Origin of the sequence: Bradyrhizobium sp. AUGA SZCCT0158 (genome assembly GCF_018130065.1) — a bacterium.
GTDB lineage: Bacteria > Pseudomonadota > Alphaproteobacteria > Rhizobiales > Xanthobacteraceae > Bradyrhizobium.
The window spans coordinates 1-54,510 of sequence record NZ_JAFCME010000036.1 but is presented as its reverse complement, the minus strand read 5'-3'; the positions used below and the strand labels follow the sequence as shown (position 1 = coordinate 54,510).

Sequence of the window (54,510 nt, the reverse complement as noted above, 5' to 3'; positions counted from 1 at the left end):
TCTTAGCACAATCGCACACGAGACCGCGGGTGCAGCGCGCATCCGGCATTCCCTGCGCCCTCTGAATTTCGGGGGCGAAAGTAACCTGCAAACCTCGGGCGCAAGGCGCCGCGAGAATGCGAAACTATATCCGCGTGTCGTCCCGAAGGCCGGGACCCATAACCACAGGGAGAAGTTTTGCGAACGGTCTTTATTACCGAGGCTTCACCGAGAGATCACGCGGTATGGGTCCCGGCCTTCGCCAGGACGACAGAATCGTACGGGAGACGCACCATTCCCGTCATTGCCTGCGGAGACCGACCCGGACCTGATCGCGCCGCAATTATGCGGTCAAGATCGGTGATCAAAACGGCCGGAAATCCGCGCATCTTGCGGCTTTTTAAGGTGTTCCGGCCTTGTATTTTCGTAGCCGATCCGGTTTCACTGCCATTCTTCCTTTCGTCCCCCTGATTCCCTGAGTTGACCCATGCGATTGTCGCGGTTTTTTCTGCCCATCCTGAAAGAGAATCCGAAAGAGGCGGAGATCGTCTCGCACCGCCTGATGCTGCGTGCCGGCATGATGCGGCAGGAAGCGGCGGGCATTTACGCCTGGCTGCCGCTGGGTTTTCGGGTGTTGAAGAAGATCGAGCAGATCGTCCGCGAGGAGCAGGACCGCGCCGGCGCCCTGGAACTGCTGATGCCGACGCTGCAGCTTGCCGACCTCTGGCGCGAGAGCGGCCGCTACGACGCCTATGGTCCGGAAATGCTGCGCATCAGCGACCGCCACAAGCGCGAATTGCTGTACGGGCCGACCAACGAGGAAATGATCACCGAGATTTTCCGCGCCTACGTCAAATCCTACAAGAGCCTGCCGCTCAATCTCTACCACATCCAGTGGAAGTTCCGCGACGAGCAGCGTCCGCGTTTCGGCGTAATGCGCGGCCGCGAATTCCTGATGAAGGATGCCTATTCGTTCGACATCGACGAGGCCGCGGCGCGGCGCTCCTATAACCGGATGTTCGTCGCGTACCTGCGCACCTTCGCGCGGATGGGGTTGAAGGCGATCCCGATGCGCGCGGAGACCGGCCCGATCGGCGGCGATCTCAGCCACGAATTCATCGTGCTGGCCGAGACCGGCGAGTCCGGCGTCTATTGCGACAGCGACGTGCTCAATCTGCCGATCCCGGGCGACGACGTCGATTATGACGGCGATCTGACCCCGATCATCAAGCAATGGACCTCGGTCTATGCCGCGACCGAGGACGTGCACGATGCCGCGCGCTTCGACAGCGAAGTGCCTGCCGACAAGAAAGTGCACACCAGGGGCATCGAGGTCGGCCAGATCTTCTACTTCGGCACCAAATATTCCGACGCCATGAAGGCGATGGTCGCGGGCGCCGACGGCGTCGACGTGTCGATCCATGGCGGCTCCTACGGCGTCGGCGTGTCGCGCCTGGTCGGCGCCATCATCGAGGCCTGCCATGACGATGCCGGCATCAAATGGCCCGAGGCGGTGGCTCCGTTCACCGCCGTGATCCTGAACCTGAAGCAGGGCTCCAGCGATACCGATGCCGCCTGCGAGGCGCTGTATCGCGAGCTCGAGGCCAAGGGCGTCGATGTCCTCTATGACGACACCGATCAGCGCGCAGGGGCGAAGTTTGCCGCCGCCGACCTGATCGGCATCCCCTGGCAGATTCTGGTCGGCCCCAAGGGCCTCGCCGAGGGCAAGCTCGAGATCAAGCGGCGCAGCGACGGCTCGCGCGAGAATCTCAGCCCGGCCGAAGCGGTCGCCAGGATAGTTGGACGATAAGCGGTCGATCGCGGGATAAAGATTATCCACGGGGGGCGGGTATTCTTGGCCATTCCCGGCCACATTTGGCCCCGAATCATGGGATTATCGAAAGATGGATGAGACCATGAACGAGACAGTCCGAACCCCGCCGTTTTCGCAGTTCGAATGGCTGTTGTCGGGACGTTACCTGCGGGCGCGTCGCAAGGAAGGTTTTATTTCCGTCATCGCCGGTTTTTCGTTCCTCGGCATCATGCTCGGCGTTGCGACGCTGATCATCGTGATGGCCGTGATGAACGGCTTTCGCAAGGAACTGCTGGACAAGATCCTCGGCCTCAACGGACATCTCTTGATTCAGCCGCTGGAATCGCCGCTGACCGACTGGAAGGATGTCGCCGAGCGTATCAACCAGGTTCAGGGTATCCGGCTGGCCGCGCCTGTCGTGGACGGCCAGGCCCTGGCGTCTTCCTACTTCAACGCCTCGGGCGTGCTGGTGCGGGGCATACGTTCCGCGGACCTGACCAACCTCACCTCGGTCGCCAAGAACATCAAGCAGGGCACGCTGGAAGGTTTTGACGAGGGGCAGGGCGTTGCCATTGGGCGTCGGCTCGCCGATACGCTGTCATTGCATGCCGGCGACAGCATCACCTTGGTTGCCCCGAAGGGCGCCGTGACCCCGATGGGAACCACACCGCGCATCAAGGCCTACAAGGTCGCCGCGGTGTTCGAGATCGGCATGTCGGAATATGATTCGAGCTTCGTGTTCATGCCGCTGCCGGAGTCGCAGGCCTATTTCAACCGCAAGGACGACGTCACCGCGATCGAGGTTTTCACCTCCAATCCGGACAGGATCGACGCTTTCCGCAAACTGGTGACGGAAGCGGCCGGGCGGCCGGTGTTCCTGGTCGACTGGCGGCAGCGCAACTCGACCTTCTTCAACGCGCTGCAGGTCGAACGTAACGTGATGTTCCTGATCCTGACCATGATCGTGCTGGTCGCAGCGCTCAACATCGTGTCCGGCCTGATCATGCTGGTCAAGGACAAGGGCCAGGACATTGCGATCCTGCGCACCATGGGCGCTTCGCAGGGCTCGATCATGCGGATATTCCTGATCACGGGCGCTGCGATCGGCGTGGTCGGCACGCTGACCGGCTTTTTCGTCGGCATGCTGGTCTGCCTGAACATCGAATCGATCCGGCAATTCCTGTCGTGGATGACCAATACCGAGCTGTTCTCGCCGGAGCTCTACTTCCTGTCCAAGCTGCCCGCCGAGATCGATTTCGGCGAGACCACCGCGGTGGTGATCATGGCGCTGACGCTGTCGTTCCTGGCCACGCTTTATCCGTCCTGGCGCGCCGCGCGCCTCGATCCCGTCGACGCACTCCGGTACGAGTGATGGGTGAGACCATGAAGGAGACAGTTCGTACCCCGCCGTTTTCGCAGTTCGAATGGCTGTTGTCCGGGCGTTACCTGCGGGCGCGGCGCAAGGAAGGCTTCATTTCCGTCATCGCCGGTTTTTCGTTCCTCGGCATCATGCTCGGCGTTGCGACGCTGATCGTCGTGATGGCCGTGTTGAACGGCTTTCGCAAGGAACTGCTGGACAAGATCCTCGGCCTCAACGGGCATCTCTTGGTTCAACCTCTGGAATCGCCACTGACCGACTGGAAGGATGTCGCCGAGCGGATCAGCCTGATTCAGGGTGTCCGGCTGGCCGCGCCGGTGGTTGACGGTCAGGCGCTGGCGTCGTCGGCCTTCAACGCCTCGGGCGTGGTGGTGCGCGGCATGCGCGCCGCTGACCTGAACAACCTCACCTCGATCTCGGCGAACATCAAGCAGGGCACGTTGCAAGGCTTCGACGAGGGGCAGGGCGTCGCGATCGGTCGCCGGCTCGCCGATACGTTGTCGTTGCGTGCCGGCGACAGCATCACCTTGGTTGCCCCGAGGGGGGCTGTGACCGCGACGGGCACCACGCCGCGCATCAAGCCCTACAAGGTCGCTGCCGTGTTCGAGATCGGCATGTCGGAATATGACTCAGGCTTCGTGTTCATGCCGCTGCTGGAATCGCAGGCCTATTTCAACCGCAAGGACGACGTCTCCGCGATCGAGGTGTTCACCTCCAATCCGGACAGGATCGACGCTTTCCGCAGGCTGGTGACGGAAGCGGCCGGGCGGCCGGTGTTCCTGGTCGACTGGCGGCAGCGCAACTCGACCTTCTTCAATGCGCTGCTGGTCCAACGCAACGTGACGTTCCTGATCTTGACCATGATCGTACTGGTCGCGGCGCTCAATATCGTCTCTGGCCTGATCATGCTGGTCAAGGACAAGGGGCAGGACATTGCGATCCTGCGCACCATGGGCGCCTCGCGTGGCTCGATCATGCGGATATTCCTGATCACGGGGGCTGCGATCGGCGTGGTCGGCACGCTGACCGGCTTTTTCGTCGGAATGCTGATTTGTCTCAACATCGAATCGATCCAGATATTCCTGTCGTGGCTCACCAACACCGACATATTTCCGCGAGAGATCTATTTCCTCTCGAAGCTTCCGGCCGAGATCGCCTTCCGCGAGACCTCTGCCGTCGTGATCATGGCGCTGACGTTGTCGTTCCTGGCCACGCTCTATCCGTCCTGGCGCGCGGCGCGCCTCGATCCTGTGGACGCGCTCCGGTATGAGTGAGGACAAAATGGCCGAGGGCGCGGAAGATGTACCGGTGGTCTATCTCCACGAGATAAAACGCCAGTACACGCAGGGTGAGGCGACGCTGACCATTCTCAACGGCGCCAAGCTCGCGCTGTGGGCCGGGCAGTCGGTGGCGCTGGTGGCGCCGTCGGGCTCGGGCAAGTCGACGCTGCTGCATATCGCGGGCCTGCTCGAAAGCCCCGATGACGGCGAGGTCTATGTCGCGGGAGCGCCGACCTCGCAATTGTCAGACATCGAGCGCACCCACATCAGGCGTTCCGACATCGGCTTCGTCTACCAGCAGCACCGGCTGCTGCCGGAATTTACCGCGCTCGAAAACGTCATGCTGCCGCAGATGATCCGTGGTCTCAAGCGCAACGAGACGATCAAGCGTGCAACGGAGATCTTGGCCTATCTCGGTCTTGGCGAACGCATCACCCATCGCCCGGCCGAACTGTCCGGCGGCGAGCAGCAGCGCGTCGCGATCGCACGCGCGGTCGCCAATGCGCCGCGGGTGCTGCTGGCGGACGAGCCGACCGGCAACCTCGATCCGCACACCGCCGATCACGTGTTCAACGCCCTGATGCAGCTCGTGAAGGCGACCCGGGTCGCGATGCTGATCGCAACTCACAATATGGAATTGGCCGGGCGCATGGACCGGCGGGTGTCGCTGGTGGACGGTCAGGTCGTCGAGCTGGAATGACGACCGCTCCACAATGGAATTGGAATCGCTCCATGCATCCGAATCTTGTTTAGCTCGGGGCGCGCTCGCCGGTTCGATCACGGATCGTTGAACATCTTTAGCCGCGCACGCGTGCCATCTCTTCAACACAATCTCACACGCCGATACCGCCGCAAGGTTCCATTGTGATTTTTCTGCGGCGAACGTGCACACAATGTTTCGAAAAGTGCCTGTTACACAATATTAACTTACATTTCCACGGAAGACGTTTCGCGTCCGCTGTTGCAGCCAAGTTACAGTAATTCAAACGAACAATGGTATGACGCTGCCACGGCCTTGGGGGCTGTACCAACTGGAACGGGAATTAAAAAAGATGAAGAAGGTTTTGCTTGTAACGGCCAGCCTGATCGCGCTCGGCGCGGCTGCGCCGGCAGTGGCTGCTGATCTCGCTGCGCGTCCTTACACCAAGGCGCCGCCGATGATCGCCGCTGTGTATGACTGGAGTGGTTTCTACATCGGCGTCAACGGTGGCGGCGGTTGGAGCCGCACTGATTGGGACGCGGTCGCCCCGAATGTTCTGGTTGGCCCCGAGGGTTCCCATGACGCATCCGGAGCCACGGTCGGTGGTCAGGTCGGCTATCGCTGGCAGGCCGGCACCTGGGTGTTCGGTTTGGAAGCGCAGGGCAACTGGGCTGACTTCAAGGGCTCGAACACCAGCCTGCTGTTCCCCGGCTTCGTCAACCACTCGAAGATCGACGCGTTCGGCCTGTTCACCGGTCAGGTTGGCTATGCCGTCAACAACGTCCTGCTCTACGTCAAGGGCGGTGCTGCTGTGACCTCGAACCGTAACCACATCAACACCGTTGCTGGCGCGCTTGCTGCGTCCACCGGCGACGACACCCGCTGGGGTGGCACGGTCGGTGCCGGCCTCGAATACGGCTTCGCCCCGAACTGGTCGATTGGCGTCGAGTACAACCACATCTTCCTGCAGGATCGGACCTACACCTTCACCACGCCGGCTGGCGCGTTCTTCGGCACCGATCGCATCAGCCAGGACGTCGACCTGGTCACCGCTCGCCTGAACTACAAGTTCGGCGGCCCGGTCATCGCGAAGTACTGAGCTAACTAAGTACTGATTTCGCTACTCGCTAGCGGGACCATTGAAGCCCCGGGCGTCGCCCGGGGCTTTTTTGTTGAGCCCACTGGTTCGACATTGCGGAAGTGTTTGTTAACGCGAGAACGCCGGTCCACTTATCGCGTCCTTAACTACAGGAACTTCGCGGACTTGAATCGCCTCGCCGCCGGCGCATAGTTGCGCAATGGCAAGCAGCATCTGGACGACAGAAGAATTTACCTGCCCCGGTTGCGGGATGGATTACTCCGCGACGAGGGAGCAGCATCAGCACAAGCATTCGGGTAAATTCGAATGCATGGTCTGCCAGACCGAAATCCACGCCTGGTCCGGTACCCATGATTATTTCGGCTGGAAGCCGATCAAGAAGACATCACCGGTCTTTGGACGAAAGACCGCCTAGCCGCGCGGGCTGGAATTGGTCAGCTCCCGAAGGCATATTCGGGACATGAAAATAAGATTCCCGATCATCGTTTCAGCCGTCCTGCTCGCCGCCGCAGCCCTGCTGATTTTCAACGGCCGCCTTCACGCGCGCGGTCCCCATCACCCCACCACGGAATGTGGCTTCTGGGGGCCGATGGAAGCGGGGATGTCGTGCCAGTGACAAGCAACGGTCCCTGAGGGCTGGCAAACGCGCCGGGCCGGGCGCATATTTGGGACATGGAAAACGTACACAAATGTACCTCCGCGCTGTCTCCGCTGATTGCGGAGGCTAAGACGAGCGCCATTCCTCTGGCAGAAAATGCCATCAACGAGTTGGTCGCCGTGACGCCCGCACCCCAGCAAAGGGACGCCTTGGAAAGCGTTCGGTCGGTGGTGAAAGCTCACGGAGACGCGGCCGGGCCCGGCTCTCAGTGCGACTTTGCAGATGCCGTGAATGACTACATCGAAAAGCTGATGCGGCGTCTCATCTGACTCCGCGACCTCAACCAGTCGCCAAGTCGACAGTTTGATTGTGGCAGGGTTGCTGGCTGGAAAACGGGCGGTTCCGGGCGCATATTCGGGGCATGGCGACGATTGTTCAATGCAATTGCGGCGCCGAGTACAGACGTACCGAAGAGAAGTTCTTGGTACCGCAAACAGGTGACGCGGTCTGCACGGTCTGCGGGGCCGCGCTGGAGTCGTGGTGGAATAGCGGCCACGTGCCCACATACGAGCTTATTGAACGGCCTCGGACAGAAGGCGGGAACGGCAAGCCACCCGAAACGCCCTAGGGACCCCAACCAACCAGCTCGCAAGATCATAGGCATTTCGACGGGCAGTCGGGTCCGAGAATTAACCACGGGGGTCATTCTTCAAACTGACCCGCCAGGCGCGCGCTTGACTCTTAGAACAAAAAAGGAACAATGTTCCTCATATGTTCTTGGATCGGGAGTGCCTGCGATGTTGAGGATGTTTGTGGAAGAAGCCGCTGCTCTGGCGTCGATTACGCTGTTTGTCGGGATGATCGCGGTGTGGGCGCAGCTGATTCCCCAGCTCTGAGGTGGGGGCGGGATCGGGGCCGGCGACACCCCAAAGCAGGCTTCGACAGCCCCTTGGGGAAAAGCCGGATGGCGGGCGCAAGCTGAGCGTTCCGCGTGGACTCCGCTAGCCCAACGCATCACCATTGGAGCTGGCGAGTCGGCGCCCGGGGAAGTTTTCCGGAGAGCCTGACGATCGCTCCCATCCACGATGCAAGAGCCCTCAAAGCGACATGTCCAACGCCGGATTCGTTCATCTCCACGTTCATTCGGCCTATTCGCTGCTGAAGGGTTCGATCAAGATCGCCAAGCTCGGCGAGCTTGCCAAGGCCGACCGCCAGCCGGCGCTGGCGCTGACCGATACCGACAACATGTTCGGGGCGCTGGAATTCTCCGACAAGATGGCGGGCTATGGCATCCAGCCGATCGTCGGGTTGGAACTCGCGATCGATTTCGGTGACCAGGATCCCAACGCGCGAAATGCGCTGGCCGCCGCGCCTGCGCGAATCGTGCTGCTGGCGGCGCGCGAGCGCGGCTACCGCAGCCTGATGCACCTGAACTCGCGGGCGTTCCAGGAGACGCCGGTTCATCAGTCTCCGCACATCAAGCTCGAATGGCTTGAAGGCTACTCGGATGACCTGATCGCGCTGACCGGCGGCCCCGAGGGGCCGATCTCGCTGGCGCTGCTCGGCGATCATTCAGCGCTGGCGGCGACGCGCTGCGATCGGCTGACCAGCCTGTTCGGCGACCGCCTCTATGTCGAATTGCAGCGCCACGGCATCGACAAGGAGCGCCGTGTCGAATCGGGCCTGATTGATCTCGCCTATGCCAAGGGCCTGCCGCTGGTCGCGACCAACGAGCCGTATTTCGCCAGCACTGACGACTACGAAGCCCACGACGCGCTGCTCTGCATCGCCGGCGGCCGCCTGATCGCCGAGACCGACCGCCAACAGCTGACGCCGGATCACCGCTTCAAGACCCGCGCCGAGATGGCGGTCCTGTTCGCCGATATTCCGGAGGCGCTGGCTTCCACCGTCGAGATCGCCGAACGCTGTTCGTTCCGGCCAATGACGCGCAAGCCGATTTTGCCGCGCTTCACAGTGGGCGCGGGATCCGGGTCCGATGCGGCAACCGAAGAGGCTGCGGAGCTCAGGCGTCAGGCCGAAGAGGGGCTTGCAAGGCGCCTTTCGGTGCATGGCCTGTCGCAGGGCACCTCGGAGGAGGACTACAAGAAGCGGCTGGCGTTCGAGATCGACGTCATCAACCGCATGAACTATGCGGGCTACTTCCTGATCGTTTCCGACTTCATCAAATGGGCCAAGGACAACGACATTCCGGTCGGGCCGGGCCGCGGCTCGGGCGCGGGATCGCTGGTGGCCTATGCGCTGACCATCACCGACCTCGATCCGCTTCGGTTTGGCCTGCTGTTCGAGCGCTTCCTCAATCCGGAACGCGTCTCGATGCCGGACTTCGACATCGACTTCTGCCAGGATCGCCGCGGCGAGGTCATCGACTACGTGCAGCAGCGCTACGGCCGCGATCAGGTGGCGCAGATCATCACCTTCGGAACGCTGCAGGCGAGGGGCGTGCTGCGCGACGTCGGCCGCGTGCTGCAGATGCCTTACGGGCAGGTCGACAAGCTGACCAAACTGGTGCCGCAGAATCCCGCAGCCCCGGTAACGCTGGCCGCGGCGATCGAGAGTGAACCAAAACTGCAGGCGTTCCGCGACGAAGACCCCGTTGTGGCGCGCGCCTTCGATATCGCGCAGCGCCTGGAAGGACTGACCCGGCACGCTTCGACCCACGCCGCCGGCATCGTGATCGGCGATCGCCCCTTGAGCGAACTGGTTCCGCTTTATCGCGATCCCAAATCCGACATGCCGGTGACCCAGTTCAACATGAAATGGGTCGAGCCCGCCGGCCTCGTGAAGTTCGACTTTCTCGGCCTGAAGACGCTGACCGTGCTCGACGTCGCGGTCAAATTGCTCAGGCAACGCGATATCCAAGTCGATCTGGCAACGCTGCCGATCGAAGACGCCCCGAGCTACCAGATGCTGGCCAGGGGCGATGTGGTCGGCGTGTTCCAGGTGGAAAGCCAGGGCATGCGGCGCGCGCTGGTCGACATGCGGCCCGACCGCTTCGAGGACATCATCGCGCTGGTGGCGCTCTATCGCCCCGGCCCGATGGCTAACATCCCGACCTACTGCGCGCGCAAGCACGGTGACGAGGAGCCGGAATATCTGCATCCGATCCTGGAGCCGATCCTGAAGGAAACCTTCGGCGTCATCATCTACCAGGAACAGGTGATGCAGATCGCCCAGGTGATGGCCGGCTATTCGCTCGGCGACGCCGACCTGCTGCGCCGGGCGATGGGCAAGAAGATCCGCGCCGAGATGGAGAAGCAGCGCGCGATCTTCGTCGCCGGTGCGGTCAAGAACGGCGTGCCGAAGGGGCAGGCCGATACGATTTTCGAACTGCTCGCAAAGTTCGCCGACTACGGCTTCAACAAGAGCCACGCCGCGGCCTACGCGCTGGTGTCGTATCACACCGCCTATATGAAGGCGCACTATCCGGTCGAGTTCCTGGCCGCGTCGATGACGCTCGAACTCAACAACACCGACAAGCTCAGCGAGTTTCGCGCTGAGGCGCAGCGGCTCGGCATCAAGGTCGAGGCGCCCAATATCAACCGCTCGGGTGCGACCTTCGAGGTTGGCGAAAACACCATCTATTATGCGCTGGCCGCGCTGAAGGGCGTCGGCCCGCAGGCGGTCGAACTGATCGTGGAGGAACGGCGCAAAGGGCTGTTCACCTCGCTCGCCGATTTCGCCGCGCGCGTTAATCCGCGCGCCATCAACAAGCGCGTGATCGAAAGCCTGGCGGCCGCCGGCGCTTTCGACACGCTCGATTCGAACCGCGCGCGGGTATTCGGCGGCGCCGAGGCTATTCTGGCCGCCTGCCAGCGCAGCCATGAGGCGTCGACGATCGGGCAGAATGACATGTTCGGCGGCGCCGCGGATGCTCCGACCATCATGCTGCCGCAGATGGAACCGTGGTTGCCGGCCGAGCGGCTGCGGCGCGAATACGACGCCATCGGCTTCTTCCTGTCCGGCCATCCGCTCGACGACTATGCCACGGTGTTGAAGCGGCTGCGCGTGCAGTCCTGGGCGGAATTCTCACGCGCGGTCAAAACTGGCGCGACCGCCGGCAAGGTCGCGGCCACGGTCGTCTCGCGCATGGAGCGGCGGACCAAGACCGGCAACAAGATGGGCATCATGGGCCTGTCCGATCCGACCGGCCATTTCGAAGCGGTGCTGTTCTCCGAAGGCCTCGCGCAATATCGCGACGTGCTGGAGCCGGGGGCGGCCGTGCTGCTGCAGCTCGGCGCCGAACTGCAGGGCGAGGACGTGCGGGCGAGGGTGCTGCACGCCGAGCCGCTGGATGACGCCGCGGCCAAAACCCAGAAGGGTCTTCGCATCTTCGTTCGCGACACCAAGCCGCTGGATTCGATCGCGCGACGGCTGAACATGCCGGAGCCGGTCGTGCCCGGCGCGCCAAAGGGCCTGCCGGCCAAACCGGCGCCCGCGCCGGCGGGGGGCGCCGATGGCGACGTCTCGCTGGTGATCATGCTCGACCTCGAAACCGAGGTCGAGATGAAGCTTCCCGGCCGCTTCAAGGTCTCGCCGCAGATCGCCGGCGCGATCAAGGCGGTGTCCGGCGTGGTCGACGTGCAGACGCTGTAGCGCGTTATCTCGTTACAGCGACCGCGCGATCAACAGCTTCATGATCTCGTTGGTCCCGCCGTAGATCTTCTGGATACGTGCATCCACGAACATCCGCGCGATCGGGTATTCCTCCATGTAGCCGTAGCCGCCGTGGAGCTGCAGGCATTCGTCCGCGGTTTCCACCTGCTTCTGCGAAGTCCACCATTTCGCCATGGAAGCGGTCACGGTATCGAGTTCGCCGGCGACGAGGCGCTCGACGCACCAGTCGACAAACACGCGCGCGATCATGGCTTCGGTCTTGCGCTCGGCCAGCTTGAACGCGGTGTTCTGGAATTCGATGATCGGCTTGCCGAAGGCCTTGCGCTCCCTGGTGTAGTCGGCGGTCAGCTTGATCGCGCGCTCCATCGACGCCACGGCGCCGACGGCCAGCGAGAGGCGCTCCTGCGGCAACTGCTGCATCAGCTGCACGAAGCCGTTGCCTTCCTCGCTTCCCAGCAGGTTCTCCGGCGGCGCTACCGCATTGTCGAAGAACAATTCGGATGTGTCGGATGCGTGCAGGCCGATCTTGTCGAGGTTGCGCCCGCGGCGGAAACCGTCATTGCCTTCGGCCTCAAGCACGATCAGTGAGATGCCCTTGGCGCCGGCTTCACCGGTGCGCGCGACCACGATGATCAGGTCGGCGGCCTGGCCATTGGTAATGGAGGTCTTCTGGCCGTTGATGACGTAATTGTTGCCTTGCTTCCGGGCCGTCGTCCGCACGCCCTGCAGATCAGAGCCGGTGCCGGGTTCGGTCATGGCGATGGCGCCGACGAACTCGCCGCTGGCCATTTTCGGCAACCAGCGCCGCTTCTGTTCCTCGGAGCCGTAATTCAAAATGTAATGCGCGACGATGGCGCTATGCACCGAGTACCCGGTCGTCACTTCCGGCACCACGGTTTCGAGATCCTCGATCACGGCAGCTTCATAGGCGAAGCTGGCGCCCAGCCCGCCATAGGCTTCCGGGACGCTCGGCAGCAGGGCGCCCATCTCGCCCAGCGCCCGCCAGGCCGAGCGATCGACCATTTTTTGATCGCGCCAGGCTTCGGCGTGTGGCGCCAGGTCCTTGGCGAGGAATTTGCGAAACTGGTCGCGAAAGACGTCCAGCTCCTCCGTCATCCAGGAAGAACGATATTGCATGGGATCCCCTGCTAGATGATGAGGCCGCCACCGCAGACGACGACTTGCCCACTGATGTAGTTCGATTCCGGGCTGCAGAACAGATAGACCGCATCGGCGGCTTCTTCCGGCGTGCCGCCACGCCCGAGCGGAATCATCCTCGCCATCGCAAGGCAACGCAATTGACGTTGACCTTGTAGCGTCCCCATTCCTTGCAAAGCGTGCGCGTCAGCCCGACCAGCGACGCCTTGGCCGACGAATAGCTGGCCTGTCCGGCGTTGCCGTAGAGCCCCGCAATCGAGGAGATGTTGACCACCTTGCGAAACACCTCGCGGCCGGCTTCGGCCTCTTTCTTTGCCATGATCCGGATCGGCTCGGAGACGGCGCGCAGCAGGCGGAACGGTGCGACCAGGTGGACGTCGAGCATGGCCTGGAACTGCTCGTCGGTCATCTTCTGGATCGTCGAGTCCCAAGTATAGCCGGCGTTGTTGACGATGATGTCGAGGCCGCCGAATGTTTCCATGGCTGCGCCGACGAAACGGTCGGAGAAGCCGGTCTCGGAAACACTGCCGTTGATCGCGATGGCTTCGCCGCCGCCGCTGCGGATTTCCGCGGCGACGGCGTCGCCCGGCGCCGCATCGAGATCGTTGACCACGACCCTCGCGCCCTCGCTGGCAAGTTTCAGCGCAATCGCGCGGCCGATGCCTCGCCCCGATCCCGTGATCAGCCCGACTTTTCCCTTGAGTTTTGTCATTTGTTTTTCCCGATCAGAGCGCGATGATTGCTTCGCCTGATAGTTTGAGATCGCCGCTCTCGTCCTTGGTCGTCAGCGCCAGCTTCGCGCATCGCTCGCCATCATGTTCGACGAACTCGGAAACATGCCCCTCGCAGGTCAGGCGTGCACCGAGCTGTGTGATCGCGACGAAGCGCGTCGAGAACATGCGAAGCCGCGGGGGAGGGACCGCATCGGTGAGCGCCTGGCCGAGATAGCCCATGACCAGCATGCCGTGGGTGAAGACATCCGGATATCCGGCGGCCTTGGCGAAATCCAGGTCGACATGGATCGGATTGTGGTCGCCCGAGGCGCCGCAATAGAGCGCCAGCGTGTGGCGGCTGATCGGCGGAAACACCTTGTGGACGATGCGGTCGCCTATCGCGGGTTGAGTTTTCACGGCGGTACTCATGCGGTTGCCGGATTGAGCACGACAACGGTGCGGGCGCAGTCCGCGACGTGGGTGCCGTTCTGGTTGGTGACTTTGGTTTCGATGCCGACCAGCGTCATCGCGCCACCCTTTTTGTCGGCGACGCTGACGATGCGCGGCTGGAACTTGAGCGTGTCGCCGACCACCACGGGCGCCTTGTAAGTAAAGCGCTGTTCGCCATGCAGCAGGCGCCCGATGTCGACGCCGATGACGGTGATGAACTCGAAGGCCTGTTCCGCGTCCATCATCTCAAGGCAGAACAGATAGGTCGGCGGCACCGGCGTCGCGGCATAGCCGGCAGCCTGCGCGGCCCTGGCATCGCCATAGACCGGATTGGTCTCGCCCAGCGTTTCGCGGAAATAACGCAGGCGTCCGGGCTCGACATGCGCGGTGACAGGCGAAAGGCTGCGGCCGATGAGGGAAGGGTCAATCATATCAGGGCCTCAGGCGCGTTCGTAGAGCGTGACGACGCAGGCGCCGCCGAGGCCGAGATTGTGCTGCAGGGCGCGCCTTGCGCCGTCCACTTGTCGTGCTTCCGCCGAACCGCGCAGCTGATGCGTCAGTTCATAGCATTGCGCGAGGCCGGTGGCGCCGAGCGGATGGCCCTTGGACAGCAGGCCGCCGGACGGATTGGTCACGGTGTTGCCGCCATAGGTGTTGTTGCCGTCGTCGATGAAGCGCTCCGCGCCTCCGTCGGGGCACAGGCCGAGCGCCTCATAGGTGATCAGCTCATTATGCGCGAAGCAGTCGTGCAGTTCGACGACGTCGAGATCGTCAGGGCCGATGCCGGCGGCCTCATAGACCTTGTTGGCGGCGGCGCGCGTCATGTCGAAGCCCACCACCTGCATCATGTCGCCGGCCTTGAAGGTGGAGGGCGTATCGGTGGTCATCGCCTGCGCCGCGATCCGGACGTCCTTGCGCAGGCTGTGCTTGCTGGCGAATTTCTCCGAGACCAATACTGCCGCCGCACCGCCGCAGGTTGGCGGGCAGGCCATCAGCCGCGTCATCACGCCGGGCCAGATCACCTGGTCGTTCATGACGTCGTCAGCGCTAACTTCCTTGCGGAACAGCGCCAGCGGATTGTTCTTGGCATGCCGGCTCGCCTTGGCCCGCACCTTGGCGAACGAGGTCAGCGGCGTGCCGTATTTCTTCATGTGGCTGAGACCGGCGCCGCCGAAATAGCGCAGCGCCAGCGGGACGCCTTGCGCGTCGACCAATTTGTCGGCTGCGGCGTCGAATTCGTCGAACGCGCTCGGCCGGTCGGTGAAGACGGCGCCGAGCGCACCGGGCTTCATCTGCTCGAAACCGAGCGCCAGCACGCAATCGAGCGCGCCTGATTCAATCGCTTGCCGCGCCATGAACAGCGCGGTCGAACCGGTCGAGCAATTGTTGTTGACGTTGATGATGGGGATCCCGGTCATGCCGACCTGGTACAGCGCGCGCTGTCCGCAGGTTGAATCGCCGTAGACATAGCCGGCATAGGCCTGCTGGATCATCTCGTAGCCGACGCCGGCGTCAGCCAGCGCAAGCCTGGTCGCTTCCGCGCCCATCACCGGGTAGGGCGCGTTCGCGCCCGGTTTGACGAACGGGATCATGCCGACGCCGGCAACATAGACGCTGGATGCCATGGTGCGCTCCCTTTATTACCCATTGGACTTTTTATTACCCATGGGTAATATACGGGCCGACGGAGCCCGTCAATGCAGAGCAGGCAAGAATCAGGATGGATGCGCAGTCACCAGAAACCAATCCATCGCCATGGATGCCGTTCGAGAGCCGCCGCCGCGCGCGCGACGAGAAACGCGAAGCCGTGCTGCGCACCGCAGTGCGGCTGTTTCTCGAGCAGGGCTATCACCGCGTCACGCTCAACGATGTCGCCGAGCGGCTGAACATCACCAAGCCGGCGCTGTACAATTATTTCCGCAGCAAGGACGAAATCCTGTTCGAATGTTGGGCGTTGGGTCAGGAAATCGTCGACGAGTTCATTGCTGAAATCGACAATGGCGGCGGCAATGCGCTCACCAAGCTGCGCAAGCTGATCCAGGCTTACGCCGAGCAGATGACGACTGATTCCGGCGCCAGTCTGGTGCGGTTCGATGCGCGCGACCTGACCGCGGAAAACCAGAAGATCGTCCGCGCCGCCAAAAAGCGCATCGACCGGACCTTTCGCAAATACCTCGCCGACGGCGTCGCCGACGGTTCGATCAAGCCGTGCGACCCGAAACTCACGGCTTTTGCCATCGCAGGTTCACTGAACTGGATCGGTCATTGGTATCAGCGCGACGGCGCGTGGTCGGCGGAAGCCGTCGCCAGCCGGTTTGCGGCTCAACTCACCGAAGGGCTGGCAAAAGCCCCGGCAAGTAAACACGGCCCGGCAACGTCAAAGAAAAGCCGGCCGGCAAAGGGAGGACGGAAATGAACATCACGCACGGCCTGCGGCGCGCGCTGCAGATCAATCCGAACGGCCTTGCCATCGTCTGTGGCGAGCGGAAGAAAAGCTGGCGCGAGGTCGGCGACCGCGTGGCGCGCCTTGCCGCAGGCATCCGGGACCTCGGCGCGCAGGCCGGCGACCGTGTCGCGATCCTGTCGCTCAATTCCGACCGCTATCTCGAGCTTTATCTTGCGGCCGGCTGGTCCGGCACCGTGATCGTGCCGCTCAACATCCGCTGGAGCCCGCTGGAGAACGAAGACGCCATGCGCGACTGCCGCGCCGGCATCCTGTTCGTCGACAAGGCTTTTGCTGCGGTCGGCGCGACCCTTGCTCAGGCGATCCCGGGCCTCAAGCTGATCTATGCCGATGATGGCGACGCCCCCGCCGGCATGGAGGGGTATGAGGCGTTGATCGCGCGCAGCACGCCGATGCAGGATGCGATGCGCAAAAGCGAGGATCTCGCCGGCATCTTCTATACCGGCGGCACCACCGGACGCTCCAAGGGCGTGATGCTCAGCCACGGCAATCTGATGGTCAACGCGCTGAACGCCCTCGGCGAAGGCCTGTGGCCGAGCAGCACGGTCTATCTGCACGCCGCGCCGATGTTCCACCTTGCCAACGGGGCGGCGATGTATTCGGTGCTGCTGAGCGGCGGCTCCAACGTCATCATCCAGGGTTTTACGCCCGACGGTGTCGCCGGCGCGATGCAGCGCGACCGCGTGACCGACGTGCTGCTGGTGCCGACCATGATCCAGATGTTCGTCGATCATCCGAAACTCGGCGACTACGACTTGTCGTCGCTGACGGGGATCGCCTATGGCGCCTCCGTCATCAGCGACGCCGTGCTCAGCCGCGCCATGAAGGCATTGCCGAACGTGCAGTTCACGCAAGCCTATGGCATGACGGAATTGTCGCCGATCGCGACGATACTGCACTGGAAGGAGCATGTCGGCGATGGCCGCGCCAAGGGGCGGCATCGCGGCGCCGGCCGTCCCACGCTCGGTTGCGAGGTCAAGATCGTCGACGCCGACGACAAGGTGGTGCCCACAGGCACCGTCGGCGAGATCGCCGTGCGCGGTGACAATGTGATGATGGGCTATTGGGAGCGGCCCGAGGAAACCGCCAAGGCCGTCATCGATGGCTGGATGCACACCGGCGACGGCGGCTACATGGATGAGGACGGCTTCGTCTACGTGGTCGACCGCGTCAAGGACATGATCATCTCCGGCGGCGAGAACGTCTATTCGGCCGAGGTCGAGAACGCGCTGGCGCAGCATCCGTCGGTGGCGCAATGCGCCGTGATCGGCATTCCGAGCGAACGCTGGGGCGAGCAGGTCCACGCCATTGTCGTTCCCAAGCCTGGCGCGATGGCAACCCCCGACGAGTTGATGGATTTCTGCAAGACGCTGATCGCAGGTTACAAATGCCCGCGCAGTGTCGAGGTCACCGAGACACCGCTGCCGCTGTCCGGTGCCGGCAAGATACTGAAGCGTGAGTTGCGCAAGCCGTACTGGGAAAACCGCCAGCGCATGGTGAGCTGAGGCCGGCGTCTGTGCGCCGGCCCGCCATTCGAGGCTGGCGAGGCATGCTGGATTGATGGACGCGCTGCCGGTGCGGGCTTTCCCTGCATTGCGGAGTTGTCATCGCATTTTTTTGCGATGCCGTCCGATCCGATCCGTCGTATAGTCGAGTCAAGGGGGAACTGTTCTGCATCACGGGGATACCACCTGAAATCGCAGCAACGGAGGTCCGCCATGAAAGTCAAAGAAGCGATGCACAAGGGCGTCGACTGGGTCAGCCCCGACACGCCTGTCACCGAAATCGCAAAGCTGATGCGAGCGCATGATATCGGCTGCATTCCGATCGGGGAGGACGATCAGCTGATCGGAATGGTGACCGATCGCGACATCGTCTGCAAAGGGCTTGCTGGCAACGGCTTCGATGCCAGCCGCGCCAAGGCGCGCGACGTGATGACCGAAGGTATCCACTGCTGCCGGGAGGACGATGACCTCGCCAAGGCGGTGCACCACATGGAGACGCTGAAAGTCCGCAGGTTGCCGGTGATCAACAAGAGCAAGCGGATGGTCGGCATGATCAGCCTCGGTGACATCAGCCATTCAACGTCCGGCGACCTGGTGTCCGGGTACGTCAAGAGCGTTTCAGCCCATCACTGAAACACGGCGGGGCCTTGCGATCGAGGCGCCTTGGAGCAACTGGTCGCGGCTGTTCAACGGTGAACGCGCGCGATGGCGTTGCGTGAGGCCGCTCGACCGGCGCTCGAGCGGCCTCAATCGTGCGTGGTGAAGTGGCCGTGCCAGGCCTTCGCGGTCAATCGCGCGAACTGCTCGCGGTCCAGGCGGATGAGTGTGGCGTGGTCGCCGCCCTCCATGTAGATCTCGCTCTGCGTGTCGATGCTGTCGTCGACGATGACATCGAGCCCAAAGCATTCGCCAACCGGCGGTACGGCGCCACGCTCGCAGTCGCCAAACAGCTTCGCGACCTCCTCTTCGCTCGCCAGATCAACCTTGTGGCCGAGCTGCATTTTCAGGGCCGGCAAATGCAGATGGCGGGAGGCCGGAAGGATCGCCATCATGTAGCCGTCCTCACGGCGAAGGACGACGCCTTTGGCCAGCGCGTCGCCCGGCACATGGCAGGCCTCGGCCGTGCGCGTCGACGACATGGTGCGGGCATGAGGGATCAGGTCGTAGGTGACGGTCTGGTCCAGGTAGTTCTGCAGGGTCGGGGAGACGGTCATAGCAGTTCCTCCATTGCAACGGGCAATCCGGACATCGGGAGGAACTCGCGTCGTCGCCTCACGATGCGGGCGCTTGCGAATTGGGTGAAGATTACGCCTGCCCGAAGCCGGCGACAATGCGAATCGTTCTCACCATCCCGGCCGAGACAGGGTCTCCGCGGGGGTTTTCGGCGGATTCGGGCCCCGAATGCCCGCATTTATGGGCCCGGACCGGGCCAGCCCGCGACAAAAACCGGCCGTATTTCCTTGCTTCTGGCTGGAATCCGGCTATATACCGCGGCATCTCACACGGAAGCATGGCTCTCAAAGGCCGTCCGGTGGCAGCCGGGCCATAAGGCTCGTCTGCTCACACGCTTCCGGAGGAACCAACCGGAGAAGTATTACCATGGCGCTACCCGATTTTTCTATGCGTCAGCTGCTTGAAGCTGGCGTTCACTTTGGCCACCAATCGCACCGCTGGAATCCCAAGATGGCGGATTTCATCTTCGGTGCCCGCAACAACATCCACATCATCGACCTCGCGCAGACCGTGCCGTTGCTGCACACCGCGTTGAAGGCGGTCAGCGACACCGTCGCCAAGGGCGGCCGTATCCTGTTCGTCGGCACCAAGCGGCAGGCGCAGGACGGCGTTGCCGAGGCCGCCAAGCGGTCGGCGCAGTATTTCGTCAATTCGCGCTGGCTCGGCGGCACGCTGACCAACTGGAAGACCATTTCCGGTTCGATCAAGCGGCTGCGTCATCTCGATGAAGTGCTCAATTCCGGCGATGCCAACGCCTACACCAAGAAGGAACGGCTGACGCTGCAGCGCGAGCGCGACAAGCTCGACCGTTCGCTCGGCGGCATCAAGGACATGGGCGGGCTTCCCGACATGATCTTCGTGATCGACACCAACAAGGAAGACATAGCGATCCAGGAAGCGCAGCGGCTCAACATTCCCGTCGCCGCGATCGTCGACACCAATTCCGATCCCAAGGGCATCACTTATGTGGTGCCGGGCAATGACGACGCCGGCCGCGCCATTTCGCTGTATTGCGATCTGGTGGCCCGCGCCGCCATCGACGGCATCTCGCGCGCCCAGGGCGACCACGGCATCGACATCGGCGCTTCCGCGCAGCCGGTCCGTGAGGAAATCCCGGCCGCTCCGCAGCCGGCCGGCTTCCAGGGTCTGGCGGGCCCCCGTGGCACCGCCGACAACCTCAAGAAGCTCACCGGCGTGTCGGGTGCGATCGAGAAGAAGTTCAACGATCTCGGTATCTTCCACTATTGGCAGCTGGCCGAACTGGACCACGATACCGCGCACAAGATCGGTGAAGAGGTCGGACTTCCGAGCCGCGCCGATGGCTGGGTTGCCCAGGCCAAGGCGATGACCGCGGAAGCGGAATAATTGTAACGCCGCGTGGCCGGCCTTCCGGCCACCGGTTTGATTTCCCTGTTACGGCATTCCTGTAGCTGATGGCGGCACGGCGCAAGGCGCGCCGCGCTTGCGGCTAACAGGCAAGAAGGACATTCAACGATGGCAACGATCACTGCGGCGATGGTCAAGGAACTGCGCGAGTCGACCGGCGCAGGCATGATGGACTGCAAGGCTGCGCTCACCGAAACCGCGGGCAACATGCAGGAAGCGCAGGATTGGCTGCGCAAGAAGGGCTTGTCCAAGGCCGCGAAGAAGGCCGGCCGCGTCGCAGCCGAAGGTCTGATCGGCGCGATGACGTCGGGCAACAAGGGCGTCGTCGTCGAAGTCAATTCGGAGACCGATTTCGTCGCCCGCAACGAACAGTTCCAGGGCCTCGTCAAGATGGTCGCGCAGGTCGCGCTTCGCGTCGGCGCCGACGTCGAAACGATCAAGGCTGCGAAAGTCGGCGACTTCACCGTCGAGACCGCGATTTCGGATGCGATCGCCACCATCGGCGAGAACATGTCGCTGCGCCGTGCGGCGTTGCTCGAGGTCGCCAATGGCGTGGTGGCGAGCTACATCCACGGCGCTGTCATCGACAACGCCGGCAAGATGGGCGTGCTGGTGGCGCTCGAATCGACCGGCAAGACCGATGAGCTCGCGGCGCTCGGCCGCCAGCTCGCGATGCACGTTGCCGCGACCAATCCGCAGGCGCTCGATCCGTCCGGCCTCGACCCGGAAACCGTGAAGCGGGAAAAGGACGTGCTGGCCGACAAGTATCGCCAGCAGGGTAAGCCGGAGAACGTGATCGAGAAGATCGTCGAGTCCGGTCTGAAGACCTATTACAAGGAAGTCTGCCTGCTGGAGCAGGCGTTCATCCATGACACCGGCAAGTCGGTGGCGCAGGCCGTGAAGGAAGCCGAGGGCAAGGTCGGCGCGCCTGTGAAAATTACTGCGTTTGTGCGCTATGCTCTCGGCGAGGGAATCGAAAAGCAGGAATCCGACTTCGCAGCCGAAGTCGCGGCGGCCAGCGGCAAAAAGTAACCGCGGTCGACAATCTTCCGGCGCCATTGCGCCGGAAGATGCCTGCGCGGAATGAAGGAAGCGACAAGCTATGGCAGAGCCGGTCTATCGTCGCGTCGTGATCAAGATCTCGGGCGAATATCTCGCCGGCAGCCAGTCCTTCGGCATCGACCAGCCTACCGTGGACCGTATCGCCGACGATTTGATCGCCGCGCGCCAGCTCGGGGTTGAGGTGGCGGTGGTGGTCGGCGGCGGCAACATCGTTCGCGGCGTCGAGGTATCCTCGCGCGGCGTGTCGCGCCCGACCGGCGACACCATGGGCATGCTCGCCACCATGATGAACTGCCTTGCGGTCGAGGCGGCCATCGAACGCAAGGGGACGCCGGCGCGAACCCTGTCGGCGTTCGTGATGCCTGAAATCTCCGAACTGTTCACCCGCGGTGCGGCGCACAAATACCTCGCCGAGGGCCGTATCGTCCTGCTCGGCGGCGGAACCGGCAATCCATTCTTCACCACCGATACCACGGCGGTGCTGCGGGCGGCCGAGATCGGGGCGCAGGCAGTGCTGAAGGCCACCAATGTCGACGGTGTCTACAGCGCCGATCCCAAGAAAGACCCGTCGGCCAAGCGTTTCGACCGCCTGACGCATTCGCAGGCCATTGAAGGTGGCTACAAGGTGATGGATGCGACCGCATTCGCGCTTGCCCGCGAGACTGCGCTGCCTATCATCGTATTCTCGATCGCCGAACCCGGTTCGATTGGTGCGATCCTGCGCGGTACCGGCCACGGCACGGTGGTCGCCGGCTGACAGGCCCGCGCCACGTCGAACCGCGGGCCTGATAATGCCGGCGAATGGTTTTCTGAGGAGGGGAGAGCGTTATGCCCACACCTGGTTTTGACATCAACGAATTGAAACGCCGCATGCAGGGTGCCACCCAGGCGCTCAAGCATGAACTGGGCGGTTTGCGCACCGGTCGTGCGGCCGCGTCCATGCTGGAGCCGGTCCAGGTCGATGCCTACGGCACGCACATGCCGCTCAATCAGCTCGCAACCGTCAGCGTGCCCGAACCGCGGCTGCTTTCCGTCCAGGTTTGGGACAAATCCATGGTCAAGGCCGTGGAGAAGGCGATCGTCGACTCCAACCTCGGCCTGAGCCCCGCGACCGAAGGGCAGGTGCTGCGCCTTCGGATTCCGGAACTCAACGAGGAACGCCGCAAGGAACTGGTCAAAGTCGCGCATAAATACGCCGAAGCGGCCAAGGTTGCGGTCCGGCACGTCCGCCGCGACGGGCTCGATACGGTCAAGAAGCTCGAGAAGAACCACGAAATCTCCGAGGACGACCAGGCGCGCTTGGCCAATGACGTGCAAAAGGCGACCGACGGGATGATTTCCGAGATCGATCAATTGCTGGCGGCGAAGGAAAAGGAAATCCTTACCGTTTAAGGCCTTAAGATCGAAACTTGAGACCGAGACTTTAGGACTGGTCCTGGAACTTTAACGATGCCGAACGCCGCCGCCCCCGCAACCGAAGGACCGGATCGAACCGGTCCCTTGCACGTGGCGATCATCATGGACGGCAACGGGCGCTGGGCGGCCGCGCGGGGATTGCCGCGCGCGGAGGGCCATCGCCGCGGTGTTGATGCGCTGCGCCGCGTCGTTCGTGCCGCCCATGAACTCGGGGTGGTCTATCTGACCATCTTCTCGTTCAGCTCCGAGAACTGGTCGCGACCGGCGACCGAAATCGGCGACCTGTTCGGATTGCTGCGTCGCTTCATCCGCAACGATCTGGCGACCCTGCACCGCGACGGGGTGAGGGTGCGCGTGATCGGCGAGCGCGAAGGACTGGAGCCGGACATCTGCGCGCTCCTGAACGAGGCCGAGGAACTGACGCGGGCCAACACCAAGCTCAATCTCGTCGTCGCTTTCAATTACGGGTCGCGCCAGGAAATCGCCAACGCGGTGCAACGGCTGGCGCGCGAAGTGGCCGAAGGCAAGCGCGATCCCGCATCGATCGACACAGACACGCTCGGCCAATATCTCGACGCGCCGGATATTCCCGATCCCGACCTGATCATCCGCACCAGCGGCGAGCAGCGGTTGTCGAACTTCCTGATGTGGCAGGCGGCCTACAGCGAACTCGTCTTCGTGCCGATCCACTGGCCGGATTTCGACAAGGCGGCACTTGAAAGCGCTATCGCAGAATATGCCAGACGGGAGCGCCGTTTCGGCGGTCTGGCCGCGAAAACCGGATCGTGACCGAGGGCAAGGCCGCGCCGGCGGCCGCTGCCGAACAGGATACGCGCAACCTCTCGACGCGCATCATTGCAGCCGCCGTGCTGATTCCGCTCGCCGTCGCCATCGCCTATGCCGGCGGCTGGTTTTGGGCCGCACTGGTGACGGCGGTCGCGATCGGCCTCTATGTCGAATGGCTGATGGTGGTGGGCTGCGCGGCTGACAAGCGCGTGGTCGCAACAGGTATTGTCGCGCTGGCCGTGGCGGGGCTTTGTCTCGCCATCGGGCGGATCGATGTTGCGCTGGCGGTGCTGGCTGTCGGCCTGGTGGCGGTCTTCCTGATCACGCCGGCGCAGCGAAACTGGAGCGCTGCGGGATTTTGCTATGCGGCGGTAGCGGAGGTCGCGTCTGTCCTGCTGCGGCTCGATCCCGTGAAGGGTTTTATCGCTCTGATCTTCCTGCTGGTCATCGTGTGGGTGACCGATAGCGGCGGCTACTTCGCCGGCCGCGGCATCGGCGGCCCAAAACTCTGGCCGCGCGTCAGCCCCAAAAAGACCTGGGCCGGCGCCCTTGGCGGCTTTGTCGCAAGTCTTGCCGTGGCCGGTATATTCGCGGTGCTGGATCTCGGGAAAATCGGACCGCTGTTGATGATATCAGGCGTTCTTTCGGTGGTTTCTCAACTCGGCGATCTCTTTGAATCTGCGGTAAAACGGCGCTTTGGCGTCAAGGATTCCAGCCAGATCATTCCCGGCCATGGCGGGCTGCTGGATCGCCTGGACGGATTTGTTGCAGCTGTCGCGGTGGCGGCGCTGATCGGTTTCCTCCGGGGCGGCGCCGATGGCGTTGGCCGCGGTCTTATGATTTGGTGAAAAAATGAGCGCGGTTCCATTGCGTAATAACAAGGCCGCGGCATCCGCCGCGCGCACCGTCACAGTGCTGGGCGCCACCGGTTCCATTGGCGACAGCACCATGGATTTGCTGCGCGGCGACCGCGCCCGCTACCAGGTCGAGGCGCTGACCGCCAATGGCAATGTCGAGGGGCTCGCCAAACTGGCACGAGAATTCGGCGCGCGCTTTGCGGCGGTCGCCGACCCCACCAAACTCGGCGCATTGAAGGAAGCGCTGGCCGGCACGCGGACCGAATGCGGCGCCGGCGAGAGCGCGATCATCGAGGCCGCGGCGCGCCCGGCCGACTGGGTGATGGCCGCCGTCAGCGGCGCCGCCGGGCTGAAGCCGGCGCTCGCCGCTGTTGACCGCGGGGCGGCGGTCGCGCTTGCCAACAAGGAGTGCCTGGTCTGCGCCGGCGATTTCTTCATGCAGCGCGCCGCCAAGGCAGGCGCCTGCATTCTGCCTGCGGATTCCGAGCATAATGCGCTGTTTCAGGCGCTCAGTTCCGGCAACCGTGACGAGCTTGTGCGCGTGATCATCACCGCGTCGGGCGGGCCGTTCCGCACCTGGACCTCTACCGACATCGAGCAGGCGACGCTGGCGCAGGCGCTGAAGCATCCGAACTGGAGCATGGGCCAGAAGATCACCATCGATTCGGCGTCGATGATGAACAAGGGGCTCGAAGTGATCGAGGCGTCGTATTTGTTCGCGCTGACGCCCGACGAGATCGATGTGCTCGTACATCCGCAGTCGATCATCCACGGCATGGTCGAATTCTCCGACCGTTCGGTGGTGGCCCAGCTCGGCGCGCCTGACATGCGCATCCCGATCGCCCATTGCCTCGGCTGGCCCGATCGAATCGTCGGTCCCTCGGCGCGGCTGGATCTCGCCAAAATCGGCCAGCTGACCTTCGAGGCACCGGATTTCGAGCGATTTCCCGGCTTGCGGCTGGCCTACGACGCGCTGCGCGCCAGCGGCGGTTTGACCACGGTGTTCAACGCCGCCAATGAGGTGGCGGTGGCAGCCTTCATCGCCGGCAAGATCAGATTCGGGGCGATCGCACGGCTGGTCGAGGCGACCATGAACGACTGGGTCCGCTCCGGAAACCTGGCGCCTTTGAGCTCGGCGGATGATGCGATTTCCGTTGACCATAATGCGCGAAATAAAGCTGCCTCCCTATTGCCTCAAATTGCCTTAAAGGCATCCTAGAGGGTTGGGGGCGCAGCCTTAGGCTCGCGCGAGGGGAATCGAATGACTGAGTTTTTTCTACATAGTTTCAATACGTTGAGCAGTGGGCTCATCGGCTACATCATTCCCTTCCTGTTCGTCCTGACCATCGTTGTTTTCTTCCACGAGCTCGGCCATTTCCTGGTCGCCCGCTGGTGCGGCGTGAAGGTGTTGACGTTCTCGCTCGGTTTCGGGCCGGAGCTTGCAGGGTTCAACGACCGCCACGGCACCCGCTGGAAAATCTCGGCGATCCCGCTCGGCGGCTATGTGAAGTTCTTCGGTGACGACACCGAAGCGTCAACGCCCTCGACCGAGGCGCTTGCCAGCATGAGCGCGGAAGAGCAGGCAGGCAGCTTCCACCACAAGAAAGTCGGTCCGCGCGCGGCGATCGTTGCCGCCGGACCGATCGCGAATTTCATCCTGGCGATCGTGATCTTCACCTGCCTGTTCACCTTCTTCGGCAAGCCGAGCACGACCGCGCGCGTCGACAAGATCGAAGCCAACAGCGCCGCTGCGAAGGCGGGTTTTCAGGTCGGCGACATCGTCACCGCGATCGACGGCAAGACCATCGGCAGCTTCTCCGACATGCAGCGCGTCGTTGGCGTCAATGCCGGCGTTCAGCTGAACTTCACCATCAAGCGCGGCGATGCCACGCTGCAAATGAAGGGCACGCCGGAGCAGCGCGAAGTAAAGGATCCGTTCGGCAACGCCCACCGGCTCGGCGTTTTGGGCATCACCCGCGCGACCGCGCCGGGCGATGTCGTGACCGAACGGGTCGATCCGGCAACCGCGATGTGGCTCGGCGTCAAGGAAACCTGGTTCGTGATCGATCGCACGCTGGCCTATATCGGCGGCGTCTTTACCGGCCGGGAAGCAGCCGACCAGGTCGGTGGCCCGATTCGGATTGCCCAGATTTCGGGGCAGGTGGCCACCATCGGCTTTACCGCGCTGGTGCACCTTGCAGCGGTGCTGTCGATCTCGATCGGCCTGTTGAACCTGTTCCCGGTTCCGCTGCTCGATGGCGGTCATCTTTTGTTCTATGCCGTGGAGACGGTCCGGGGACGCCCGCTGTCGAATCGGGCTCAGGAGATGGGGTTCCGGATCGGACTGGGTTTGGTGCTGATGCTGATGGTGTTTGCGACCTATAACGACATCCTGCATCTGGCGGCATCGTGAAGCGGCTTTTTTGTGGCGTTGCCCATCGGCAACGTCTTGGAATGAAAATGGAATTGCGGAGCGATGTTCCGTTTGCCGCCTTGGGGAAATTGGCTACAAGACATGCGGAAAATGGGAATCTGCTGGTTCGTGGGGGTGCGGGCCAGCACAAGAATGACAAGGGCGCTTGGCGCATGATGTTTGGAATGCGAGTGCGGGGGGGCTTGTTGGCCGCCTCGATCATGTTCGCCGTGCCGGTGGCTGCCACGGTGGCGGGGGTGCTTTTTGCTGCGCCGGCTGCTGCCCAGACGGTGGCTTCGATCTCCGTGGAAGGGAATCGGCGCGTCGAAATCGAGACCATTCGCTCCTATTTCAAGCCGGGACCCGGCGGCCGCCTCGGGCAGGCCCAAATCGATGACGGCCTGAAGGCGCTGATCGAAACCGGCCTGTTCCAGGACGTGCGAATCAATCAGGCCGGCGGCCGGATCATCGTGGTCGTGGTCGAAAACGCTGTCATCGGGCGCATTGCCTTCGAGGGCAACAAGAAGGTCAAGGACGACCAGCTCTCGGCCGAAATCCAGTCCAAGCCGCGCGGCACGTTTTCGCGCCCGATGGTTCAGTCGGACGCCCAGCGTATCGCTGAAATCTACCGCCGCTCGGGCCGCTATGATGTCAGCGTCACCCCGGAAATCATTGAACAGCCGAACAACCGCGTCGACCTGATCTTCACGATCAGCGAAGGCGGCAAGACCGGCGTCAAGAACATCGAATTCATCGGCAATCGGTTCTATTCGTCCTACCGGCTGAAGGACGTCATCAAGACGCGCGAATCCAACCTCTTGAGCTTCCTCGGCGGCGCCGACGTCTACGATCCGGACCGGGTCGAGGCCGACCGTGACCTGATCCGCCGATTCTATCTCAAGAACGGCTTTGCCGACGTGCAAGTGGTGGCCGCGCTGTCCGAATACGATCCGGAGCGCAAAGGCTTCCTCGTCACCTTCAAGATCGAGGAAGGGCAGCAATACCGCGTCGCCACCGTCGATTTCCAGACCAGCATTGCAACCCTCGATGTGAACTCGATGCGCAGCTTCTCGCGTGTCAGCGTCGGATCGCTCTACAATGCCGAGGCGCTCGAAAAGTCCGTCGAGGAAATGCAGATCGAAGCCTCGCGGCGCGGCTATGCCTTCGCCATCGTGCGTCCGCGCGGCGATCGCAATTTCGAACAGCACACCGTCTCGATCGTGTACTCGATCGATGAAGGCCCGCGAACCTATATCGAGCGCATCAATATCCGGGGCAACACCAGGACCCGCGACTACGTGATTCGCCGCGAGTTCGACCTTTCGGAAGGCGACGCCTACAATCGCGCGCTCGTCGATCGTGCCGAACGCCGGCTGAAGAATCTCGACTTCTTCAAGACCGTGAAGATCATCACCGAGCCGGGGTCGTCCAGCGACCGTGTGGTCCTGATCGTCGATATAGACGAGAAGTCGACCGGCGACTTCTCGGTGTCGGGTGGCTATTCGACCACCGACGGCGCGCTCGCCGAAGTCAGTATCTCGGAACGCAACTTCCTCGGCCGCGGTCTGTACGCGAAGGCGGCGGTCACCTATGGCCAGTATGCGCGTGGTTACTCGCTGTCGTTCGTCGAGCCGTATCTGCTGGACTATCGCGTCGCGCTCGGCCTCGACCTGTTCCAGCGCCAGCAACTCGCCAACAGCTACATCTCGTATGGAACCAAGACGATGGGCTTCAGCCCGCGCCTCGGCTTCACCTTGCGCGAAGATCTGGCCTTGCAGCTGCGCTATTCGATCTATCAGCAGGAAATCCAGCTGCCGAGTTCGCTGTCGAACTGTAACAACAACCCGAACAACGGATTGCTGGCGTTCAACCCGTCGCCGGCCTGGGTGAATCTGAACGGTGTGCCGGCCGCGACCGCACTGGGCGCTACCGATGCCTCTGGCGTCGGTCTGTGGTGCTACAGCGACGGCGAAGCCTCGCTGCCGGTCCGCAAGGAGCTGCAGAGCGGCAGGACCCTGACCTCGTCGGTCGGCTATTCGCTGAACTACAACACCCTGGATAACAACAAGAACCCGACCACCGGCTTGCTGGTCGACTGGAAGCAGGACTTCGCCGGCATCGGTGGCGACGTTTCCTACGTCAAGTCCGCGATCGATGCGAAGTACTACACGCCGCTGGTCGCCGATATCGTCGGCTTGCTCCGTTTCCAGGGCGGCATGCTCAACCAGCTCGGCAACGACCAGCTGCGCATGCTCGATCACTTCCAGATGGGCCCGAACCTGGTCCGCGGCTTTGCGCCGAACGGCATCGGCCCGCGCGACATCAACCCCTACGGTACGGGTGACGCGCTCGGTGGCACCAAATATTGGGGCGCGTCGGCGGAATTGCAGATGCCGTTCTGGTTCTTGCCGAAGGAAGTCGGGCTCAAGGGCGCGATCTATGCTGACGCCGGCGGCCTGTTTGACTACCGGGGCACGACCTCGTGGGCGCAGACCGGTGAAGTCAACGTTCCCGGCTGCGTGCGGCCGACGACCAATCCGGCGACGCCGGGCACCTGCCTCGGCCTGCAGTATGACGAAGGCAATGTCGTCCGCAGTTCGGTCGGTGTCGGCTTGATCTGGGCGTCACCGTTCGGTCCGCTGCGCTTCGACTATGCGGTTCCGATCACCAAGGGTAAGAATGACCGCACGCAGGAATTCAGGTTCGGCGGCGGCACATCGTTCTAAACGTAGCGTTTTCAAGCGAAGTGGATTCCCGGTTCGCGTGAAGAAAACGCGTCAAAACAAAGAGAGGCGTCGGTTTTGATTATTCAGAACCGGGCCTCTGAAGCGACAGCCGGCCGGACTGCGACGGGTGGAATGGCGCAGCCGATGTTCTTCAAGCAACCGCCTTCGTCGACGCTGGCTGATATCGCCGCGTTGACGAAGTCGGTATTGGTCGACCCCGCACATGGCGGCCATCTCATCCGGGGCCTCGCGTCGCTCGACGAGGCCGGCCCGATGCATCTGGCGTTCTTCGACAACCTCAAATACGCCGACCAGCTCGCCGCGACAAAGGCCGGTGCCTGCCTGGTCAGCCCGCGTTTTGAAGCGCAGGTACCGCCTCATGTCGCGGTGCTGCGGACCGCCCAGCCGTTCCGCGCGTTCGTGCAGATCGCGCGCCAGTGGCATGAAGACGCGCTGCGTCCACAGTCCTGGTTCGACAATGACGGAATTGCCCCGTCGGCGATCATCGACCCGTCAGCCCATCTGGAAGACGGCGTCATCGTCGATCCGCTGGCGGTGATCGGCCCTCGGGTCGAGATCGGGGCGGGAACGGTGATCGGTGCAGGGGCCGTGATCGGGGCCGAGGTGCGCATCGGCCGGGACTGCAATGTCGGTGCGCGTACCGCGATCCAGTTCTCCCTGATCGGCAACAACGTTTTGATCCACCCCGGCTGCAGCATCGGCCAGGACGGCTATGGCTTTATTTTCTTTGGTCCCGAGGGCCATCTGAAGGTGCCGCAGACCGGCCGCGTCCTGATCCAGAACAATGTCGAGATCGGCGCCAACACCACCATCGACCGCGGCAGCCTGCGCGATACGGTCATCGGCGAGGGCACCAAAATCGACAATCAGGTCCAGATCGGCCACAACGTGACCATCGGCAGGCACTGCCTGCTCGCAGCCCAGATCGGGCTCGCGGGCAGCCTGACGATCGGGGACAATGTCGCGCTGGGCGCCAAGGTCGGTATCAATAACCACCTCAAGATCGGCGACGGTGCCCAGGTCACCGCCATGAGCGGGGTCAAGGACGACATCCCGCCCAATGGCCGCTGGGGCGGTTTTTTTGCAAAACCAACCAAACAGTGGTTTAGGGAGATTATTGCAGTGGAGCGACTGGCGCAGGACGCCGCCGATCCGAAGAACGAGGGACGGGAGTGATGGAGGAGGTGCCGGTCAGGTTTGAACTCGTTGATATCAACGAGATCCTCAAGACGCTTCCGCATCGTTTTCCGATGCTGCTGATCGACCGGGTGATCAACATCCGCACCGATTACTCCGGCATCGGCGTCAAGAACGTGACCTTCAACGAGCCGGCGTTTCAGGGACATTTCCCGGAACGGCCGGTCTATCCCGGCGTGATGATGATCGAGGCCATGGCGCAGACCGCCGGCGTGATCGGCATCAAGTCGGTCGAAGGCACCGAGAAGCCGCGCGCGGTGTACTTCCTGACCATCGACAAGTGCAAGTTCCGCAAACCCGTGCTGCCCGGCGACACCATCGAATACCACATGCGCTCGATCGGCCGCCGCAAGGCGATGTGGTGGTTTCACGGCGACGCCAAGGTCAATGGCGCCGTGGTCGCCGAGGCTGACGTCGGCGCGATGCTCACGGATTAATTCGGGCAAGCGAAGCGAGCGTCCGACGCTGGCCTGATATGGCGGTTGAAGAACCCGCCCATCGACGGCGCGCCCAGCAAGGCGTCGTAAGTCTCGGCCGGCAGATCGCAATACTGGTCGTAGGCTCCCTTGACCGCGACGATCAGATGGCGCCTCGCGCGGTCGTAGCAGACGCGTTGCACGATGCTGCTGCGGGTGATGTCACGGCACTCGAAACTGTTCAGGTCGATGCTGCTGCGGCCGGCGACATCGATCGTTTCGGAAACGACCGGCGTGGCCAGCAGGTGCATGAAAATCGCCGCGGCAACTCGGACCATGGTGTCACAAATGCTGAAATAAGCCGAGATCATACGTCACTGGACAGATCAGGCAAAGTCGCGGTAACCACCGGAAAACCCGACGATTTAGCGTCTTCCTTGTTAACGAATGGCCGGACCCGTCCTGATGAGCATGATCGATCCCACCGCGCGGATTGAAGATGGCGCTGTGATCGGCGAGGGCACCTCGATCGGTCCCTATTGCATCATCGGGCCTCACGTCGTGATCGGCGCCAATTGCAAGCTGATCGGCCATGTCCACGTCACGGCGCGGACATCCATCGGCGACAGCTGCACGATCTATCCGTTCGTCTCGCTCGGCACCCCGCCGCAATCGCTGAGCTATCGCGGCGAACTGACCAGGCTTGAAATCGGGGCCGGCTGTACCATCCGCGAATCCGTCACCATGAACGCCGGCACCGTTGCCGGCGGCGGCGTCACGCGGGTCGGCGAGCGCGGCTATTTCATGAACTGCAGTCATGTCGGTCATGACTGCCAGGTCGGCAATGACGTGATCTTCGCGACATCAGCGACGCTCGGCGGCCATTGCGAGATCGGCGATTTCGTCTTCATCGGCGGGCTTTCCGCCGTGCATCAGTTCACCCGGATCGGGCCGCAGGTGATGGTCGGCGGCGTCTGCGGCGTGCGCGGCGACGTCATCCCGTTCGGCCTCGTCAACGGCCAGTATGCGAGCCTCGAGGGCCTCAACATCATCGGCATGAAGCGGCGCAAATTCACCAAGGACCGGCTCGTCACGGTGCGCGCGTTCTATCAAAAGCTGTTCCATGGCCCCGGCATCTTTGCCGAGCGGCTGAGCGAGGTTCAGCCGCTGGCGGCGAACGATCCGGCGATCGCGGAAATCCTCGCCTTCATCGATGCGGGGAAGCATCGCGCGCTGTGCCTGCCGGCCGACGACGCTCATAAATCCTGATGACGGGATCGCCGCAGCCCATGAGTTCAGCGGCTTCAGAGATTTCTTCGCCGGTCGGCGTGATCGCGGGCGGTGGCGCCATGCCGTTCGCGGTCGCGGATTCGCTTGCCGCTCGCGGCATCGCGCCGGTGCTGTTCGCGCTGCGGGGCTCCTGTGACCCGGTCCGGGCCGAACGTTTCCGCCACCACTGGATTTCGGTCGGGCAGATCGGCCGGGCGAAAAAGCTGTTGCGCAGCGAAGGCTGCCGCGACCTGATCTTCATCGGCACGCTGCTGCGGCCGGCGCTGTCGGAAATCAGGCTGGACTGGGGGACGATCCGCGTTATCGGCCCTATCCTGGCGGCGTTTCGCGGCGGCGACGACCATCTGCTGTCGGGGATCGGCCGGATTTTCGAGCAGGACGGCTTTCGCATGGTCGGCATCAGGCAGGTTGCCCCTGATATGCTGATGCCCGAGGGGCGGATTGCCCGCGCAACGCCGGATCCGGCCGGCACCGCCGACATCGAGAAGGGGCGGGAGGTGTTGCGCGCGCTAAGCCCGTTCGACATCGGCCAGGCCGTCGTGGTGATCGACGGTCACGTGGTGGCGGTGGAAGACATCGAGGGCACCGACAGGCTCTTGGCGCGCGTGGCGCGCTTGCGCAGCGAGGGCCGCATCCGCGCCAGCACGGGCCGTGGCGTACTGGTCAAGGCGCCCAAGACCAGCCAGGATTTGCGCTTCGACCTGCCGACGGTGGGGGCAACGACGGTCGAAGGCGCGGCCGAGGCAGGGCTTGCCGGCATTGCCATCATTGCCGGACAAACCATCGCGGCGGACGCGCAGGCCATGATCGATGCGGCCGACAGCGCCGGCCTCTTCATCCAGGGGCTGCCGGCGTGATGCCGCCGCGTCCGACCACCGACACGGTGCGCAAGATCGTCCTGATCGCGACGGAGGAATCCGGCGATCGCCTCGGCGCCAATCTCATGAAAGTGTTGCGCCAGCGCCTCGGCGACGCGGTGCAGTTCGAAGGCGTCGGCGGCCGCGCGATGGCGCGCGAGGGCATGAATTCGTGGTTTCCGATCGAGGAACTCTCGATCATCGGCCTTGCCGCCGTGGTCAAGCAATTGCCGAAGATCCTGCGGTTGATCAAGCAAACCGCCGCTGCGGTCACGGAGGCTACGCCCGACCTTCTCGTCATCATCGACAGCCCCGATTTCACCCACCGCGTGGCGAAGCGTGTCCGCGCCAGCGATCCCAACATTCCGATCGTCGACTACGTCTCGCCCTCGGTCTGGGCGTGGCGGTCGGGCCGGGCCCGCGCGATGCTGACTTATGTCGATCACGTGCTGGCTTTGCTGCCGTTCGAACCAGAGGCGTACCAGAGGCTTCGCGGGCCGCCCTGCAGCTATGTCGGCCATCCCCTGACCGAACAGCTCGCCTCGCTCCGGCCCACCTCTGAGGAGCGACAGCGGCGCGACGCGCCGCCGCCGGTACTGCTGGTGCTGCCGGGAAGCCGCCGCAGCGAGATCCGCCACCACATGGCGGTGTTCGGCCAGGCGCTGGGGCGGCTCAATGCCGAGGGCGTGGCGTTCGAGCTGATCCTGCCGACCATGCCGCATCTGCAGGAGGCGGTCGCGGAAGCGCTGAAGACCTGGACGGTGCAGCCCCGCGTCGTGATCGGCGAACAGGAGAAGCGGGCCGCGTTCCGGATCGCGCATGCGGCACTGGCAAAATCCGGCACCGTAACGCTCGAGCTTGCACTATCAGGCGTGCCGATGGTGACGGCCTACCGCACCGGCGCGACGGAAGCCTGGATCCTGCGGCGGGCGATCAATGTGAGTTCGGTGATCCTGGCCAATCTCGTGATCGGCGAAAACGTCGTTCCAGAATTCCTGCAGCAGGACTGCACGGCGGAAAAACTATCGCAGGTGTTGCGCGAGTTGCTTGGCGAGTCGACACTGCGTCGAAAGCAGCTCGAAGCCTTCGCGAAAATCGACCGGATCATGTCGACCGGCAACACGCCGCCGAGCGCCCGCGCCGCCGATATCGTGCTCGCGACGATGCGCAAGGCGCGGCGGTAGAGCGTTTTCCAGCGAAGTGGACGCCGGTTCGCGTTAAGAAAACGCGTCAAACCAAGAATCTAGAGCCCCGTTCCGATTCAATCGGAACGGAAAAGGCTCTAGCGCTAACCCTTCGGTGCCGAACCTTCCGGCCACTCCGGCAATTGATCCTTCGGGTCGAACCAGGTCGCGCAATCCGATCGCCAGATGTGTGCGACGGCCCGCTTGGTGATCGGTGTGTCCAGACACCCCATCCGCAGCAGGACGTTGCCGGTGCCGGCGCGCTCGGCGACGATTTGCGAGCCGCATTGCGTGCAGAAATAGCGCTGCTTGCCGGGCGAGGACTCAAAGCCCCTGAGCAGGCTTTCGCCTTTGGTCCAGCGAAAGCGGTCGCGCGGCACGCTGGTCACCGTCGAGAACGCCGAGCCATGCGCCTTGCGGCAGGTGGCGCAGTGGCAGTGCACGATGGCGCCGGGTTCGGCGTCCACCTCATAGGCCACGCTTTTGCACATGCAGCTTCCGGTGAGCATGAGGGTCTCCTGGAATCGTAGGGTGGGTGGAGCGCAGCGATACCCACCAACTTTCTTCGGCTTGGCGGTGGGTATCGCTGCGCTCCACCCACCCTACAAAAAAAAGCCGGACGCGACTATCGCATCCGGCTTTCTTCGGTCTCGTATCCGTCAGGCCTTACTTGCGCTTGCCCATCTCGACGTAGTCGCGGCGGGCGACGCCGGTGTAGAGCTGGCGCGGACGGCCGATCTTCTGCTGCGGATCCTCGATCATCTCGCTCCACTGGCTGATCCAGCCGACGGTGCGGGCGACCGCGAACAGCACGGTGAACATCGAGGTCGGGAAGCCCATCGCCTTGAGCGTGATGCCCGAATAGAAGTCGACGTTCGGGTAGAGCTTGCGGTCGATGAAGTAGGGATCGCTGAGCGCGATCTTTTCCAGCTCCAGCGCGACCTTCAGCATCGGGTCGTCGCCATGGCCGGTCTCGGCCAGCACCGCGTGACACATCTTCTGCATGATCTTGGCGCGCGGATCGTAGTTCTTGTAGACGCGATGTCCGAAGCCCATCAGGCGGACTTCCGAGTTCTTGTCCTTCACCTTGGCGATGAACTCGGGAATCTTGTCGACCGTGCCGATCTCGGCCAGCATCGCCAGCGCAGCCTCGTTGGCGCCGCCATGCGCCGGTCCCCACAGGCAGGCGATGCCCGCGGCGATACAGGCGAACGGATTGGCGCCGGAAGAGCCGGCGATACGCACCGTCGAGGTCGAGGCGTTTTGCTCATGGTCGGCGTGCAGGATGAAGATCTTGTCCAGCGCATCAGCCAGCACCGGGTTGATCTTGTAGTCCTCGCAGGGGACGGCAAAGCACATGTTGAGGAAGTTCTCGGCAAAGGTGAGCGAGTTCTTCGGGTACACGAAGGGCTGGCCGACGGTGTATTTGAAGGCCATCGCGGCCAGCGTCGGAACCTTGGCGATCATGCGCATCGAGGCGATCATGCGCTGCTTCGTATCGTTGATGTCGGTACTGTCGTGATAGAACGCGGCCAGCGCGCCGACGGCCGCGACCATGATGGCCATCGGATGGGCGTCGCGGCGGAAGCCCTGGAAGAAGCGGGCCATCTGCTCGTGAACCATGGTGTGATGGATCACGCGGTGGTCGAAATCTTCCTTCTGCGCCTTGGTCGGAAGGTCCCCGTACAGCAGCAGATAGCAGGTCTCGAGGAAATCGCCCTTTTCGGCGAGCTGCTCGATCGGATAGCCGCGGTATTCCAGGATGCCGGCGTCGCCGTCGATATAGGTGATCTTCGACTGGCAGCTGCCGGTGGAGGTGAAGCCGGGGTCGTAGGTGAACATCCCGGCCTGGCCGTAGAGCTTGGCGATGTCGATGACATCCGGCCCCACCGTGCCGCTCAGGATCGGGAAATCGTAGGTCTTGTTACCTACCGTTAGCGTTGCGGTCTTGTTGCTGGATTTTGCGTCCATCGTGTAGTCCCCGATGAAATCGTTGCGAAAACCGGCTGTTCCTGATGCCATTCTCTGGGGCGAAAAGGGGCAGGCCGGATTGTCTAGAAGGCGGCTGGAAAGGGGTAGCTTATTGCCCTGTGCACTGCAAGATGGCCGCCGCTAGCACATAGCAGGGGTTCATCCCGCGGCTTGATCGCCGAGCCGGGCCAGGCATTGATCCCGCCCCAGCACCGCCAGCACGTCGAAGATTCCGGGCGACGTCGTCCGCCCGGTCAGCGCCACCCGCAGCGGCTGGGCGACCGCGCCCAGCTTGAGGTTATTCTGCTCGGCGAAATTCCGCATGGCGGCTTCGGTGGTTTCCGAATTCCAGTCGGTGACGGCCTCCAGCGCATCGCGCAGCTTGCCGATCAAACCGCGGGTTTCCGGCGTCAGCAGGGCGGCCGCTTTCGGCTCGAGCTCGAGCGGACGGTCGGCAAAGATGAAGTAGGAGCCCGCGATCAATTCGAGCAGCGTCTTGGCGCGCTCTTTCAGGCTCGGCATTGCCCGCAGCAATTGCGCCCGCGTGGTGTCGTTGAGCTTGGCCTTCAGTTCGGCGCCATCAGGAACGTGATCCAGCAGCTGCTCGAACATGGTCACGAGCGCTTGATCGTCGGCCTGGCGGATGTAGTGGCCGTTGAGGTTTTCAAGCTTGGCGAAATCGAAGCGCGCCGCCGAACGGCCGATGGCGGGCAGGTCGAACGCGGCGATCATCTCCTCCGTCGAGAAAATCTCCTGGTCGCCATGGCCCCAGCCGAGCCGGACCAGGTAATTGCGCAGCGCCGCCGGCAGATAGCCGAGTGCGCGGTAGGCCTCGACCCCGAGCGCGCCATGACGCTTCGACAGCTTCGCGCCATCGGCCCCATGGATCAGCGGGATATGGGACATGTTCGGAAGCGTCCAATCCAGCGCGTCGTAGATCTGCTTCTGGCGCGCGGCGTTGATCAAATGATCGTCACCCCGGATCACGTGGGTGACGCCCATGTCGTGGTCGTCGACCACGACCGCCAGCATGTAGGTCGGGTTGCCGTCGCCGCGCAGCAGCACGAGATCGTCGAGGTTCTCGTTCTGCCAGACCACGCGGCCCTGGACCTGATCCTCGATCACGGTCTCGCCGGTCTGCGGCGCCTTGAGACGGATGGTGGGCTTCATGCCCGCGGGCGCCTCCGACGGGTCACGGTCGCGCCACAGGCCGTCATAGAGGCGGGTGCGGCCCTCGGCGCGGGCCTTCTCGCGCATCGCCGTCAGTTCCTCCGGCGTGGCGTAGCAGCGATAGGCCCGGCCGCTGGCGAGCAGGGACTCGGCAGCCTCGCGGTGGCGGGCGGCGCGGCTGAACTGGTAGATGACGTCGCCGTCCCAACCGAGCTCCAGCCACTTCAATCCGTCGAGGATCGCGGCAATCGCCGGCTCGGTCGACCGCTCGCGGTCGGTATCCTCGATCCGCAGCAGCATCTTGCCGCCGTGTTTCTTGGCGTAGAGCCAGTTGAACAGCGCGGTGCGGGCGCCTCCGATGTGCAGGAAGCCGGTCGGCGAGGGGGCAAAGCGGGTGACGACGGAATCGGTCATGATGGGGGCAGGCCTATGCGTGAACGGCCGTGGTGTATAGCAGGACGGTGCATAACTAAAGTCTCGCCGTTAAAGTCAGGCTTTAGAGCTGCCTTGGCCAAAGCAGGCTTGGCGGGCAGGGGCGAATTTGGCAGAAGGGCCGCTTACCGAGCGGGAACACGTAATGACCACAGAACCGGCAGCGGCAGAAGCAGGGCGCGATTTCATTCGCGACATCGTCCAGGCCGACCTCGACACCCAGAAGCACAGCCGGATCGTGACCCGATTTCCGCCGGAGCCGAACGGCTACCTGCATATCGGCCACGCCAAGTCGATTGCCCTTAATTTCGGCATCGCGCAGGAGTTTGGCGGCAAGTGCCATCTGCGCTTCGACGACACCAACCCGACCAAGGAAGAGCAGGAATATATCGATTCCATCCAGGCCGACGTGCGCTGGCTCGGCTACGACTGGGGAACCGATCTCTACTACGCCTCTGACTATTTCGAGCGGCTCTACGACTGGGCGGAAGGCCTGATCAAGGCCGGCCATGCCTATGTCGACGACCAGTCGCAGGAGGAAATCCGCGTCAGCCGCGGCACGCTGACGGAACCCGGCAAGAACAGCCCGTTCCGCGACCGGCCGGTGGACGAGAACCTCGATCTGTTTCGCCGCATGAAGGCCGGCGAATTCCCGAACGGCACCCGCGTGCTGCGCGCCAAAATCGACATGGCCTCCGGCAACATCAACATGCGCGATCCCGTGCTGTACCGAATCCTGCACGCCCATCATCCGCGCACCGGCGACAAATGGTCGATCTATCCGAGCTACGACTACGCCCACGGCCAGTCGGACGCCATCGAAGGCATCACCCATTCGATCTGCACGCTGGAGTTCGAGGATCACCGGCCGCTCTATGAATGGCTGCTCGACAAGCTGCCGGTGCCGTCAAAGCCGCGGCAGTATGAATTCGCCCGGCTCAACATCACCTACACGCTGCTTTCGAAGCGGGTGCTGACGCAGCTCGTGCGCGAGGGCCATGTCGCCGGCTGGGACGATCCGCGGATGCCGACCGTCGCCGGCCTGAAGCGGCGCGGCGTGCCGCCGGCAGCGGTGCGCGAATTCGTCAAGCGCATCGGGGTGGCGAAATCCAACAGCGTGGTCGATGTCGGCATGCTGGAATTCTGCATCCGCGAACTGCTCAACAAGACGGCCGAGCGCCGCATGGCGGTGCTGCGGCCGCTGAAGGTCGTGATCGAGAATTATCCTGAAGGCCAGGTCGAGGAGCTCGAGGCCGTCAATCACCCTGACAATCCCGATGCCGGCACCCGCCGCATCGCGTTCGGCCGCGAACTCTATATCGAGCAGGACGATTTCATGGAGAACCCGCCGAAGAAATTCTTCCGGCTTTCTCCGGGCAACGAAGTGCGGCTGCGCTACGCCTATTTCATCAAATGCACCGGCGTGATCAAGAATGACGCCGGCGAGGTGGTCGAGCTGCGCTGTACCTATGATCCTGCCACCAAGGGCGGCAACGCGCCCGATGGACGCAAGGTGAAGGCCACCATGCACTGGCTGCCGGCGGCGCAGTCGCGCACCGCTGAAATCCGCGTCTACAACCAGCTATTTGCAAAACCGAGCCCCGACGCCGGCAATTTCGCCGCCGACATCAACCCGCAGTCGCTGGAAGTGCTGTCCGACGCGCGGATCGAGGTCGGCGTCGCCGAAAGCAATTCGAACGAGGTGATGCAGTTCGAGCGGCAAGGCTATTTCGTGCGCGACCAGGATTCGACGCCGGACAAACCAGTGTTCAACCGCACCATCGGCTTGCGCGACACGTTTGCCAAGGAAGTCGCCAAGGGCTGAGAAGGGCTGACTTCGCTTCAAAACGATTGGATATTCCGATGCACAGCGCGGCCGACGACATCGCATCCGGCACCATGGCGAAGTGGGCCGCGGCGTTCAGCAGGCTGGACGCCGACGCGCTCGCTTCGCTCTATTCGAGGCACGCGCTGTTCTTCGGCTCGAACCCGAAACTCTATCGCGGACGCGACGGCGTCACGGCCTACTTCAAGGGATTGCCGCGGTGGCGGACGTCGGCCGTCCAGTTCACCGATGTCGTGGCCGAGCAGGCCGGACCCGATTTGGTCAATGTCGCCGGCACGGCGTCGTTCGACGCCGATGAAGGCGCCGTAAAACTGTCGGTCAAGATCACCTGGGTGATCGCCCGCGAAGACGGCGACTGGAAAATCGTCAGCCATCACGTGTCGTCGAAGGCGCCGTTGATCCAGCAATAGGGAAGCTGCGGCCTTCGCCCGTCAATTTCGCTGGACGATGCATTCTCCGCCGGCGGCCTTCAGGCTCTCGCACAAATCGAACGCTTCGTCGGCGGTCGAAAACGGGCCGACCATAGCGCGGTAGAGAACGCCGTCGTTGCCGTCCACGCGTTTGACGATGGGGGCGCGTGATCCCAACACGGCGGGAAATTTGGTCTGCAGCACCTGATAGGAAGCCAGCGCGTCCGCTTCATTGTTCTGGGCGGATACCTGAACAGCATAGCCCGGACGCGACGGCGACGTTGCAGGCGCGTGAGCCGGATTCCCGGCGCCGAAAGCGACCTTGAATGCATTGGTGCCGGGCGTTCCTTTTTCGATCGCGATGATGGCGCGGCGACCGCTGGAATACACCATCGGAATATCGAACCATGTGCGCTCGAGCAGCAGCTGCAGGTTCTTGGCGCGGTCTGCAGGGGTGTCCTGCAGGCCTACCATGAAGAAGTAGTCGGTGACCTTGACCGCGACGGCGGCGAGCGGAACGCCACGGCTCTGTTCGCTCGATTTCGTCAGCAGTCCCGGAACGCTGCTGACGGCAATATCCGGAGGCAGGGTAAATCTCAGTTCCGCGGTGTGGCTGGCTGGCAGGGATTTGTCGGTATTGCGCCGGAATGACAGCGTCAGCTTGAGCTTGCGCCATGGAATCTCGACGTCGGCGTAGACGGCCAATTCGTCAGGCTGACCCGCAGCCTTGATTGGGACGGTACGCCACGAGACCGAGCCTTCATATTTGGTGCCCTTGGGATCGGAAGGGTCCTCGTCATACAGCACAGCCCGCTGGGGGATATTGTTTTCCGATGCGGCCTTTGCGGTGCCGTTTGCAAGCAATGCAAACGAAGCGACGGCGAAGGTAAGAGGGAGGCGGCGGCGAGCCGCGTTGCCCGTTCGCCGCCAAACGCGGACAGCAAGTCTGGATTTTTGCATCTGAGCCGGGGTCTCGTACAACCATAAAGTGAAGTGAAATTATCGCTGCCGGAGGGCTTCAACAAGCCGCAATGCGTACCCGTTCCGCTGGTCCGCGAGACGTCGACGCTGGTCAGGCGCACGCAGCGTGCGTCCTGCTGCAGCGCACTTGCAAGAGCGTTTTTGGGGTGATGGGCGGCCAGGGTGGGACGACGGCGCCGGGGGCAGCAGCAGCGTCAACACAACGCAGGTTGAGGCACGCGTTTTTCAGCGCGGCGCCACCATATTCATGGAGGAGAGGAGGTGAGTATCATGCGCATTCAACACTGGCAGGACGTTGCCAGCCTGGTGGTGGGTGTCTGGCTGGTCGTGTCGCCGTTCGCCCTGGGCATGGCTGGGGCAGAAGTCGTGCTAACTATCGCCCTTGGCTTGTGCGTCATTCTGTTTGCCGTAGAGGGATTCCTCATTCCCTCCTATCTGGAGGAATGGGGAGAGATCCTCATCGGTTTGGCTCTGGTGGCGGTACCTTGGACGGTCGGCTACGAGTCGGTATCGGCCACGGCAAGCAGTGTGGTCTCAGGCATATTGGTGATTTTGCTTGCAGCCTGGGAACTAGCGACCGATCGCGATTTCAGCACCTGGTGGCACGATCGCTGGCATCATCCAGCCAGCTGAGAAGGGTGGTTGCCGAGCCTCTGGCCGACCGTTATCTACTTGCGGTCGGGAGGAGAGGAATTGGCTCGGCGACGTGGGCCGGGATTTGAATTGCCATGTGTCGGGTGCGCGACGCGACAGGCCAACATTGCAAGTAGCGGCCGCAACGCCTGGTCTCAGAGGAGCGTTGAACCACCTGAGAAAAGCTCCAGCGGCCTTCATGCCGCGAGCTTTCAATGCCTCTGTCCCCTCTGTCAGGGATCGGAGGCGCGACAGCAGTCTAATCCCCAATCGCACCTTCTGAGACTTTCGGCTCAATCGGCTGGACGACGGGCGGACATTCTTTCGTCCGCATTTCGCATCTGTTCCACTCACCCGCGGATAGCCGCTTCCAGTAGATTTGTGAAAACAGGCATACTCCAAGGCGTGGGATGGCGGAGCAGGGCGGAACGCCGGGCAGCAGGAGAGGCTACGCCGGCAGGGGGCGGCGCCGGCCGGCGGATTGCTCCCGTCGCGTCTTTCGAACTGGCCGCCGTTCATCGAGACTCTGCGCACATGGGTGTGCGCGGAGGCGGGGGCTGCTGCTGCCCTGTCTATGATAGCGGACCAAATTCCGCATCGTAGCGTAACGACGCCATGTGTCCGACCGGTCAGTTGAGGCCATGACCCCGCCTGTGCGGCGGTCAAAGCTTGAACAACGATCGCAGAAAATTCTGCACATCCGCTGTCGCTTGCTCGCGCGCCGCGGGATTGTAACCAAACGACCCCTCCGACACCACGCATGGCGATCCCGTTCCTGCCGGGCCGCCGGTCACCACGTCGATGATCTTGTCGTCTTGCTCGAGAAACGTACACTTGCTGTAGTTCAGGAAGCCGGTCGCCGTTTGACGGTTGGCGAGATCGGCGTTGTCAAACCAGTGCTTGGCGCCGACGTATTCGAACAGGGCGACGTCACGGCCGGCATTGCGGAGCCGTGCGACGTACTCCCTGCAGCGGCCGATGATCGTCGCGTCGTCGGCTGCGCCATGAAAGATCCGTATCGGGACATCAGCCACGCGATCTTCATCGATGAGCTTGATATGACAGCCTGTGGGGTAAAACGCGAGATGGGCTGCAAAGGGTGACAGCCCGGGACCGTAGCGTTGCTGGAACCGCGGGGAGGCTGCCCAGAGCGCGTTGCGGCCACCGAAGGAAAATCCCAACACCGCAATTCGTGAAGGGTCGATGCGCGGATGCACTGCCAGAAGATCCCGTGCGCGATAGACATCGGTGAGCACGCTGGCTGTGCTTATTGTGTGAGGACCTGAGCAGACACGCGGAATACTCCTCCCGACAAAACTATTGACGACGAACGTAGCGACGCCGAGTTGAATGAGACTTTCCGCCCAGTACGTCTCCGCTCCCGTGATGCCCGAACAACCATGCGTTATGACGACGGCAGGAACCCGGTCCGTAGTCTCCGGAAGCCTCAGAATACCAAAGATCGTTGCCGGCGAGCCCTCCTGCGGGGCGGCCATAAAAGGAGGCGTAAACAGGCTGCCGGGGAAGGTAACGCTTTGGAAATTCACTATTTCGATGCGGCCTTGGGAAACAGCGGCGTGCGGGGCCAGGAGTGCGAACGCTGCCGTGCCAACCAGCACGGACGACGCGCGGCTCAAGGTAGGGATCATAGGGCGCCGATATCGTTGCGCGCTTGAAGTGAAGAGCCGGGTGGCTAAAATCTTGCGCAAGAGTCCGATGATCGCCCGTCGCATCAAGCACCTCGCCGAAGTCAGGGTTGAACGGCGCTGAATGTCAGAAGGCAGTGTTGACTCACCCGCGACCAAGTTGATGGCCGAGAGGCCATGGCGCAGCAGCGGGCATTGATCACGAAAACAGAAAAGTGCCTATCAGCAAACCGGCTGCAAATGACCAGAGTCCCAGAGTACAAATCGAGACCACGCGGACAAGAATACGGAGGTCGTCGTCCGGCGCGATTTCGTGCGATCGGTCCGTCATTTCAGCCACCGCCTGCGTTGGCCGCTAGGTTAAGGGCTAGGATCGCTGTTTCCGTCGAAAAATAGGCAAAAAATGGGCAATCAAGCTTGCAGATTCAGGTGAAAACCAGATCAACCGTTGCTCAAAGTCACCAGCCGCACCGCGATCTGCGGCGACAAGGCGAATCATTTTGACTGTGCAGCGGGGCGAGTTGCTTACTTGAGCAACCCTGAGAGATCGCCAATGTTCGAGGCCATTGCAGCACTTCTGATAATTCTCAGCGTCGGCATCCTTGTCGCTCACGCGCTGGACGCCTACAGGTCGTGGAAATAGTGCAGCTTGGGGCCGTGCGGGTCACGGTTGCAGGAGCGCGCGCCTTACTGATCTCTTTTGAGATTCCGCTTGGACATGGCGGCAGGAGATGCTCCGGACATTAACCGGCCGGACCACTAAGCCTTCGCGGTCGTCGGGTTGCCGTCAGGCGACGACGAGGCTTGCGGCGCGCCTCACTTCGCCAGCCCCAGCGACTTCAGCGCCTTGCCGTTGCTCTCGTCGTCGGCCTTCATGAACTCGCCATACCTTGCCGCATCTAGATAGATCATGTCGAAGCCGCGCCGGGTCATGAAATCCTTGAACTCGTCGCTGTCCCAGGCCTTCTTGATCGCGGCCTCATACGTCTTGGCGATTTCCGGCGGCAGGCCCTTGGGCGCCGCAAAGCCGCGCCACACGCCCTTGTGAACCTTGTGACCGGTCGCCTCCTCGGTGGTCGGCACGTCAGGGAAGTTCGGCGCGCGCTTGGGCGAGAAGAAGGCGAGGCTGCGGATACGCCCCGCCTTGATTAGCGCCTCGGCTTCCGGCATCGAGCACGCGACGAAGTCGACGCCGCCGGCGGCCAGATCCGTCAGCGCGGTCGCAGCGCCCGTGGATGGCACCCAGCGGATCGAGGTCGGCGAAACGCCGTCGGCCTGCATCAGGCCGGCGAGCGCGACATGCCAGCTTCCGCCTTGCCCGGTGCCCGAAGCCGCCACCTTGTTCGGGTTCGCCTTGATATGCGCGAACAGCTCCTTGACGTTCTTGTAGGGCGAGTCCGCCTTGACGTGGATCGCGGCGAAGTCCTGGTTGACCAGCCCGAGCGGCGTGAACTTCTCGAACGTAAGATCGGTAAGCCCCGCCCAGTGCATCAGGGTGATTTCCAGCGTGATGAGGCCGAACGTGTAACCGTCGGGCGCGGCAGTCGCGATCGCCTGGTGGCCGACCACGCCCGATCCGCCGGTGCGGTTCACGACGTTCACCGGCTGCTTGAGATCGCGCTCCATGATGTTGGCGATCTGGCGGGCGACCGCGTCGGTGCCGCCGCCGGCGGCCCACGGCACGATCAGCGTGATGGGTCGCTCCGGGAAGGCCGCTTGCGCGTTGCCGGCGCCGAGCAGGCTTACGGCTGCAAGCCAAGCAAGGGCAACATTTCTGGCCAGACTTTTGGCATCGCGGATTATTTGGCGAAGCATTCGCAAACCCTCCCCATTTTGTTTTTGATGCGCCGGGCATTGCACCGCGGCGCGCGCTTTTTGCGCTACCCGCCATTCGGGCGGCGGAGCGCCGGCATGTCAAGGGGAAGTGCCGGCACGGGGCGCGGCGAGGCACCGGCGACGCCCTTGCAAAAGGCCCGATCACCTCGTTCTGCGACATAACGGCATAATGAGCGGCGCGGCGCCTTTCGCCGATATTCCACTTCCGTTCTGCTAGCCGGCACCTCACACCTTCCGGTAGCTTTGTGTCCGCGAGCGTATCGTGTGGGTAGCTTGATGTCGGAGCAGGGCAACACGCCGGGCCAAAGGCGAGGCTACGCCGGCACGTGGCCGCCGCGTGGGGCGGCGCCGGTCGGCGGTCTCGCGCCCCGGCGTCTTGCGCTGTGGGCGCCGCTGATCGAGACCTTGCGGCAATGGGCGCGCGCGGAGGCGGGGGCGGGGCGTTTGCTGCCCTGGGTGCCCGTCGCGTTCGGCACCGGCATCGCCTTGTATTTTGCCGCCGACCACGAGCCGGTGCTGACGGTCGTGGCGGTTACCGCCATCACGCTGTGCGCGGCGGCGTTCCTGCTGCGGCGGCACAAGGTGTTTCCGATCGCAGTCATGATCGCGGCCGTCGCCGCCGGCTTTGCGATCGCTACCTGGAAGACGGCGCGGATCGCGCATGGCGTGCTGGCGCGGCCGATGTTTTCGGTGTCGCTGACGGGATATGTCGAGACCCGCGACATCCGCGAACGCACCGACCGTTTTGTGCTGCGCGTCGTGACCATGGAGAGCGCGCGCGACGCGACAAAAATCGAACGCGTGCGGCTGTCGGTCAAGAAGGGCACCGCGCCTGACGTCGGCAGCTTTGTCGAATTGAAGGCGCGGCTGTTGCCGCCGATGTCGCCGCTCCGGCCCGGCAGCTACGATTTCGGCCGCGACATGTTCTTCTCCGGCATCGGCGCCTCCGGCTTTGTGATGGGTGCGATCAAGACCGCGAAAGCGCCTGATGGCGGCGGGTGGAAGTTGCGCTATTCGGCGTTCATGCAAGGCATGCGGGATGCGATCGACGCGCTGATCCGGACCGTGCTGGAAGGCGACAAGCGCGCGATCGCGACCGCGCTATTGACCGGCCGGCGCGACGCGATCTCCGAGCCCGTCAATGAGGCGATGTTCATCTCCGGACTTGGCCATGTGCTGTCGATATCGGGCTATCACATGGCTGTCGTCGCGGGCGTCGTGTTCTTTGCGGTACGGGCGCTGCTGGCGCTGTTCCCGACGCTCACGGTTGGCTTTGCGATCAAGAAATGGTCGGCGGTGGCGGCACTCGCAGCATCCGCGTTTTATCTGCTGCTGTCCGGGGCTGAAGTCGCGACCCAGCGTTCGTTCTTCATGACGGCTGTGGTGCTGATCGCCGTCATGGTCGACCGCCGCGCCATCACGTTTCGGACGCTCGCGGTGGCGGCGCTCATTGTCCTGACCATTGCACCGGAGGCGCTGGTGCATCCGAGCTTCCAAATGTCGTTTGCGGCGACGCTGGGGCTGGTGGCGCTGGTGCAGCTCGGCATGCCGCGCCTGTTCGCGCAGCCGGATCATTCCGCGACCGCGCAGGTGGCGCTGTGGGGCGGCCGCGAGATCACGATGCTGCTGCTGGCCTCATTGGTAGCGGGCCTCGCCACCACGCCTTATGCGGCGTTTCATTTCCACCGGGTGACGCCCTACGGCGTGCTCGCCAATCTGGCGGCGATGCCGGTGGTCTCGGCGCTGGTGATGCCGGCGGGATTGTTCGGGCTGGTCTTCATGCCGTTCGGCTTCGACGGCATCTGCTGGTGGTTGATGGGCGTCGGCATCGACTGGATGATCGTGGTCACGCAATGGGTCGCGGCCTTGCCGGGCGCGGTCGGCCGTGTGCCGGCGTTCGGCATCGGCCCGCTGATTGCGGCGAGTATCGGCATCATCCTGCTCGGCCTGTTACGAACGCCGCTGCGCTATACCGGCGCGGCCGTGGTGCTGGTGGCGGCGGTGTGGGCGGCGAGGGTGCCGCAGCCGGACATCCTGATCTCCGCCGACGGGCGCAATGTCGGTGTCCGCGGCCAGAACGGCAAACTGCATTTGATGCGGGCGGCCAAGGTGACTTCGACCGGAGCCTCGCGAGATGGCTTCCTCGTTAGGGAATGGCTGGCGGCGGATGCCGACGCGCGAAAGCCTGCCGATGCCTCGCTCACTGAGGGCGTCTCATGCGACGAGAGCGGCTGCGTGACGCAAGGCGCCGGTGGCGGGTTCGTGGCGTTGGCGCTGCGGCCGGAAGCGCTGGCGGATGATTGTGAGCGTGCGGCGCTGGTGGTAACCGCAAGGCAGGCGCCTGCGGCGTGCGGGGCCTCGGTGATCGATGCGGAGCGTCTGCGGCGGCAGGGCGCCATGGCGCTGCGGCGAAGCGTCGGCGGATTTACCATCGATGCCGTCAAGCCCAGGGGCGTCGATCGCCCATGGTCGCCGGCGATCGCGGGCGAAGGTGACGCGGAGACAACCATCCTCGCGCCACGCCGTGCGGCGCCGCGTGCGGTCGATGCGACCCCGTCGGAAGCGGACCTGCAGGCCGAGGAATAAGGATTCACATTCCCCGGCGGGGCGCGACCGGCGGCGCGGAATTCAACCGGTGGAAAGCGGTGTCGTCGTCGTAGTGTCCGCCTTCGTTGCCGCGCGCTCGGGAATCGGATGCACCACCGGCAATTGCAGCACGGTGACGCGCTGACCCTCGCAAAGCTGCGTCACCAGCACATGGCTCCCGTCGGGAAATTCGATTGCGTCGTGGTGACGTTCCCTGATGTGCGGATCAATGGTGTTGAACTTACCGACGCGAAAACCGATCGTCCGCGTCCAGATCCAGCGGTTGTCGTATTTGACGTCTTGCGCGAAGGCCAGTTCGGTCCCGGGCAGCATGCAGACCGCGACTGCCGGGTCGCGTTCGCTGGCAAAGCCGCGGGTCGAGGTGCCGCGGAAGGTGGTCGATATTAATGTCTCGCCGACCTCAGCAGGACGCGTTGCCATCGCGTGCAAACTATAGTCACACATCGGATCGCTCCCTCGTAAGAGATAAAGACCCGTGCCTCCCTCGAGGCGCTGGCCTCTATCAGAGTGGACTTGAGCAAAGTCTATTCCTGTTCTGGACATTTGTGCGACGGAAAGGCCGGCGCAACCGATCACAAACGCGCTACGGCGGCTGCGGATTTTCAGGCATCGGCGGCAGCGGCAGTTCGAAGGCGCCGAGATGGAATTGCTCCCGTCCGTCGTCGGCAATCCCGGGCAGCGCGACCAGCGTGAACGCGGCCTCCGGATATTGCTGCCAGATCGCGAGATCTTCCGCCGTCACCGTCAGCCAGCCGAACCGGAGCATGTAGCGGCCCGGCTCGGTCACTAGGCCCGCCCTCTGCCAGGTGATCTTGGTGATCATATTGCTGACCACGTCGCGTCCCCCCGTTCGCACGCTTTCGAGCACGCCTCAAACCAAACAGCGCGCTCACGCCGCCAGTTTTTGCTGCGTTCTGGGCAATTGTGGGACGTGTGCAAGCGCACCGCGACGGTTAAGGCTGTCCCAACTTCCAGGCAACGAAAAGCCCCGGTCGATGGCCGGGGCTTTTTTGCGGTGCCGAACGCGGCTTGCATTTGGCGCGGGCCGCGCTCAGTACTTCCGGTACAGCCCGATCAGCTTGCCCTGAATCCGGACCCGGTTCGGCGGCAGGATGCGCACTTCATAAGAGGTGTTGGCGGGCTCCAGCGCGATCGAGGCGCCGCGGCGGCGGAAGCGTTTCAGGGTGGCTTCCTCCTCGTCGATCAGCGCCACCACGATATCGCCGGTGTCGGCGGTCTCGTTGCGCTGGATCAGCGCCATGTCGCCGTCGAGAATGCCGGCGTCCACCATGGAATCGCCGCGGACTTCGAGCGCGTAATGTTCGCCGGAGCCGAGCATGTCCGGCGGTACGCTGATGGTGTGGCTGCGGGTCTGCAGCGCCTCGATCGGCGTGCCGGCGGCGATCCGGCCCATGACGGGAACGGCGACCGGACGGTTGCCATCGTCCTCGGCGGGCGCGCTGGCGGCGCGGACCTTGCCGAGCGTGCCTTCGATGACGCTCGGGGTGAAGCCGCGGCGGCCGTTGCCGTTACCGGCGCCCGCAAGCTCGGGCAGCTTGATGACTTCGATGGCGCGGGCACGGTTGGGCAGGCGGCGGATGAAGCCGCGCTCTTCCAAGGCGGTGATGAGGCGGTGGATGCCGGATTTGGAGCGGAGGTCGAGCGCATCCTTCATTTCGTCGAAGGAGGGCGGCACGCCGGCTTCCTTGAGCCGTTCGTTGATGAAACGCAGAAGTTCATACTGTTTGCGCGTAAGCATCTCGAGCAATCCCCCGGTTGGCGCGTCGTAATTCGTGGTCGTTCAGCTTGCAGAGGCCGCGGTCTCAAATTCGGAAGTCCAAAACTCCCATTTGTAGACACTAGCTCTCGAAACAAATCATGAACGGACACTATATGTTCGATACATGTTCCGCAACCACTTAATTTCAGATGAACGCGCGCCGAGTTCACTCGAACAGGCCGCCCGGACGCGTCATTCCGGCAGGCGCAGGAACTCGCATGGCGTGCCTTCAGGCACCGCCGGCGCAAACGGCGGACGTATCAAAAGCGCCCGTGCCGCAGCGAGATTCCCTAGCAGCGACGAATCCTGGTGGCTCACCGGCACCGCGATCAACGCACCGTCTTCGCGCTGCTCAAGCCGTGCGCGAAGATAGTCTTCGCGCTGGTCGTTGGCGGGAAGATCGCGGCCGAGCAGGGCGGTCTCACGCGCGTGATGGATGGTTTTTCGGCCCGACAGCGCGCGAATCAGCGGCACCAGAAACAGGAAACCGCAGACATAGGACGAGACCGGATTGCCGGGCAGGCCGATCACCCGCATCGCCCCGAGGCGCCCGTGCATCATCGGCTTGCCCGGCCGCATCGCGATGCGCCAGAACGCCATCGCGACGCCCTCGGCCTCCAGCGAGCGCTTGACGAGGTCGTGGTCGCCGACCGAGGCGCCGCCCATCGTGATCAGGATGTCGGCGCCCGATGCGCGGGCGCGGCGGATGCCGTCAGTGGTCGCCTCGACCGTGTCGGCGGCGATGCCGAAATCGATGGTCTCGGCGCCCTCGGCCCGCGCCAGCGCGCGCAGCGCGTAGCCGTTGGAGTAGACGATCTGGCCGGGGCCCGGGATCGAGCCCGGCATCACCAGCTCGTCGCCGGTGGCGAGCACCGCCACCTTGGGGCGGCTGATCACGGCAAGTTCCGGATAGTTCATGCCGGCAGCGAGCGACAGATCGCGTTCGGTGAGGCGGCTTCCCCTGGTGAGCAGCACATCGCCCTCGCGGAAATCGGCGCCGGCGGCGCGGATATGCCGTCCCGGTCTTGCAACTTCCGTGATCGTGATGTGGTCGCCGCTGGCGGCCGTGTCTTCCTGGATGATGACGGCGTCGGCGCCATCAGGGATCACCCCGCCGGTAAAAATCCTGACCGCTTCGCCCGGGCCCACCTTGCGTTCGAACGGGCGGCCCGCCGCGACTTCGCCGATCACCTTCAGCCGCGCGGAGAGGTCGGCGGCATCGGCCGATCGCACCGCATAGCCGTCCATCGCCGACATCGCCCGCGGCGGCTGCGTGCGCTTTGCGGCAAGGTCGCGCGCGAGGACGCGATGCCAGGCGGTGTCGAGTGCGGCCATTTCTTCCGCCAGGGGATCGGCGCCCGCAAGGATCGCGGTCAGTGCATCAACGACCGGCATCAGGGCCACGGCAACACCCTCTCAAATTCCCAGCGCGGCAAGCGCCTTTGCGACGTCATCCGGCCCTGTCACATGCACCGCGGCCAGGCCGCGTGCCCGCGCGCCGTCGATATTTGCTGCGGAATCGTCGAAGAACACGATGCGGGAGGCGGGAACACCGATCGCCTTGACGACATGATCATAGGCCGCCGCATCGGGCTTTCGAAGCCCGATCGTCGATGACAGGTAGATTTCGCGGAAATGGCCGAGCACGCCGGCATAGGCCTGGCTGAAATGCACGACATGCGCGTTATTGGTGTTGGAGAAGGCATAAAGCGGCAGCCGTTGTCCGGCGCGCGCCAGCGATGCTGATATATCGGGCATTTCGCCGGCGAAGATCGCGTTCCAGCCTTCCAGGAACTCGGCGTCCGTTATTCCGATGCCCAACGAGACTCGCAGGCCTGCGAAGAATTCGGCATCGCTGATCTCGCCCCGCTCGTGACGATGCCAGGCGTCATTGGGCGAGAATCGCTGGACCAGCTGTGCGGGCTCGCAGCCGGCATGGCCGGCCCAAGTGGCGACCACCTTGCCGAAGTCGATATCGAGGACGACGCGTCCGAGATCGAACAGCAGCGCGTCGGCGGAGTTGGGGAGAAGCGGGGCGTTCATGCCAGACGTTTACAAAACTGGACAGCTCTGGGCAACGACTTGGCTGCAGCCAGCGAAATGCGCGTTTTCGCGAGCAATTTCCGCCCAATCCAGCATTTAGGCCGGCGCGGGAGCTGTGCTATTCGTTTGGCAGGAAAGTCCGGGGAGTGATCGCATGAAAATGATTGGCATCGTGGCTGTGATGGTCTTGCTGGCCGGGCCGGCGTTGGCCCAGCAGGCACCCGTTCAAAGATACGGGGAGGAGGATAAGGAAAAGACGCGATCGGATATCGCGGCGGAGAAGGAGGCCGAGCGGGCTTACAAGCGGTCGCTGGGCAATATTCCGGAGCAAAAGAGCACCGATCCCTGGGGAACCGTGCGCAGCGACAATGCCGCCCCGAAAGCCGCCGCCAAGGCGCCCGCGAAACCGAAGGCAGCCAAAACGGATAGCAAGGCCGAGACCACCGCAAAACAATAACAGGCATCCGCCGGCAGCTTGCCGGGGCTGTGAGACCGGTAGCCCGCATGAGCGCCAGCGACATGCGGGTATCGGAGAAATGCAGGAGTCCCGGATGTCGCGGAGCCTGTCATCGGGCGCGCGTTTGCGCGACCCGTTGGCTCATCCGGACTACGCAACTCCCGGCTACACAACTAATCGAAGGCGACACCGATCCGGTATTCCTTGCGCCAAACAATGTGGCACGGCAGCTTCAGGCCATCTTCCGGCACAATCAATGTGAAGCTTTGAGGCACCCGAACGATATCGAATATCTCAAGCGCTGCTCCCGTAGCGGAGATATCGCGGATCATGCATTTGATCTTGTCGCCACCGTGATCAATCTTCGCGGGCTTGGCGACACGGAAGCGAGGCGCAATTCGAGTTTCGACCATAACCGGACTCTCCGGTTGAACAGAAAAAAATCATCATCGGACTAAACGCCTGATGGTCGCGTCTTGGTTCTAGAACTTGATCTTTGAATTTTGATATTCCTGACTCGTCAGGATTTCTCGGGCCGCATCGCGCAGGTCCCTAATCATTTTGGCCGTTTCGTCCGCTGCTTTTCCACTGGCCGCCCTGCTGTGCCCTTCGAGGCTATCCGCCGAGTCCTTCAGTAGATCAGAAATTTTCTTTAACTTAAGCATCGATTGGTCCAGCAACGAGATCAAATTTCTCGACAATGGAAACAATGCCAAGCTGGATGCGACCCGACAAAGCAGGTCACCGCGCCATTGTGCGCCCGAAGCATTACCCCAATGCGACCCAACCTAACGTAGAAATACTGAGAGTTTCTTAACTGGAAGCAGCGCGGGCTCCGTTCTGTGGACAGTTTGAACCGTGGCTGGTTCCTGCCGCGATATGCTTCACATCCGCTTCTCGAAGAACACACTCGCCGCGGTGGATTGCGGCGCTTTCAGCGCGTAATCGCCAAACGCGGAACATTCCCGGAATCCCGTGCGTATATAGAGCCGCATCGCCGCGATCTGGCGCGTTCCTGTCTCCAGGCGCAACACAGGAAGTCCGGCGCCACGCACCTCGTCTTCGATGCGCGCGAGAATGGCGTCGGCAACGCCCTGGCCCCGCGCGATGCCGCGCACATACATGCGCTTGACCTCGGCATATTCAGGGAAGAGGGCGACGCCGCCGCAGCCCACCGCCGCGCCGTGACGTCGCGCGAGGAAGAAGCGGACATGCGGTTGAAAGATCGCATCGATGGAAAAGCCATGCCGCTGCTCCGGCGGATACTCCACCGCAAGCACGGCCTCGAGCTCGCCGATCAGCAGGCGCACCTCATCGGTCGCGGCCAGCGCAACTTCGATCTGCACGTCATCGCCCTTGCTCATCGGTGCTCCTTCTTGGACCCGTACGTTGGCGAGCTTGGCCCGGGCGGGCGAAGCGATATCAGGATTTTTTCAGATTCGTCCGCACAATTGCAACGTGATGCCGAAGATTGCGGGCAGCTTAGCGCGATCGATCAAATGTCGAGTAATTGACATTACCGCCCATCCGCAGGCGAGCCGTGTTTGGTGGCGTTGGGCACGATTCTTGGCGGCGTCATGCCGGGGTTCGGCGCAACTGCAAAGCTGTCTGTCGCCTGATCCGATGCGATCGGCTTGAAGGAGACTGGCCGCCGCGATGTCGCGAAAGCCGTTCGGGCCTGCGTGCAATGACGCCGGGGCGCGACAAAACGACCCGACGGGCAAATCAGTTCTGATTTACGGAAATCGTGTCAAGCCCCAAAATAAAAAATATTTCTGTTTACCGGAAGGAAAATCAGGTGCATATCTTTGCCCATCCCGTCCCACTCAGAGGGCGTCGGCCGTCGTCACGGACGTTGGACGGGTTGCGGTGGACGCTGGTTTGCGCTGAGACGACGGCGTGGATTAAGCGTACGGCAAAACCGTGTGGTCCTGGCGCCCGTTGCAGGCGTCAAGCTGTCGGAGAAGCGCAAGCGGAAACGATAGCGACGGAGTCAACCCAGAACTCGTCTCCGGGGAGATCACGGCATAAGCCGTAAAGCCATTGCGCAGGGAAGGCCGGGTGTTCACCGCTGCCCTGTAT

51 protein-coding genes and 1 pseudogene are annotated in these 54,510 nt (G+C 63.1%); 31 read left to right on the top strand and 21 right to left on the bottom strand.

The genetic code is table 11. The features are described 5' to 3' along the window. The first annotated feature begins 466 nt into the window (after nt 1-466). The 9 genes from proS (at nt 467) to dnaE (ending at nt 11,461) form a co-directional block, all read left to right on the top strand. Entirely contained in the window at nt 467-1,789 is a 1,323-nt protein-coding gene (gene proS, locus JQ574_RS31660; RefSeq protein WP_212208088.1) for a proline--tRNA ligase, read from the top strand. A gap of 94 nt (nt 1,790-1,883) precedes the next feature. Beyond that, nucleotides 1,884-3,164: a lipoprotein-releasing ABC transporter permease subunit gene (locus JQ574_RS31655; protein WP_212001436.1), complete on the top strand. Its 1,281-nt coding sequence runs from the start codon at nt 1,884-1,886 to the stop codon at nt 3,162-3,164. Beyond that, nucleotides 3,164-4,444: a lipoprotein-releasing ABC transporter permease subunit gene (locus JQ574_RS31650; RefSeq protein ID WP_212208087.1), complete on the top strand. Its 1,281-nt coding sequence runs from the start codon at nt 3,164-3,166 to the stop codon at nt 4,442-4,444. Before JQ574_RS31655 ends, JQ574_RS31650 begins: the two co-directional genes overlap by 1 nt. 7 nt (nt 4,445-4,451) lie before the next feature. After that, nucleotides 4,452-5,150 carry an ABC transporter ATP-binding protein gene (locus JQ574_RS31645; protein WP_212208240.1) on the top strand — a complete coding sequence of 233 codons (699 nt, stop codon included), beginning with the start codon at nt 4,452-4,454 and terminating at the stop codon, nt 5,148-5,150. Between the two features lie 352 nt (nt 5,151-5,502). Beyond that, nucleotides 5,503-6,249, top strand: coding sequence for an outer membrane protein (locus tag JQ574_RS31640; protein ID WP_212208086.1), 747 nt, complete (start codon nt 5,503-5,505; stop codon nt 6,247-6,249). A gap of 250 nt (nt 6,250-6,499) precedes the next feature. After that, on the top strand, nt 6,500-6,664 hold the full coding sequence (locus JQ574_RS31635; protein ID WP_312014766.1) for a hypothetical protein: 165 nt from the start codon (nt 6,500-6,502) through the stop codon (nt 6,662-6,664). Between the two features lie 45 nt (nt 6,665-6,709). Continuing rightward, the gene (locus tag JQ574_RS31630) at nt 6,710-6,865 is read left to right on the top strand and encodes a hypothetical protein (protein WP_212208084.1); all 156 of its coding nucleotides are present in this window, start codon (nt 6,710-6,712) and stop codon (nt 6,863-6,865) included. A gap of 56 nt (nt 6,866-6,921) precedes the next feature. After that, nucleotides 6,922-7,176 carry a hypothetical protein gene (locus tag JQ574_RS31625; protein ID WP_212208083.1) on the top strand — a complete coding sequence of 85 codons (255 nt, stop codon included), beginning with the start codon at nt 6,922-6,924 and terminating at the stop codon, nt 7,174-7,176. A 778-nt stretch (nt 7,177-7,954) separates the two neighbouring features. Continuing rightward, nucleotides 7,955-11,461 (top strand): DNA polymerase III subunit alpha, encoded by a 3,507-nt coding sequence (gene dnaE / locus JQ574_RS31620; protein WP_212384160.1) that lies wholly within the window; start codon nt 7,955-7,957, stop codon nt 11,459-11,461. Nucleotides 11,462-11,473: 12 nt separating this feature from the next. On the opposite strand, the gene JQ574_RS31615 is transcribed toward dnaE, so the two are convergent. The 5 genes and pseudogenes from JQ574_RS31615 to JQ574_RS31595 form a co-directional block, all read right to left on the bottom strand. Then, entirely contained in the window at nt 11,474-12,619 is a 1,146-nt protein-coding gene (locus JQ574_RS31615; protein WP_212384159.1) for an acyl-CoA dehydrogenase family protein, read from the bottom strand. A gap of 11 nt (nt 12,620-12,630) precedes the next feature. Then, nucleotides 12,631-13,352: pseudogene (locus JQ574_RS31610) on the bottom strand (SDR family NAD(P)-dependent oxidoreductase). Between the two features lie 13 nt (nt 13,353-13,365). Then, nucleotides 13,366-13,782 (bottom strand): MaoC family dehydratase, encoded by a 417-nt coding sequence (locus JQ574_RS31605; RefSeq protein ID WP_212208080.1) that lies wholly within the window; start codon nt 13,780-13,782, stop codon nt 13,366-13,368. Further along, nucleotides 13,779-14,234 (bottom strand): MaoC family dehydratase N-terminal domain-containing protein, encoded by a 456-nt coding sequence (locus JQ574_RS31600; RefSeq protein ID WP_212208079.1) that lies wholly within the window; start codon nt 14,232-14,234, stop codon nt 13,779-13,781. The genes JQ574_RS31605 and JQ574_RS31600 overlap by 4 nt, the downstream gene beginning before the upstream one ends. 9 nt (nt 14,235-14,243) lie before the next feature. Beyond that, the gene (locus JQ574_RS31595) at nt 14,244-15,428 is read right to left on the bottom strand and encodes a lipid-transfer protein (protein ID WP_212208078.1); all 1,185 of its coding nucleotides are present in this window, start codon (nt 15,426-15,428) and stop codon (nt 14,244-14,246) included. A gap of 95 nt (nt 15,429-15,523) precedes the next feature. On the opposite strand from JQ574_RS31595, the gene JQ574_RS31590 reads away from it, so the two are divergent. The 3 genes from JQ574_RS31590 (at nt 15,524) to JQ574_RS31580 (ending at nt 18,405) form a co-directional block, all read left to right on the top strand. Continuing rightward, nucleotides 15,524-16,219 carry a TetR/AcrR family transcriptional regulator gene (locus JQ574_RS31590; protein ID WP_249119726.1) on the top strand — a complete coding sequence of 232 codons (696 nt, stop codon included), beginning with the start codon at nt 15,524-15,526 and terminating at the stop codon, nt 16,217-16,219. Further along, nucleotides 16,216-17,772, top strand: coding sequence for a long-chain fatty acid--CoA ligase (locus JQ574_RS31585; protein ID WP_212208077.1), 1,557 nt, complete (start codon nt 16,216-16,218; stop codon nt 17,770-17,772). Before JQ574_RS31590 ends, JQ574_RS31585 begins: the two co-directional genes overlap by 4 nt. 213 nt (nt 17,773-17,985) lie before the next feature. Then, the gene (locus JQ574_RS31580; RefSeq protein WP_212208076.1) at nt 17,986-18,405 is read left to right on the top strand and encodes a CBS domain-containing protein; all 420 of its coding nucleotides are present in this window, start codon (nt 17,986-17,988) and stop codon (nt 18,403-18,405) included. A gap of 113 nt (nt 18,406-18,518) precedes the next feature. On the opposite strand, the gene JQ574_RS31575 is transcribed toward JQ574_RS31580, so the two are convergent. Further along, on the bottom strand, nt 18,519-18,986 hold the full coding sequence (locus JQ574_RS31575) for an aminoacyl-tRNA deacylase (RefSeq protein ID WP_212208075.1): 468 nt from the start codon (nt 18,984-18,986) through the stop codon (nt 18,519-18,521). A gap of 385 nt (nt 18,987-19,371) precedes the next feature. On the opposite strand from JQ574_RS31575, the gene JQ574_RS31570 reads away from it, so the two are divergent. From JQ574_RS31570 to fabZ, 11 genes are all read left to right on the top strand, one after another. Next, complete coding sequence (locus JQ574_RS31570; RefSeq protein ID WP_192733409.1) at nt 19,372-20,370, top strand: 30S ribosomal protein S2; 999 nt, start codon at nt 19,372-19,374, stop codon at nt 20,368-20,370. A 129-nt stretch (nt 20,371-20,499) separates the two neighbouring features. After that, on the top strand, nt 20,500-21,423 hold the full coding sequence (gene tsf, locus JQ574_RS31565; protein WP_212208074.1) for a translation elongation factor Ts: 924 nt from the start codon (nt 20,500-20,502) through the stop codon (nt 21,421-21,423). Between the two features lie 70 nt (nt 21,424-21,493). Next, nucleotides 21,494-22,210 carry a UMP kinase gene (pyrH, locus tag JQ574_RS31560; protein WP_212208073.1) on the top strand — a complete coding sequence of 239 codons (717 nt, stop codon included), beginning with the start codon at nt 21,494-21,496 and terminating at the stop codon, nt 22,208-22,210. 71 nt (nt 22,211-22,281) lie between these two features. After that, nucleotides 22,282-22,845 (top strand): ribosome recycling factor, encoded by a 564-nt coding sequence (gene frr, locus JQ574_RS31555; RefSeq protein WP_212208072.1) that lies wholly within the window; start codon nt 22,282-22,284, stop codon nt 22,843-22,845. Between the two features lie 57 nt (nt 22,846-22,902). Next, the gene (locus tag JQ574_RS31550) at nt 22,903-23,658 is read left to right on the top strand and encodes an isoprenyl transferase (protein ID WP_212208071.1); all 756 of its coding nucleotides are present in this window, start codon (nt 22,903-22,905) and stop codon (nt 23,656-23,658) included. Next, the gene (locus JQ574_RS31545) at nt 23,655-24,503 is read left to right on the top strand and encodes a phosphatidate cytidylyltransferase (protein ID WP_212208070.1); all 849 of its coding nucleotides are present in this window, start codon (nt 23,655-23,657) and stop codon (nt 24,501-24,503) included. The genes JQ574_RS31550 and JQ574_RS31545 overlap by 4 nt, the downstream gene beginning before the upstream one ends. A 4-nt stretch (nt 24,504-24,507) precedes the next feature. Beyond that, nucleotides 24,508-25,731 carry a 1-deoxy-D-xylulose-5-phosphate reductoisomerase gene (dxr, locus tag JQ574_RS31540; protein WP_212208069.1) on the top strand — a complete coding sequence of 408 codons (1,224 nt, stop codon included), beginning with the start codon at nt 24,508-24,510 and terminating at the stop codon, nt 25,729-25,731. 42 nt (nt 25,732-25,773) lie between these two features. Then, nucleotides 25,774-26,925, top strand: a complete 1,152-nt coding sequence (gene rseP, locus JQ574_RS31535) for an RIP metalloprotease RseP (RefSeq protein WP_212384158.1) — start codon at nt 25,774-25,776, stop codon at nt 26,923-26,925. A gap of 173 nt (nt 26,926-27,098) precedes the next feature. Continuing rightward, complete coding sequence (gene bamA, locus JQ574_RS31530; protein ID WP_212293746.1) at nt 27,099-29,651, top strand: outer membrane protein assembly factor BamA; 2,553 nt, start codon at nt 27,099-27,101, stop codon at nt 29,649-29,651. A 132-nt stretch (nt 29,652-29,783) separates the two neighbouring features. Beyond that, nucleotides 29,784-30,848, top strand: coding sequence for a UDP-3-O-(3-hydroxymyristoyl)glucosamine N-acyltransferase (lpxD, locus tag JQ574_RS31525; protein WP_212272993.1), 1,065 nt, complete (start codon nt 29,784-29,786; stop codon nt 30,846-30,848). Then, entirely contained in the window at nt 30,848-31,306 is a 459-nt protein-coding gene (gene fabZ / locus JQ574_RS31520) for a 3-hydroxyacyl-ACP dehydratase FabZ (RefSeq protein ID WP_212208065.1), read from the top strand. The genes lpxD and fabZ overlap by 1 nt, the downstream gene beginning before the upstream one ends. Here fabZ and JQ574_RS31515 read toward each other — a convergent pair. Then, entirely contained in the window at nt 31,303-31,596 is a 294-nt protein-coding gene (locus JQ574_RS31515; RefSeq protein WP_312014767.1) for a KTSC domain-containing protein, read from the bottom strand. The genes fabZ and JQ574_RS31515 overlap by 4 nt on opposite strands. 154 nt (nt 31,597-31,750) lie before the next feature. On the opposite strand from JQ574_RS31515, the gene lpxA reads away from it, so the two are divergent. Genes lpxA through lpxB form a run of 3 tightly spaced genes read left to right on the top strand, consistent with a single transcriptional unit; the run spans nt 31,751 to nt 34,616 of the window. After that, nucleotides 31,751-32,554 carry an acyl-ACP--UDP-N-acetylglucosamine O-acyltransferase gene (gene lpxA, locus JQ574_RS31510; protein ID WP_212208063.1) on the top strand — a complete coding sequence of 268 codons (804 nt, stop codon included), beginning with the start codon at nt 31,751-31,753 and terminating at the stop codon, nt 32,552-32,554. Between the two features lie 20 nt (nt 32,555-32,574). Further along, nucleotides 32,575-33,432, top strand: coding sequence for an LpxI family protein (locus JQ574_RS31505; RefSeq protein ID WP_212208062.1), 858 nt, complete (start codon nt 32,575-32,577; stop codon nt 33,430-33,432). Continuing rightward, nucleotides 33,432-34,616 carry a lipid-A-disaccharide synthase gene (gene lpxB / locus JQ574_RS31500; RefSeq protein ID WP_212208238.1) on the top strand — a complete coding sequence of 395 codons (1,185 nt, stop codon included), beginning with the start codon at nt 33,432-33,434 and terminating at the stop codon, nt 34,614-34,616. The genes JQ574_RS31505 and lpxB overlap by 1 nt, the downstream gene beginning before the upstream one ends. Nucleotides 34,617-34,720: 104 nt before the next feature. On the opposite strand, the gene JQ574_RS31495 is transcribed toward lpxB, so the two are convergent. From JQ574_RS31495 to gltX, 3 genes are all read right to left on the bottom strand, one after another. Beyond that, on the bottom strand, nt 34,721-35,125 hold the full coding sequence (locus JQ574_RS31495) for a GFA family protein (RefSeq protein ID WP_212208061.1): 405 nt from the start codon (nt 35,123-35,125) through the stop codon (nt 34,721-34,723). A 157-nt stretch (nt 35,126-35,282) separates the two neighbouring features. After that, entirely contained in the window at nt 35,283-36,587 is a 1,305-nt protein-coding gene (gene gltA, locus JQ574_RS31490; protein WP_212208060.1) for a citrate synthase, read from the bottom strand. Between the two features lie 159 nt (nt 36,588-36,746). Beyond that, on the bottom strand, nt 36,747-38,171 hold the full coding sequence (gene gltX, locus JQ574_RS31485) for a glutamate--tRNA ligase (RefSeq protein ID WP_212208059.1): 1,425 nt from the start codon (nt 38,169-38,171) through the stop codon (nt 36,747-36,749). Between the two features lie 163 nt (nt 38,172-38,334). Here gltX and JQ574_RS31480 point away from each other — a divergent pair, with 163 nt between their 5' ends. Further along, nucleotides 38,335-40,014 carry a glutamine--tRNA ligase/YqeY domain fusion protein gene (locus JQ574_RS31480; protein WP_212384157.1) on the top strand — a complete coding sequence of 560 codons (1,680 nt, stop codon included), beginning with the start codon at nt 38,335-38,337 and terminating at the stop codon, nt 40,012-40,014. Nucleotides 40,015-40,052: 38 nt separating this feature from the next. Continuing rightward, a complete protein-coding gene (locus tag JQ574_RS31475; RefSeq protein ID WP_212208057.1) occupies nt 40,053-40,445 on the top strand; it encodes a nuclear transport factor 2 family protein in 393 nt (130 codons plus the stop codon). A 21-nt stretch (nt 40,446-40,466) separates the two neighbouring features. Here JQ574_RS31475 and JQ574_RS35780 read toward each other — a convergent pair whose 3' ends face one another. Continuing rightward, nucleotides 40,467-41,252, bottom strand: a complete 786-nt coding sequence (locus tag JQ574_RS35780) for an SPOR domain-containing protein (RefSeq protein WP_212384156.1) — start codon at nt 41,250-41,252, stop codon at nt 40,467-40,469. A gap of 444 nt (nt 41,253-41,696) precedes the next feature. Here JQ574_RS35780 and JQ574_RS31465 point away from each other — a divergent pair, with 444 nt between their 5' ends. Beyond that, nucleotides 41,697-42,059: an SPW repeat protein gene (locus JQ574_RS31465; RefSeq protein WP_212208055.1), complete on the top strand. Its 363-nt coding sequence runs from the start codon at nt 41,697-41,699 to the stop codon at nt 42,057-42,059. Between the two features lie 662 nt (nt 42,060-42,721). Here JQ574_RS31465 and JQ574_RS31460 read toward each other — a convergent pair. Further along, entirely contained in the window at nt 42,722-43,792 is a 1,071-nt protein-coding gene (locus tag JQ574_RS31460; protein ID WP_212208054.1) for a dienelactone hydrolase family protein, read from the bottom strand. A gap of 729 nt (nt 43,793-44,521) precedes the next feature. After that, nucleotides 44,522-45,520, bottom strand: coding sequence for a tripartite tricarboxylate transporter substrate binding protein (locus JQ574_RS31455; RefSeq protein ID WP_212384155.1), 999 nt, complete (start codon nt 45,518-45,520; stop codon nt 44,522-44,524). A 297-nt stretch (nt 45,521-45,817) separates the two neighbouring features. Here JQ574_RS31455 and JQ574_RS31450 point away from each other — a divergent pair, with 297 nt between their 5' ends. Further along, the gene (locus JQ574_RS31450) at nt 45,818-48,127 is read left to right on the top strand and encodes a ComEC/Rec2 family competence protein (protein ID WP_212208052.1); all 2,310 of its coding nucleotides are present in this window, start codon (nt 45,818-45,820) and stop codon (nt 48,125-48,127) included. 42 nt (nt 48,128-48,169) lie between these two features. Here JQ574_RS31450 and JQ574_RS31445 read toward each other — a convergent pair whose 3' ends face one another. The 5 genes from JQ574_RS31445 to JQ574_RS31425 form a co-directional block, all read right to left on the bottom strand. Next, nucleotides 48,170-48,592: a hypothetical protein gene (locus JQ574_RS31445; RefSeq protein ID WP_212384154.1), complete on the bottom strand. Its 423-nt coding sequence runs from the start codon at nt 48,590-48,592 to the stop codon at nt 48,170-48,172. 139 nt (nt 48,593-48,731) lie between these two features. Then, the gene (locus JQ574_RS31440) at nt 48,732-48,971 is read right to left on the bottom strand and encodes a hypothetical protein (protein ID WP_192734221.1); all 240 of its coding nucleotides are present in this window, start codon (nt 48,969-48,971) and stop codon (nt 48,732-48,734) included. 228 nt (nt 48,972-49,199) lie between these two features. Beyond that, the gene (lexA, locus tag JQ574_RS31435; protein WP_192733386.1) at nt 49,200-49,907 is read right to left on the bottom strand and encodes a transcriptional repressor LexA; all 708 of its coding nucleotides are present in this window, start codon (nt 49,905-49,907) and stop codon (nt 49,200-49,202) included. Between the two features lie 213 nt (nt 49,908-50,120). Next, nucleotides 50,121-51,332, bottom strand: coding sequence for a gephyrin-like molybdotransferase Glp (gene glp / locus JQ574_RS31430; RefSeq protein WP_212208050.1), 1,212 nt, complete (start codon nt 51,330-51,332; stop codon nt 50,121-50,123). 12 nt (nt 51,333-51,344) lie between these two features. Beyond that, nucleotides 51,345-51,971 carry an HAD family phosphatase gene (locus tag JQ574_RS31425; RefSeq protein WP_212208049.1) on the bottom strand — a complete coding sequence of 209 codons (627 nt, stop codon included), beginning with the start codon at nt 51,969-51,971 and terminating at the stop codon, nt 51,345-51,347. 160 nt (nt 51,972-52,131) lie between these two features. Between JQ574_RS31425 and JQ574_RS31420 the strand changes: the two genes are divergently transcribed. Beyond that, nucleotides 52,132-52,428: a hypothetical protein gene (locus tag JQ574_RS31420; protein ID WP_249119724.1), complete on the top strand. Its 297-nt coding sequence runs from the start codon at nt 52,132-52,134 to the stop codon at nt 52,426-52,428. Nucleotides 52,429-52,601: 173 nt separating this feature from the next. Here JQ574_RS31420 and JQ574_RS31415 read toward each other — a convergent pair whose 3' ends face one another. The 3 genes from JQ574_RS31415 to JQ574_RS31405 all read right to left on the bottom strand — a co-directional run bounded on the left by JQ574_RS31415 (nt 52,602) and on the right by JQ574_RS31405 (nt 53,792). After that, a complete protein-coding gene (locus JQ574_RS31415; RefSeq protein WP_212208047.1) occupies nt 52,602-52,841 on the bottom strand; it encodes a PilZ domain-containing protein in 240 nt (79 codons plus the stop codon). Nucleotides 52,842-52,910: 69 nt separating this feature from the next. After that, nucleotides 52,911-53,093: a hypothetical protein gene (locus JQ574_RS31410; RefSeq protein WP_212208046.1), complete on the bottom strand. Its 183-nt coding sequence runs from the start codon at nt 53,091-53,093 to the stop codon at nt 52,911-52,913. A gap of 219 nt (nt 53,094-53,312) precedes the next feature. Continuing rightward, nucleotides 53,313-53,792 carry a GNAT family N-acetyltransferase gene (locus JQ574_RS31405; protein ID WP_212208045.1) on the bottom strand — a complete coding sequence of 160 codons (480 nt, stop codon included), beginning with the start codon at nt 53,790-53,792 and terminating at the stop codon, nt 53,313-53,315. Nucleotides 53,793-54,510 lie beyond the last annotated feature (718 nt).

Bases quoted from the DNA above. Each gene is read 5' to 3' on its own strand.
- proS (WP_212208088.1), top strand. From the start codon at position 467: ATGCGATTGTCGCGGTTTTTTCTGCCCATCCTGAAAGAGAATCCGAAA.
- JQ574_RS31655 (WP_212001436.1), top strand. From the start codon at position 1,884: ATGGATGAGACCATGAACGAGACAGTCCGAACCCCGCCGTTTTCGCAG.
- JQ574_RS31650 (WP_212208087.1), top strand. From the start codon at position 3,164: ATGGGTGAGACCATGAAGGAGACAGTTCGTACCCCGCCGTTTTCGCAG.
- JQ574_RS31645 (WP_212208240.1), top strand. From the start codon at position 4,452: ATGGCCGAGGGCGCGGAAGATGTACCGGTGGTCTATCTCCACGAGATA.
- JQ574_RS31640 (WP_212208086.1), top strand. From the start codon at position 5,503: ATGAAGAAGGTTTTGCTTGTAACGGCCAGCCTGATCGCGCTCGGCGCG.
- JQ574_RS31635 (WP_312014766.1), top strand. From the start codon at position 6,500: ATGGATTACTCCGCGACGAGGGAGCAGCATCAGCACAAGCATTCGGGT.
- JQ574_RS31630 (WP_212208084.1), top strand. From the start codon at position 6,710: ATGAAAATAAGATTCCCGATCATCGTTTCAGCCGTCCTGCTCGCCGCC.
- JQ574_RS31625 (WP_212208083.1), top strand. From the start codon at position 6,922: ATGGAAAACGTACACAAATGTACCTCCGCGCTGTCTCCGCTGATTGCG.
- dnaE (WP_212384160.1), top strand. From the start codon at position 7,955: ATGTCCAACGCCGGATTCGTTCATCTCCACGTTCATTCGGCCTATTCG.
- JQ574_RS31615 (WP_212384159.1), bottom strand. From the start codon at position 12,619: ATGCAATATCGTTCTTCCTGGATGACGGAGGAGCTGGACGTCTTTCGC.
- JQ574_RS31605 (WP_212208080.1), bottom strand. From the start codon at position 13,782: ATGAGTACCGCCGTGAAAACTCAACCCGCGATAGGCGACCGCATCGTC.
- JQ574_RS31600 (WP_212208079.1), bottom strand. From the start codon at position 14,234: ATGATTGACCCTTCCCTCATCGGCCGCAGCCTTTCGCCTGTCACCGCG.
- JQ574_RS31595 (WP_212208078.1), bottom strand. From the start codon at position 15,428: ATGGCATCCAGCGTCTATGTTGCCGGCGTCGGCATGATCCCGTTCGTC.
- JQ574_RS31590 (WP_249119726.1), top strand. From the start codon at position 15,524: ATGGATGCGCAGTCACCAGAAACCAATCCATCGCCATGGATGCCGTTC.
- JQ574_RS31585 (WP_212208077.1), top strand. From the start codon at position 16,216: ATGAACATCACGCACGGCCTGCGGCGCGCGCTGCAGATCAATCCGAAC.
- JQ574_RS31580 (WP_212208076.1), top strand. From the start codon at position 17,986: ATGAAAGTCAAAGAAGCGATGCACAAGGGCGTCGACTGGGTCAGCCCC.
- JQ574_RS31575 (WP_212208075.1), bottom strand. From the start codon at position 18,986: ATGACCGTCTCCCCGACCCTGCAGAACTACCTGGACCAGACCGTCACC.
- JQ574_RS31570 (WP_192733409.1), top strand. From the start codon at position 19,372: ATGGCGCTACCCGATTTTTCTATGCGTCAGCTGCTTGAAGCTGGCGTT.
- tsf (WP_212208074.1), top strand. From the start codon at position 20,500: ATGGCAACGATCACTGCGGCGATGGTCAAGGAACTGCGCGAGTCGACC.
- pyrH (WP_212208073.1), top strand. From the start codon at position 21,494: ATGGCAGAGCCGGTCTATCGTCGCGTCGTGATCAAGATCTCGGGCGAA.
- frr (WP_212208072.1), top strand. From the start codon at position 22,282: ATGCCCACACCTGGTTTTGACATCAACGAATTGAAACGCCGCATGCAG.
- JQ574_RS31550 (WP_212208071.1), top strand. From the start codon at position 22,903: ATGCCGAACGCCGCCGCCCCCGCAACCGAAGGACCGGATCGAACCGGT.
- dxr (WP_212208069.1), top strand. From the start codon at position 24,508: ATGAGCGCGGTTCCATTGCGTAATAACAAGGCCGCGGCATCCGCCGCG.
- rseP (WP_212384158.1), top strand. From the start codon at position 25,774: ATGACTGAGTTTTTTCTACATAGTTTCAATACGTTGAGCAGTGGGCTC.
- bamA (WP_212293746.1), top strand. From the start codon at position 27,099: ATGATGTTTGGAATGCGAGTGCGGGGGGGCTTGTTGGCCGCCTCGATC.
- lpxD (WP_212272993.1), top strand. From the start codon at position 29,784: ATGGCGCAGCCGATGTTCTTCAAGCAACCGCCTTCGTCGACGCTGGCT.
- fabZ (WP_212208065.1), top strand. From the start codon at position 30,848: ATGGAGGAGGTGCCGGTCAGGTTTGAACTCGTTGATATCAACGAGATC.
- JQ574_RS31515 (WP_312014767.1), bottom strand. From the start codon at position 31,596: ATGCACCTGCTGGCCACGCCGGTCGTTTCCGAAACGATCGATGTCGCC.
- lpxA (WP_212208063.1), top strand. From the start codon at position 31,751: ATGAGCATGATCGATCCCACCGCGCGGATTGAAGATGGCGCTGTGATC.
- JQ574_RS31505 (WP_212208062.1), top strand. From the start codon at position 32,575: ATGAGTTCAGCGGCTTCAGAGATTTCTTCGCCGGTCGGCGTGATCGCG.
- lpxB (WP_212208238.1), top strand. From the start codon at position 33,432: ATGCCGCCGCGTCCGACCACCGACACGGTGCGCAAGATCGTCCTGATC.
- JQ574_RS31495 (WP_212208061.1), bottom strand. From the start codon at position 35,125: ATGCTCACCGGAAGCTGCATGTGCAAAAGCGTGGCCTATGAGGTGGAC.
- gltA (WP_212208060.1), bottom strand. From the start codon at position 36,587: ATGGACGCAAAATCCAGCAACAAGACCGCAACGCTAACGGTAGGTAAC.
- gltX (WP_212208059.1), bottom strand. From the start codon at position 38,171: ATGACCGATTCCGTCGTCACCCGCTTTGCCCCCTCGCCGACCGGCTTC.
- JQ574_RS31480 (WP_212384157.1), top strand. From the start codon at position 38,335: ATGACCACAGAACCGGCAGCGGCAGAAGCAGGGCGCGATTTCATTCGC.
- JQ574_RS31475 (WP_212208057.1), top strand. From the start codon at position 40,053: ATGCACAGCGCGGCCGACGACATCGCATCCGGCACCATGGCGAAGTGG.
- JQ574_RS31465 (WP_212208055.1), top strand. From the start codon at position 41,697: ATGCGCATTCAACACTGGCAGGACGTTGCCAGCCTGGTGGTGGGTGTC.
- JQ574_RS31460 (WP_212208054.1), bottom strand. From the start codon at position 43,792: ATGCGACGGGCGATCATCGGACTCTTGCGCAAGATTTTAGCCACCCGG.
- JQ574_RS31455 (WP_212384155.1), bottom strand. From the start codon at position 45,520: ATGCTTCGCCAAATAATCCGCGATGCCAAAAGTCTGGCCAGAAATGTT.
- JQ574_RS31450 (WP_212208052.1), top strand. From the start codon at position 45,818: ATGTCGGAGCAGGGCAACACGCCGGGCCAAAGGCGAGGCTACGCCGGC.
- JQ574_RS31445 (WP_212384154.1), bottom strand. From the start codon at position 48,592: ATGTGTGACTATAGTTTGCACGCGATGGCAACGCGTCCTGCTGAGGTC.
- JQ574_RS31440 (WP_192734221.1), bottom strand. From the start codon at position 48,971: ATGATCACCAAGATCACCTGGCAGAGGGCGGGCCTAGTGACCGAGCCG.
- lexA (WP_192733386.1), bottom strand. From the start codon at position 49,907: ATGCTTACGCGCAAACAGTATGAACTTCTGCGTTTCATCAACGAACGG.
- JQ574_RS31425 (WP_212208049.1), bottom strand. From the start codon at position 51,971: ATGAACGCCCCGCTTCTCCCCAACTCCGCCGACGCGCTGCTGTTCGAT.
- JQ574_RS31420 (WP_249119724.1), top strand. From the start codon at position 52,132: ATGATTGGCATCGTGGCTGTGATGGTCTTGCTGGCCGGGCCGGCGTTG.
- JQ574_RS31415 (WP_212208047.1), bottom strand. From the start codon at position 52,841: ATGGTCGAAACTCGAATTGCGCCTCGCTTCCGTGTCGCCAAGCCCGCG.
- JQ574_RS31410 (WP_212208046.1), bottom strand. From the start codon at position 53,093: ATGCTTAAGTTAAAGAAAATTTCTGATCTACTGAAGGACTCGGCGGAT.
- JQ574_RS31405 (WP_212208045.1), bottom strand. From the start codon at position 53,792: ATGAGCAAGGGCGATGACGTGCAGATCGAAGTTGCGCTGGCCGCGACC.